Annotated in this window: 48 protein-coding genes (2 of these 48 running past the window's edge); 20 read left to right on the forward strand and 28 right to left on the reverse strand. The window is 73.4% G+C overall.

What is annotated here, in order from left to right; all coding sequences use genetic code 11:
* The 3 genes in view from EAH89_RS00940 to EAH89_RS00950 are tightly spaced (at most 23 nt apart) and all read left to right on the forward strand, a layout consistent with a single transcriptional unit that may run on beyond the window.
* Positions 1–491: the 3' end of an ethanolamine ammonia-lyase subunit EutB gene (locus tag EAH89_RS00940; RefSeq protein WP_140880886.1), read on the forward strand. Its footprint begins 907 nt before the window's first position; only the last 491 of its 1,398 coding nucleotides appear in the window; the start codon falls outside the window, past its left edge; it ends in the stop codon at positions 489–491.
* Positions 484–1,239: an ethanolamine ammonia-lyase subunit EutC gene (gene eutC / locus EAH89_RS00945; protein ID WP_140880887.1), complete on the forward strand. Its 756-nt coding sequence runs from the start codon at positions 484–486 to the stop codon at positions 1,237–1,239. Before EAH89_RS00940 ends, eutC begins: the two co-directional genes overlap by 8 nt.
* 23 nt (positions 1,240–1,262) lie before the next feature.
* Positions 1,263–2,024, forward strand: a complete 762-nt coding sequence (locus EAH89_RS00950; protein ID WP_140880888.1) for a short-chain dehydrogenase/reductase — start codon at positions 1,263–1,265, stop codon at positions 2,022–2,024.
* 9 nt (positions 2,025–2,033) lie between these two features.
* Here the strand turns inward: EAH89_RS00950 and EAH89_RS00955 are convergent, their stop codons facing one another.
* Complete coding sequence (locus EAH89_RS00955; protein WP_140880889.1) at positions 2,034–2,921, reverse strand: polysaccharide deacetylase family protein; 888 nt, start codon at positions 2,919–2,921, stop codon at positions 2,034–2,036.
* 118 nt (positions 2,922–3,039) lie between these two features.
* Between EAH89_RS00955 and EAH89_RS00960 the strand changes: the two genes are divergently transcribed.
* Complete coding sequence (locus tag EAH89_RS00960) at positions 3,040–3,969, forward strand: LysR family transcriptional regulator (RefSeq protein WP_140880890.1); 930 nt, start codon at positions 3,040–3,042, stop codon at positions 3,967–3,969.
* A gap of 10 nt (positions 3,970–3,979) precedes the next feature.
* On the opposite strand, the gene EAH89_RS31920 is transcribed toward EAH89_RS00960, so the two are convergent.
* The 5 genes from EAH89_RS31920 to EAH89_RS00985 form a co-directional block, all read right to left on the reverse strand.
* On the reverse strand, positions 3,980–4,720 hold the full coding sequence (locus EAH89_RS31920; RefSeq protein WP_140880891.1) for an ABC transporter ATP-binding protein: 741 nt from the start codon (positions 4,718–4,720) through the stop codon (positions 3,980–3,982).
* Positions 4,717–5,586: an ABC transporter permease gene (locus EAH89_RS31925; RefSeq protein WP_140880892.1), complete on the reverse strand. Its 870-nt coding sequence runs from the start codon at positions 5,584–5,586 to the stop codon at positions 4,717–4,719. The genes EAH89_RS31920 and EAH89_RS31925 overlap by 4 nt, the downstream gene beginning before the upstream one ends.
* Positions 5,576–6,580, reverse strand: a complete 1,005-nt coding sequence (locus tag EAH89_RS00975; protein WP_140880893.1) for an ABC transporter substrate-binding protein — start codon at positions 6,578–6,580, stop codon at positions 5,576–5,578. Before EAH89_RS00975 ends, EAH89_RS31925 begins: the two co-directional genes overlap by 11 nt.
* Before the next feature lie 249 nt (positions 6,581–6,829).
* Complete coding sequence (locus EAH89_RS00980) at positions 6,830–8,218, reverse strand: amidase (RefSeq protein WP_206667419.1); 1,389 nt, start codon at positions 8,216–8,218, stop codon at positions 6,830–6,832.
* Positions 8,215–8,397, reverse strand: a complete 183-nt coding sequence (locus tag EAH89_RS00985) for a hypothetical protein (RefSeq protein WP_140880894.1) — start codon at positions 8,395–8,397, stop codon at positions 8,215–8,217. Before EAH89_RS00985 ends, EAH89_RS00980 begins: the two co-directional genes overlap by 4 nt.
* A 148-nt stretch (positions 8,398–8,545) precedes the next feature.
* On the opposite strand from EAH89_RS00985, the gene EAH89_RS00990 reads away from it, so the two are divergent.
* From EAH89_RS00990 to EAH89_RS01000, 3 genes are all read left to right on the forward strand, one after another.
* Positions 8,546–9,511 carry a GAF domain-containing protein gene (locus EAH89_RS00990; protein ID WP_140880895.1) on the forward strand — a complete coding sequence of 322 codons (966 nt, stop codon included), beginning with the start codon at positions 8,546–8,548 and terminating at the stop codon, positions 9,509–9,511.
* 132 nt (positions 9,512–9,643) lie between these two features.
* Complete coding sequence (gene adh, locus EAH89_RS00995; protein WP_140880896.1) at positions 9,644–11,161, forward strand: aldehyde dehydrogenase; 1,518 nt, start codon at positions 9,644–9,646, stop codon at positions 11,159–11,161.
* A 52-nt stretch (positions 11,162–11,213) separates the two neighbouring features.
* Positions 11,214–11,573 carry a DUF779 domain-containing protein gene (locus EAH89_RS01000; protein ID WP_140880897.1) on the forward strand — a complete coding sequence of 120 codons (360 nt, stop codon included), beginning with the start codon at positions 11,214–11,216 and terminating at the stop codon, positions 11,571–11,573.
* A 12-nt stretch (positions 11,574–11,585) separates the two neighbouring features.
* Here the strand turns inward: EAH89_RS01000 and EAH89_RS01005 are convergent, their stop codons facing one another.
* Positions 11,586–11,873: a hypothetical protein gene (locus EAH89_RS01005; RefSeq protein ID WP_140880898.1), complete on the reverse strand. Its 288-nt coding sequence runs from the start codon at positions 11,871–11,873 to the stop codon at positions 11,586–11,588.
* 91 nt (positions 11,874–11,964) lie between these two features.
* Positions 11,965–14,184 carry a catalase/peroxidase HPI gene (gene katG, locus EAH89_RS01010; protein ID WP_140880899.1) on the reverse strand — a complete coding sequence of 740 codons (2,220 nt, stop codon included), beginning with the start codon at positions 14,182–14,184 and terminating at the stop codon, positions 11,965–11,967.
* 415 nt (positions 14,185–14,599) lie between these two features.
* Here katG and EAH89_RS01015 point away from each other — a divergent pair, with 415 nt between their 5' ends.
* Positions 14,600–15,523: a crotonase/enoyl-CoA hydratase family protein gene (locus tag EAH89_RS01015; RefSeq protein ID WP_140880900.1), complete on the forward strand. Its 924-nt coding sequence runs from the start codon at positions 14,600–14,602 to the stop codon at positions 15,521–15,523.
* 9 nt (positions 15,524–15,532) lie between these two features.
* On the opposite strand, the gene EAH89_RS01020 is transcribed toward EAH89_RS01015, so the two are convergent.
* Genes EAH89_RS01020 through EAH89_RS01030 form a run of 3 tightly spaced genes read right to left on the reverse strand, consistent with a single transcriptional unit; the run spans position 15,533 to position 20,374 of the window.
* Positions 15,533–17,950 (reverse strand): sensor histidine kinase, encoded by a 2,418-nt coding sequence (locus tag EAH89_RS01020; protein ID WP_140880901.1) that lies wholly within the window; start codon positions 17,948–17,950, stop codon positions 15,533–15,535.
* Positions 17,951–17,955: 5 nt separating this feature from the next.
* Positions 17,956–18,720, reverse strand: a complete 765-nt coding sequence (locus EAH89_RS01025) for a response regulator (protein WP_140880902.1) — start codon at positions 18,718–18,720, stop codon at positions 17,956–17,958.
* A 22-nt stretch (positions 18,721–18,742) separates the two neighbouring features.
* Positions 18,743–20,374, reverse strand: coding sequence for a sensor histidine kinase (locus EAH89_RS01030; protein WP_140880903.1), 1,632 nt, complete (start codon positions 20,372–20,374; stop codon positions 18,743–18,745).
* Positions 20,375–20,873: 499 nt separating this feature from the next.
* Between EAH89_RS01030 and EAH89_RS01035 the strand changes: the two genes are divergently transcribed.
* Both EAH89_RS01035 and EAH89_RS01040 read left to right on the forward strand, forming a co-directional pair.
* The gene (locus EAH89_RS01035; RefSeq protein ID WP_140880904.1) at positions 20,874–21,461 is read left to right on the forward strand and encodes a PEP-CTERM sorting domain-containing protein; all 588 of its coding nucleotides are present in this window, start codon (positions 20,874–20,876) and stop codon (positions 21,459–21,461) included.
* A gap of 122 nt (positions 21,462–21,583) precedes the next feature.
* Positions 21,584–21,937, forward strand: a complete 354-nt coding sequence (locus EAH89_RS01040) for a MarR family winged helix-turn-helix transcriptional regulator (RefSeq protein WP_140880905.1) — start codon at positions 21,584–21,586, stop codon at positions 21,935–21,937.
* Positions 21,938–21,965: 28 nt separating this feature from the next.
* Here EAH89_RS01040 and EAH89_RS01045 read toward each other — a convergent pair whose 3' ends face one another.
* Both EAH89_RS01045 and parC read right to left on the reverse strand, forming a co-directional pair.
* On the reverse strand, positions 21,966–22,772 hold the full coding sequence (locus EAH89_RS01045; RefSeq protein WP_140880906.1) for an acyltransferase: 807 nt from the start codon (positions 22,770–22,772) through the stop codon (positions 21,966–21,968).
* 7 nt (positions 22,773–22,779) lie between these two features.
* The gene (parC, locus tag EAH89_RS01050; protein WP_140880907.1) at positions 22,780–25,011 is read right to left on the reverse strand and encodes a DNA topoisomerase IV subunit A; all 2,232 of its coding nucleotides are present in this window, start codon (positions 25,009–25,011) and stop codon (positions 22,780–22,782) included.
* Positions 25,012–25,176: 165 nt separating this feature from the next.
* Between parC and EAH89_RS01055 the strand changes: the two genes are divergently transcribed.
* Complete coding sequence (locus EAH89_RS01055) at positions 25,177–26,802, forward strand: PPC domain-containing protein (protein ID WP_140880908.1); 1,626 nt, start codon at positions 25,177–25,179, stop codon at positions 26,800–26,802.
* Here the strand turns inward: EAH89_RS01055 and recO are convergent, their stop codons facing one another.
* Positions 26,803–27,561 carry a DNA repair protein RecO gene (gene recO / locus EAH89_RS01060; protein ID WP_140880909.1) on the reverse strand — a complete coding sequence of 253 codons (759 nt, stop codon included), beginning with the start codon at positions 27,559–27,561 and terminating at the stop codon, positions 26,803–26,805. It abuts the gene before it with no gap.
* Between the two features lie 130 nt (positions 27,562–27,691).
* Here recO and EAH89_RS01065 point away from each other — a divergent pair, with 130 nt between their 5' ends.
* Positions 27,692–28,090, forward strand: coding sequence for a host attachment protein (locus EAH89_RS01065; protein ID WP_161993447.1), 399 nt, complete (start codon positions 27,692–27,694; stop codon positions 28,088–28,090).
* 71 nt (positions 28,091–28,161) lie between these two features.
* Here the strand turns inward: EAH89_RS01065 and era are convergent, their stop codons facing one another.
* The 9 genes from era to EAH89_RS01110 form a co-directional block, all read right to left on the reverse strand.
* Positions 28,162–29,037: a GTPase Era gene (gene era / locus EAH89_RS01070; RefSeq protein ID WP_241666815.1), complete on the reverse strand. Its 876-nt coding sequence runs from the start codon at positions 29,035–29,037 to the stop codon at positions 28,162–28,164.
* Between the two features lie 100 nt (positions 29,038–29,137).
* A complete protein-coding gene (gene rnc, locus EAH89_RS01075; protein ID WP_241666783.1) occupies positions 29,138–29,821 on the reverse strand; it encodes a ribonuclease III in 684 nt (227 codons plus the stop codon).
* Between the two features lie 13 nt (positions 29,822–29,834).
* Positions 29,835–30,587, reverse strand: a complete 753-nt coding sequence (gene lepB / locus EAH89_RS01080; protein ID WP_241666784.1) for a signal peptidase I — start codon at positions 30,585–30,587, stop codon at positions 29,835–29,837.
* A gap of 111 nt (positions 30,588–30,698) precedes the next feature.
* Positions 30,699–31,118: a holo-ACP synthase gene (gene acpS, locus EAH89_RS01085; protein ID WP_140880913.1), complete on the reverse strand. Its 420-nt coding sequence runs from the start codon at positions 31,116–31,118 to the stop codon at positions 30,699–30,701.
* A 38-nt stretch (positions 31,119–31,156) separates the two neighbouring features.
* On the reverse strand, positions 31,157–33,460 hold the full coding sequence (locus EAH89_RS01090; protein ID WP_140880914.1) for a RelA/SpoT family protein: 2,304 nt from the start codon (positions 33,458–33,460) through the stop codon (positions 31,157–31,159).
* A gap of 22 nt (positions 33,461–33,482) precedes the next feature.
* Positions 33,483–33,881: a DNA-directed RNA polymerase subunit omega gene (rpoZ, locus tag EAH89_RS01095; RefSeq protein ID WP_140880915.1), complete on the reverse strand. Its 399-nt coding sequence runs from the start codon at positions 33,879–33,881 to the stop codon at positions 33,483–33,485.
* A gap of 96 nt (positions 33,882–33,977) precedes the next feature.
* Positions 33,978–34,490: a 2-amino-4-hydroxy-6-hydroxymethyldihydropteridine diphosphokinase gene (folK, locus tag EAH89_RS01100; protein WP_140880916.1), complete on the reverse strand. Its 513-nt coding sequence runs from the start codon at positions 34,488–34,490 to the stop codon at positions 33,978–33,980.
* Positions 34,483–35,157 (reverse strand): sulfite oxidase-like oxidoreductase, encoded by a 675-nt coding sequence (locus tag EAH89_RS01105; RefSeq protein ID WP_140880917.1) that lies wholly within the window; start codon positions 35,155–35,157, stop codon positions 34,483–34,485. Before EAH89_RS01105 ends, folK begins: the two co-directional genes overlap by 8 nt.
* A gap of 54 nt (positions 35,158–35,211) precedes the next feature.
* Entirely contained in the window at positions 35,212–36,084 is an 873-nt protein-coding gene (locus EAH89_RS01110; RefSeq protein ID WP_206667420.1) for an alpha/beta hydrolase, read from the reverse strand.
* A gap of 169 nt (positions 36,085–36,253) precedes the next feature.
* Here EAH89_RS01110 and EAH89_RS01115 point away from each other — a divergent pair, with 169 nt between their 5' ends.
* From EAH89_RS01115 to EAH89_RS01140, 6 genes are all read left to right on the forward strand, one after another.
* On the forward strand, positions 36,254–37,660 hold the full coding sequence (locus tag EAH89_RS01115; protein ID WP_140880918.1) for an efflux transporter outer membrane subunit: 1,407 nt from the start codon (positions 36,254–36,256) through the stop codon (positions 37,658–37,660).
* Entirely contained in the window at positions 37,657–38,985 is a 1,329-nt protein-coding gene (locus EAH89_RS01120) for an efflux RND transporter periplasmic adaptor subunit (RefSeq protein ID WP_140880919.1), read from the forward strand. The genes EAH89_RS01115 and EAH89_RS01120 overlap by 4 nt, the downstream gene beginning before the upstream one ends.
* The gene (locus tag EAH89_RS01125; RefSeq protein WP_140880920.1) at positions 38,982–42,080 is read left to right on the forward strand and encodes an efflux RND transporter permease subunit; all 3,099 of its coding nucleotides are present in this window, start codon (positions 38,982–38,984) and stop codon (positions 42,078–42,080) included. The genes EAH89_RS01120 and EAH89_RS01125 overlap by 4 nt, the downstream gene beginning before the upstream one ends.
* 10 nt (positions 42,081–42,090) lie before the next feature.
* Entirely contained in the window at positions 42,091–45,192 is a 3,102-nt protein-coding gene (locus tag EAH89_RS01130; protein WP_140880921.1) for an efflux RND transporter permease subunit, read from the forward strand.
* A gap of 63 nt (positions 45,193–45,255) precedes the next feature.
* On the forward strand, positions 45,256–46,029 hold the full coding sequence (locus EAH89_RS01135) for a hypothetical protein (protein WP_140880922.1): 774 nt from the start codon (positions 45,256–45,258) through the stop codon (positions 46,027–46,029).
* Positions 46,030–46,192: 163 nt separating this feature from the next.
* Entirely contained in the window at positions 46,193–48,526 is a 2,334-nt protein-coding gene (locus tag EAH89_RS01140; protein ID WP_140880923.1) for an FdhF/YdeP family oxidoreductase, read from the forward strand.
* 24 nt (positions 48,527–48,550) lie between these two features.
* On the opposite strand, the gene EAH89_RS01145 is transcribed toward EAH89_RS01140, so the two are convergent.
* The 5 genes from EAH89_RS01145 to EAH89_RS01165 are packed head-to-tail and all read right to left on the reverse strand — an operon-like array spanning position 48,551 to position 55,090.
* Positions 48,551–49,480: a BKACE family enzyme gene (locus EAH89_RS01145; protein ID WP_140880924.1), complete on the reverse strand. Its 930-nt coding sequence runs from the start codon at positions 49,478–49,480 to the stop codon at positions 48,551–48,553.
* Between the two features lie 2 nt (positions 49,481–49,482).
* Positions 49,483–50,412 carry a 3-hydroxyacyl-CoA dehydrogenase gene (locus EAH89_RS01150; RefSeq protein WP_140880925.1) on the reverse strand — a complete coding sequence of 310 codons (930 nt, stop codon included), beginning with the start codon at positions 50,410–50,412 and terminating at the stop codon, positions 49,483–49,485.
* On the reverse strand, positions 50,409–52,934 hold the full coding sequence (locus EAH89_RS01155) for a branched-chain amino acid ABC transporter ATP-binding protein/permease (RefSeq protein WP_162861301.1): 2,526 nt from the start codon (positions 52,932–52,934) through the stop codon (positions 50,409–50,411). The genes EAH89_RS01150 and EAH89_RS01155 overlap by 4 nt, the downstream gene beginning before the upstream one ends.
* 5 nt (positions 52,935–52,939) lie before the next feature.
* A complete protein-coding gene (locus tag EAH89_RS01160) occupies positions 52,940–53,815 on the reverse strand; it encodes a branched-chain amino acid ABC transporter permease (RefSeq protein WP_140880927.1) in 876 nt (291 codons plus the stop codon).
* A 39-nt stretch (positions 53,816–53,854) separates the two neighbouring features.
* Positions 53,855–55,090 (reverse strand): ABC transporter substrate-binding protein, encoded by a 1,236-nt coding sequence (locus EAH89_RS01165; protein ID WP_140880928.1) that lies wholly within the window; start codon positions 55,088–55,090, stop codon positions 53,855–53,857.
* 96 nt (positions 55,091–55,186) lie between these two features.
* Between EAH89_RS01165 and EAH89_RS01170 the strand changes: the two genes are divergently transcribed.
* Both EAH89_RS01170 and EAH89_RS01175 read left to right on the forward strand, forming a co-directional pair.
* Positions 55,187–55,891, forward strand: a complete 705-nt coding sequence (locus EAH89_RS01170) for a GntR family transcriptional regulator (RefSeq protein ID WP_140880929.1) — start codon at positions 55,187–55,189, stop codon at positions 55,889–55,891.
* Between the two features lie 15 nt (positions 55,892–55,906).
* Positions 55,907–56,281 carry the start of an SDR family oxidoreductase gene (locus tag EAH89_RS01175; protein ID WP_140880930.1) on the forward strand. It continues 393 nt past the right edge of the window, so only the first 375 of its 768 coding nucleotides appear in the window; the start codon lies at positions 55,907–55,909; its stop codon lies off the right edge, out of view.

Raw genomic sequence — 56,281 nt, forward strand, 5'->3', positions numbered from 1 at the left:
GCGTGGACCAGCAGACGCTGGAGGCCCGCGCCCAGGGCGTCTGCCGCGCCTTCCGCCCGCTGCTGGTGAACACGGTGGTCGGCTTCATCGGCCCCGAATACCTCTACGACGGCAAGCAGATCATCCGCGCGGGGCTCGAGGACCATTTCTGCGGCAAGCTCCTCGGCCTGCCGATGGGGGCGGACGTCTGCTACACGAACCACGCCGAGGCCGACGGCGACGACATGGACGGGCTGATGACGCTGCTCGGCGTCGCGGGCGTGCACTTCCTCATCTGCGTGCCGGGCGCGGACGACATCATGCTCAACTACCAGAGCCTCTCCTTCCACGACGTCCTCGCGCTGCGCGCCCTGCTCGGCCTGCGCCCCGCGCCCGAGTTCGAGGCCTGGCTCGCGCGCATGGGGATCGCGGGAGCGGACGGCGCCATCCGCCCGCCTCCCCTCGCCTCCTCCCGCCTGCTGCAGCTCGCCCAGGAGGCGGGCGGTGGCTGAGACGCCGCGCGCCGCGGCGCCCGATCCCTGGGCGCGGCTGCGCGGGGCCACGCGCGCCCGCATCGGCCTCGGCCAGGCCGGCGACGCCCTGCCGCTGCGCGAGGTGCTGGCCTTGCAGATGGCGCATGCCCTGGCGCGGGACGCGGTTCACGCGCCGCTCGACACCGCCGCGCTGGCGGAGGCGCTCCGTCCGCATCCCGTCCTCCAGGCCCGCAGCGCCGCGCCCGACCGCGGCACCTATCTCCGCCGTCCCGACCTCGGCCGGCGCCTGCACCCCGGGGCCGCGCTGCCCGCGGGCGCCTGCGACGTCGCCTTCGTGCTCGCGGACGGGCTCTCGGCCACCGCCGTGCAGCGCCACGCCCCCGCCCTGTTCCACGCCTGCCTCGCGCGGCTGCCGGGCTGGCGGATCGGCCCCGCCGTCATCGCGACGCAGGCGCGCGTGGCGCTCGGCGACGCGGTGGGGGAGCGGCTCGGGGCGCGGCTGGTGGCGGTGCTGATCGGCGAGCGGCCGGGGCTGAGCGTGCCGGACAGCCTCGGCGTCTACCTCACCTTCGAGCCCCGGCCGGGCCGGCGGGATTCGGAGCGCAACTGCCTCTCGAACATCCACGCTCAGGGCGGGTTGAGCCCCGAGCTCGCCGCGGCGAAGCTCGCCTGGCTGATGCGCGAGGCGCTGAACCGGAAGCTGACCGGCACGGGGCTGAAGGACGACGCCGATCCCGCGGGCCTCGATGGGCCGGCAGGGGGCTGAGACGACACGGGAAGGAAACGCGGATGGACCTCGAACTCTCCGGCAAGCGCGCCGCCGTCACCGGGGCCTCGAAGGGCATCGGCCGCGCCATCGCCCTCGCCCTCGCGCGGGAGGGATGCGAGCTCGTCCTCCTCGCCCGGGACGCCGCCGCCCTGGCGCGCGTGGCCGAGGAGATCGCGGGCGCCGGCGGGCGCCCGGCCCAGACCATCCCCGCCGACCTCTCCCGGCACGAGGAGCTGGAGCGGGCGGCGGGCGGGATCGGCGCGCTCGACATCCTTGTCAACAACGCCGGCGCCATCCCCGCGGGCAACCTGCTGGAGGTCGGCAACGACGCCTGGCGGGCGGCGTGGAACCTGAAGGTCTTCGGCACGATCGGCCTCAGCCGCCTGCTCTACCCCGCGCTCAAGGCGAGCGGCGGCGTCATCGTCAACATCATCGGCGCGGCGGGGGAGCGGATGAACCCCGACTACATCGCGGGCAGCACGGGCAATGCGGCGCTGATGGCCTTCACGCGCAGCCTCGGCATCGGCGCGGCGCGGGACGGCATCCGCGTCATGGGCATCAATCCCGGCCCGGTCTCGACCGAGCGGAACGAGACCTTGCTGCGCGCCCGCGCGACGAAGGAGCTCGGCGACGCCGGGCGCTGGCGCGAGTTCCAGGCGACCATGCCCTTCGGCCGGGCGGCGACGGTGGAGGAGATCGCCTCCGCCGCGGCCTTCCTCGCCTCGCCCCGCTCCGCCTACACCAGCGGCACCATCCTCACAATCAACGGCGCGCCCCCCTGAGCCGCGCGCTCAGAGCCCCGCCGACGCCGCGGGGCAGGCCGCGGCGAACCAGTCGGCGATCTCGTGCGACTGCACGAAGAGGGTGTCGTCGCGCGCCTGCAAGGTGTCGAGCATCGCCGCCAGTTCCCCGATCCGGTGCGGCACCGCGATCAGGTGCGGGTGCAGCGCGAGGGTGAGGATGCGCGGCCCCGCGGCGAACTCGCCCTCCAGGCAGGCGAGCGTGCGGGTGAAGCGGCTGTGCATCTCGCCCGTTGCCTGGCGCTCCACCGCGTAGATGACGCTGTCGTTCAGCTCGAGCGTGTAGGGCATGGCGATCATCGGGCCGCCGGTGGTGCGCATCCAGCAGGGCTGGTCGTCCAGCACCCAGTCGAAGACGTAGTCGATCCCCGCCGCGCGCAGCAGGTCCGGCGCGCGCGCGCTCTCGCGCAGGCCCGGGCTGAGCCAGCCGCGCGGGCGCCGCCCGCTGAACCGCTCGATCTTGTCGAGCGAGGCGTCGATCACCCCGCTCTCGTCGCCCTCCCCGTGGAGGGCCTTCTGGTGGAACCCGTGGCCGATGAACTCCCAGCCCGCCTCGAGCACGGCCGCGGCGCATTCGGGATAGGCGTCGATCACGCCGGCGTTGAAGGAGGCGCCGGCGGGCAGGCCGCGCTCCCCAAAGAGGCGGAACAGCCGGGGCATGCCGCAGCGCATCCCGTACTCGGCCCAGGCGAAGTTCGGCACGTCCGGCACCTGGTCGCGGCCGTGCGGGGGCGTGAGCACGGTCCGCGGCATGGGCTGGTCGAAGAGCCAGTGCTCGATGTTGACCACGAGCTGCACCAGCAGCCGCTTGCCCTGCAGCGGCGGCAGCGCGGGCGCGGCGGAGGCCATGCGGTAGGGGATGCGGGGGTTGGACTGCATGCGGGGCGCTCCCTGGCGGTCGTCCCATCCACTCTAGGGCGCGCCGGGGAAGCGGACCCATTTTTGCCGCCGCGCTAACAGCTATGCTGTCGCGGCATCGGCGCGGGGACGGGACGGCATGGAGTTGCGGCAACTGGAGTACTTCCGCGAGGTCGCGCGCATCGGCAGCTTCTCGCAGGCGGCGGCCATCCTCGCCGTGGCCCAGCCCGCCCTCAGCCGCCAGGTGCGCAAGCTGGAGCAGGAGCTCGGCGCCGACCTCCTCTACCGGCACGGTCGGGGCGTGGTGCTGACCGAGGCGGGCGGCCGCTTCCTCGCGGTGATCGAGGAGGTGCTCGACCGGCTGGAGGGCGTGCGCGCCGCCGCCGCCGCGGAGCGCGAGGTGCCGCGCGGCGTGGTGACGCTGGGCATGCCGCCCTCCCTCAGCTCCGTCGTCGGCGCGCCGCTGCTGCAACGTCTCCGGCGCCGCTGGCCGGAGCTCCACCTGCGGATCAGCGACGGCTTCTCGGGCTACGTCAACGAGTGGCTGATGTCGGGGAGGATCGACCTCGCGGTGCTGCACCGGGGGCAGCACGCGGGCAGCGTCGTGACGGACCCGCTCCTGCGGGAGGACCTCTACCTCCTCACCGCCGGCGGGCGGGGCGAGCCGGACGCGCCGCTTCCCTTCGCCGCCCTGGCCGGCCGCGGGCTGATCCTTCCGGGCCAGCACCACGGGCTGCGGCGCGAGCTCGACCGGGTCGCGCTGGAGACCGGGACGACGCTCGCGGTGCTGATGGAGGTGGACTCGCTGGCCGCCATCCGCGACCTCGTGGCGGACGGCGCGGGCGACGCGGTGCTGCCCTATGGCTGCGTGTGGAGGGACATCCGCGACGGCCGCATCGCCGCGCGCCGCCTCTGCGATCCCTTCGTGGTGAACGAGCTCGTCCTCGGCATGTCCGCGCGCCGCCCGGTGCGGCTGGCGATGCGGGAGGTGGTGAAGGCGCTGCGGGCGGAGATCGCCGCGCTGCTCGCGGCGGGGCGCCTCGCCGGGACGGAGCGGGCGGAGGGGTGACGCCGCGCCCTCAGCGCCCGGGGTGCAGCGCCTGCATGATGTCCGCCTTGTAGGCGACGAAGCCGGGCTGCGTCAGCAGGGCGAGCGAGCGCGGGCGCGGCAGGTCGATCGGGATGTCGCGCAGGATGCGCCCGGGCCGCGCGGTCATGACGCAGACCCGGTCGGCCAGCAGGATCGCCTCGTCGATGTCGTGCGTGACGAAGAGGACGGTCGTGCGGAGCGTCTGCCAGACGTCCAGCAGAAGCTGCTGCATCGCGAGCCGCGTCTGGGCGTCGAGCGCGCCGAAGGGCTCGTCCATCAGCAGGGCGCGCGGCTGCATCACCAGAGCGCGGGCGAGGCCGACGCGCTGGCGCATGCCGCCCGAGAGCTGCGAGGGCAGCGCGTCCTCGAAGCCCTGCAGCCCGACCAGGCCAAGCAGCTCCGCGGTGCGCGCGGCGTAGCCCGCGGGCGCGTCGCCGCGCATGCGGGGGCCGAAGGTGACGTTGTCCTGCACGCTGAGCCAAGGCAGCAGCGCCGCGTCCTGGAACACCACGGCGCGGTCGGGGCCGGGCCGGCCGATGGCGGCGCCGGCGAAGCCGATCCCGCCCTCGCTCGGCGCCTCGAAGCCGGCCAGCAGGTTCAGCAGCGTCGACTTGCCGCAGCCGGAGGGGCCGAGCAGGGCGACGAACTCCGCCTCCTCGATCCGCAGGTCGATCCCGTCCAGCGCCTGCACGGGGCCGTAGCGCTTGGTGACGCCGTGGAAGTCGATCAACGCCCGCCCCCGTGCGCCGCGAGGGCGCGCCAGCGGAGCAGCCGCCCGGCGAGGAGCAGGATCGCGCGATCGGTCAGCAGGCCGAGCACGCCAATGGTCGCCATGTCCGCGAGCACCACGTCCATGCGCCCCACATAGTAGGCGTCCCACAGCACGTAGCCGAGGCCGGACTTCACCGCGACCATCTCCGAGACGATCACCGCCGTCCAGCCGACGCCGAGGCCGATCCGCATGCCCGTGAAGATCGCCGGCAGCGCGGCCGGGAGGACGACATGCAGGAGGATCTTCATCCGGCCGGAGCCGAGCATGAGGGCGGCGCGGATCCAGTTGCGCTCCACCTCCCGCGCGCCCTGGGTCGCGTTCACCACCACCGGGTAGAAGACGCCGAGCGCGATGAGGAAGATCGCGCCGAAGTCGCGGATGCCGAAGATGGCGATGGAGAAGGGCAGCCAAGCCGTGATCGGGATCGGCCGCAGCATCTGGATGGTCGGGTCCACCAGGGCGGCGGCGCCGCGGCTCCAGCCGATGAGAATGCCGAGCGGCACGGCCAGCGCGACGGCGAGCAGGAAGCCCTGCGCCACGCGGCCCGCCGAGAACAGCACGGCGCCGAGCCAGGTGCCGCTGTAGGCGTTCAGCCCCATGCCCACGGGCCCGAAGGCCCAGGCCTGCCAAGCCTCCCAGACGCGGAGCGGCGTCGGCAGCGCGCCGCCGAGCAGCACGCCGCGCTCGCCCCCCGCCCATTGCCACGCAGCCAGAATCAGCAGCGGCAGGGCCAGGGCGGAGGCGCCGCGCAGCGCGGCCAGGGCCGGCTGGCGCCAGCGCGGCTCCGCGGGAACGCCCGTCAGGCGCGTGCCGTCACGCGCCATTCGCGCGCGCGACGAAGCCCGCGTCCCAGTGCTTGGGGATCTCGGCCGACACGTCGCGCGGCACCACGCCGAGCTGGTGGAAGGCGCGCGCCTGGGCCGCGATCTGCTCCGGCGTGACGACGCCGCCGAGGGTGATCGGCTTCGCCGCCTCGCGCGCGACGTTCAGCTCGAGCCCGGTGAAGCGCGCGTAGGCCTCGGCGAAGCGGGCGGGGTCGTCGGAGAGGGCGCGCTGGGCCTTCGCGTAGGCCCAGATGAAGCGGTCCACCGCGTCCTTCTTCGCGCGCGCCGCGGTCTGGGTCGCGACCAGCATGCCGAGCTCGGCGCCGACCGCGCGCGAGCGGCTGTACTCGAGGTTGCGCGCGAAGAAGCCGTAGCCCTCGATCACGGGGATGGATTCGAACGGCTCCCAGGTGACGATCGCGTCCACCTCGCCGCGCTTGAGCGCCTGGTCGAAGTTGGCGCCGCCGCCCTGGATGTTGACGGCGGTGAAGCTGTTGTAGGGGATGCCCTTCTCGGTCAGCGTCGCCGCGAACTGGAACCACACGGCCGAGCCCGGCGCGATCGCGATCTTCTTGCCGCGGAGGTCGTTCCAGCTGTCGAGCGTCACGCCGTTGCGGCCGATGACATATTTCTCGGAGCTGCCGACGCCGGTGAGGCCGACGATGTCGGTCGCGCCCTGGGCGAGCGCGATCGCGAGATCGGCCGGGCCGACCGTCGCGAGGTCGAGCGAGCCCGAGATCAGCGCCGTGCGCGCGTCGGCGTAGCGCGCGAATTCCACCATGCGAAGGTTGACGCCGAGCGGGCCGAGGTCGGCCTCGACAAGGGCGAAGGGGGCGAGGTGCCCGACCTTCTGGTAGCCGAGCGTCAGCGCCTCGGGCTTCGCCAGCGGCGCCGGCTGGGCGGCCAGGGCCGAGGCGCGCCGCGGCTTCGCGAGCGCCGCCGCCCCGAGGAGCGCCGCGATCGGCAGCGCCGTGATCGACCGTCTGGGTAGCATCGTCCCCTCCACCGCGCGCGCCGGCCAGCCCTGGACGGCGCGCTAGGCTATGGGCCGGCCGCGCGGCGAAGCCAGGACAAACAAGCACTAGCAGTTATGCCGCAACGGCATGGTACGGGAGCTCGTTTGGCGTGGCCACGGCAGCAATCCAGCACTGAGAAGGGGGAGCGGCGCCGGATCGGGGACGGGGATGGCCTCGATGAAGCCGAGCGGGCGGCCGGTCGGGGGCCACGGCGGTCCGCCCGCGCGTCAGGCCTCCTCCATCATCGGGGAGGCCGGCCAGCCCGCCGCCCGCTCGTAGACCGCGGCCAGGTGCAGCAGCCGCGCCTCCTCGAAGTAGCCCGCCACGAACTGGACGGAGAGCGGCAGGCCGCCCGTGGAGAGCCCGGCCATCATCGCCAGGGCGGGGTGCCCCGTGACGTTGAACGGGGTCCGCGCCTGGCGCGGGTAGGTGCGGGCGACGGCGGGCGCGTCGTCGATCCGGGCGGCCGGGTCCATGGAGCTCGCGGTCATCAGCACGTCGACCTCGGAGAGGGCGCAGTCCACCGCCTCGATCATCTCGCCGCGCGCCCGCTGCGCCCGCAGGAGGTCGTCGGCCGAGAGGAAGGCGCCGGTGAGGAGCGAGGCCCGGGTGAGCTGCGCGTAGTCGCCCGGTCGCTCGCGCAGCCAGGGCGCGTGGATGGCGTAGGCCTCCGCGTGCAGGATCGCGCGGTTGATGGCGGAAAAGGCGGTCAGCGAGGGCAGCGTCACGTCGCGCAGCACCGCGCCCTCCCCTTCCAGCACCGCGGCCGCGCGCTCGAGCGCCGACGCGACCTCGGGATCGGCGGGCATGTCGGTCTCGTGGAAGTGCCGGACGAAGCCGACGCGCAGGCCCGCGATGCCCCCGCCCGGCCGGCGCGGGGGCGGCGCGGGCGCGCTGCCCGGGTCCCGCGCGTCGTGCCCCGCGATGGCGTCGAGCAGCAGCGCCGCGTCCTCGGCGCTCCGCGCCATCGGCCCGACATGGTCGAGCGTGAAGGCGAGCGGGAAGACGCCGCGGCGTGAGACCAGCCCGTAGGTTGGCTTCAGACCGACGATGCCGCACTGGCTCGCGGGGTTGCGGACGGAGCCGCCGGTGTCGGTGCCGAGGGCGAGCGGGAAGAACCCGGCCGCCAGCCCCGCGCCCGAGCCGGAGGAGGAGCCGCCGGGATGGTGGTCCGTGTTCCAGGGGTTGCGCGCGGGCGGGAAGGGAAGGTCGAAGGCGGGGCCGCCAAGGGCGAACTCGTGCGTCGCCAGCTTGCCGAGGATGATCGCCCCCGCCCCCCGCAGCCGGGCGACGACGGCGGCGTCCGCGGTCGCGACGTTGTCGAGAAGGATGCGGGAATGGCAGGTGGTCGGCAGCCCCGCGACGTCGATGATGTCCTTGATGCCCACGGGAACCCCGTGCAGCGGCCCGCGGTCGCGCCCCCGGGCGAGCTCCGCCGCCGCGGCCTCGGCGGCCTCCATCGCGGCCTCCGCGTCGAGCCGGACGAAGGCGTGGACCCGGGGCTCCAGCCGCTCGATGCGGTCCAGCAGGTGCCGCAGCAGGCGCGGCGGCGTCAGCGTCCCCTCGCGGTAGGCACGCGCGATCCCGGCGGCGCCGAGCCGGTGCAGCGGCGTCACGGCCGCGGCCCCGCCCGCATCGGGGGCACGGGCTCGACGGCGGGGTCGCGGGGGTCGGGCAGCGCGGCGCGGATGAGGGCCGCGCGCTCGCCGGCGGCGAGCACGTCGTCGCGGTGCTCCGCCAGCGCCCTCTCGAGCCCGAGCGAGCGGGCCAGGGCTTCGGTGAGGGACGGGTCCATCGGGGCACCTCGCGGGAACGACGCGGCCATCGTGGCAGGGCGCGCGCCGGAGGGGTAGCGCCCGGCCGGGCGCGCGGAAGATGTTTCCCTCGCCCGGCTCCGCCTGCTATGGCCCGGGGAACAAAGAACGACGGACGGGGACGGAACGATGCCGGAAGCCGGTGTCCGGTCGCATGCCGAGCGCATCCAGGCGGCCCTGCAGGACGGCGCCGCCGTGCGATCGACCATCGCCGCCTCCTGGCGCCGGTCGGCCCTCCTCTACGGCCTCGACCCCGCGGCGCGGGCCGCCCGGCAGGCGCTGGCCGCCGCGGAGCTCGGGCGGGACCGGGAAGCGATGGGACCGCTCCTCGCCCTCGCGGGACCCGTGATGGACCGCCTGTTCCAGGCCGTCGGCGGCATCGGCTGCTGCGTCGTCCTCACGAACGAGCGCGGCGTCCTCGTGGAGCGGCGCGGCGCGGGCGGCGAGGACCGGCAGTTCCGCGACTGGGGCCTCTGGACCGGCACGGTCTGGAGCGAGGCGCGCGAGGGCACCAACGCCATCGGCACCTGCCTAGCCGAGGGACGGCCGCTGACGGTGCACCGCGACCAGCATTTCCACGCCCGCAACGCCCGGCTGAGCTGCACCACCGCGCCCGTCTACGACCACGAGGGGCGGCTGGCGGCCGCGCTCGACGTCTCCTCCTGCCGCGCCGACCTGACGGAGGGCGCCACGGCCCTCATCGCCGCCGCGGTGACGGAGGCCGCGCGCCGCATCGAGGAGCGCTGCTTCCGGGAGGCCTTCCCCCGGGCGCGGATCGTGCTGGCCGACGACCGGGCCGCCGGCGCGCTGCTGGCGATCGACGCCGACGACCTCGTGGTGGGTGCCAGCCGGGCCGCGCGCCAGGCGCTGGGCATCACCGCGGCGCGGCTGAGCCGGCCCCTGCCCGCCGCCGACGTGCTGGGCCTGCCCGGGGCCGAGGCCGGCCCGCCCGCCCTCGCCCAGGCCGAGCGCGGCGCGCTGCAGCGGGCCCTGGCGCGCGCCGGGGGCAACGTCTCTGCCGCGGCCGAGGCGCTCGGGATCAGCCGCGCGACGCTGCACCGCAAGCTCCGCCGCCTGGGGCTGCGCGGCGGCTGAACGCCTCGGCCGGGGAGTTGTCGCAGATCTGCGACACGCCCCGCCCCGGCCCCGCGAAGGGCCGTGACACCGGCGGCCCGCCCGCTCCATCCTGCCCCCGATGCGATCCACAGAGGACGCACGGAGGAAGGCATGACCAAGATCGACGCGGCCCGGCAGGGCGAATCCCCCTTCAAGCACCGCTACGGCAACCTCATCGGCGGCCAGTGGATGGAGGCGGCGAGCGGGCGCAGCTTCAGCAACACCTCCCCCATCAACGGCCGCGTGCTCTGCGACGTCGCGCGCTCGGACGCGGTGGACGTCGAGCGCGCCCTCGACGCCGCCCACGCCGCCCGCGAGGCCTGGGGCCGCACGAGCACGACCGAGCGCGCCAAGATCCTGAACGCGATCGCCCAGCGGATGGAGGACAACCTCGACCTGCTGGCGCTCGCCGAGACGCTCGACAACGGCAAGCCGATCCGCGAGACGACCGCGGCCGACCTGCCGCTGGCGATCGACCACTTCCGCTACTTCGCGGGCTGCATCCGCGCCCAGGAGGGCGCGCTCAGCGAGATCGACCACGACACGATCGCCTACCACTTCCACGAGCCGCTGGGCGTGGTCGGGCAGATCATCCCCTGGAACTTCCCGCTGCTGATGGCCTGCTGGAAGCTGGCCCCGGCGCTCGCCGCCGGGAACTGCGTGGTCCTCAAGCCCGCCGAGCAGACGCCCGCCTCCATCCTCGTCTGGGCGGAACTGATCGCGGACCTGCTGCCGCCGGGCGTGCTGAACATCGTCAACGGCTTCGGGCTGGAGGCCGGCAAGCCGCTGGCGTCGAGCCCCCGCATCGCCAAGATCGCCTTCACCGGCGAGACGACGACCGGGCGGCTGATCATGCAGTACGCGAGCCAGAACCTCATTCCCGTGACCCTCGAGCTCGGCGGCAAGTCGCCGAACATCTTCTTCGCCGACGTCGCCGCCGAGGACGACGACTTCTTCGACAAGGCGCTCGAGGGCTTCACGATGTTCGCCCTCAACCAGGGCGAGGTCTGCACCTGCCCCTCGCGCGCGCTGATCCACGAGAGCCTCTACGACCGCTTCATGGAGCGGGCGCTGAAGCGCGTGGGCGCGATCACCCAGGGCGACCCGCGCGAGCCCGGCACCATGATCGGCGCCCAGGCCTCGAGCGAGCAGCTCGAGAAGATCCTCAGCTACGTCGACATCGGCAAGCAGGAGGGCGCGGAGGTCCTCACGGGCGGCGCGCGCGCGGAGCTGCCGGGCGAGCTCGCCGGCGGCTTCTACATGCAGCCGACCGTCTTCCGCGGCGAGAACCGCATGCGCGTCTTCCAGGAGGAGATCTTCGGCCCCGTCGTCTCCGTCACGACCTTCAAGGACGACGCCGACGCGCTCGCCATCGCCAACGACACGCTCTACGGCCTCGGCGCCGGCGTCTGGACGCGCGACGTGAACCGCGCCTACCGCTTCGGCCGCGGCATCCAGGCCGGGCGCGTCTGGACGAACTGCTACCACGCCTACCCCGCGCACGCGGCCTTCGGCGGCTACAAGCAGTCGGGCATCGGGCGGGAAAACCACAAGGCGATGCTTGACCACTACCAGCAGACGAAGAACATGCTCGTCAGCTACAGCCCGAAGAAGCTCGGCTTCTTCTGATTCCCGGGCGCGGGCCCCTCGGCCCGCGCCCTCCCCCCCTGCGGAGGCCCGCATGTCCGACGCCGAGAACCGCGTGAGCGCGACGCCGGAGGCGCTGGCGCTGCTGGCCGAGATCCAGGCGGAGCACGGGCCGGTGCTGTTCCACCAGTCCGGCGGCTGCTGCGATGGGTCCTCGCCCATGTGCTACCCGCAGGGCGACTTCATCCTCGGCGACCGGGACGTGCTGCTGGGGAGGATCGGCGGCGCGCCCTTCTACATCGGCGCGGCGCAGTTCGAGGCCTGGCGGCACACCGGCCTCGTCATCGACGTGGTGCCGGGCCGCGGCGGCATGTTCTCGCTCGACAACGGGCGAGAGCGGCGCTTCCACACGCGCTCCTGCCTCCTCGCCGCCCGGCCGCCCGCCGCGTCCTGACCGCCGCCCCGCTCAGTCGAGGCCGAGCAGCCAGCGGTCCAGGGGCACGGCGCGGATGCGGGCGCCGGGCAGTGTCCTGTTGAGGTCCGCCCGGTTCTGCATGATCCAGCGCAGGCAGCTGAACTCGCTGTCGAAGGGCACGAACTCGTCCCGGCTCGGCCGGAGCGTGAGCGAGTTCACCATGTAGCGCGCCCCCCGCCGGCAGCCGGGCGCGCCCGCCCAGTTGCGCTCGGGGGAGACCACCGCCGGCACCCAGTAGGCGCGCGACGGATCCAGTCCATCGACGTCCCGGCGACGCATCGGCCGCTCCTCTCGCCTGAGGCCACCCGTTGCCGCGGCAGGGGCGCCGCGGCGGGGAGACAGCCCGCCCCGAAGGGCGGGCCACCAGCGCTCAGTGCGGTCGGAGGTCGAAGCGGTCCGCGTTCATCACCTTGGTCCAGGCGGCGATGAAGTCGTCGACGAACTTCCGGCCGGCATCGGCGGAGGCGTAGACCTCGGAGAGCGCCCGGAGCTGCGAGTTGGCGCCGAAGACGAGGTCCGTGCGGGTCGCCGTCCAGCGCGGCTGGTCGGTCTTGCGGCAGGTGCCCTGGAAGACGTCGTCCGCGTGCCCGTCCACCATCTTCCACGCCGTGCCCATGTCGAGCAGGTTGACGAAGAAGTCGTTGGTGAGCTGCCCCGGCCGGTCGGTGAGCACGCCCTCCTTCCGCCCGGCGTGGTTCGCGCCGAGGACCCGCAGGCCGCCGACGAGAACGGCCATCTCCGGCGCGCTCAGCGTGAGGAGCTGCGCGCGGTCGAGAAGCAGCTCCTCGGTCGGCACGTTGAACTCGACGCCGAGGTAGTTGCGGAAGCCGTCGGCCCGCGGCTCCAGCGGCTCGAAGCCCTCGGCGTCGGTGTGCTCGGCCGAGGCGTCGGTGCGGCCGGGGGTGAAGGGCACGGACACGTCGTGCCCGGCCTCCCGCGCCGCCTTCTCCACCGCCGCCACGCCGCCGAGCACGATGAGGTCGGCGATCGAGACCTTCTTGCCGCCGGTGGCCGCGCCGTCGAACTCGGCCTTGATGCCCTCCAGCACGCCCAGCACCTTCGCTAGGCGCTCGGGCTCGTTCACCTCCCAGTCCTTCTGGGGCGCGAGGCGGAGGCGGCCGCCGTTCGCGCCGCCGCGGTGGTCCGAGCCGCGGTAGGTCGAGGCGGAGGCCCAGGCGGTCGCGACCAGCTCCGCGGTGGTGAGGCCGGAGGCGAGGATGCGGCCCTTGAGGGCGTCCACGTCCGCCGCGTCGATCGGCGCGTGGTCGGCGGCCGGGATCGGGTCCTGCCAGAGCAGGTCCTCGGCCGGCACGTCGGGGCCGAGGTAGCGCGCCTTCGGCCCCATGTCGCGGTGGCAGAGCTTGAACCAGGCGCGGGCGAAGGCATCGGCGAACTCCTCCGGGTGGTCGCGGAAACGCTCCGAGATCTTCCGGTAGGCGGGGTCCACCTTCATCGCCATGTCGGCCGTGGTCATCATCGTCGGCAGGCGGCGGTCGGGGCTGTGCGCGCCCGGCGCCATGTCCTCGGGCCGCTGGTTCACCGGCTGCCACTGCTTCGCGCCGGCGGGGCTGAGCACGAGCTCATAGTCGTAGTCGAGCAGCATGTGGAAGTAGCTGTTGTCCCAGCTCGTCGGGGTGGGCGTCCAGGCGCCCTCCAGGCCGCTGGTGATGGTGTGGTCGCCGATGCCCGTCTCGTGCCCGCTCTGCCAGCCAAGCCCCATCTGCGCGACGTCCGCGCCCTCGGGCTCGGCGCCGACCTTCTTCGCGTCGCCCGCGCCGTGGCACTTGCCGAAGGTGTGGCCGCCCGCCGTCAGGGCGACGGTCTCCACGTCGTTCATGCCCATGCGGGCGAAGGTCTCGCGGATGTCGCGGCCGGAGCCGGCCGGGTCGGGCACGCCGCCCGGGCCCTCCGGGTTGACGTAGATGAGGCCCATCTGGATGGCGGCCAGCGGGCTCTCCAGCACCTTCTCCTTCTCGGGGTCGATGCGGGTGTCGCCGAGCCACTCCTCCTCGGTGCCCCAGTAGATGTCCTTCTCGGGCTCGAAGACGTCCTCGCGACCGCCGCCGAAGCCGAAGACGGGCCCGCCCATGGACTCGATGGCGACGTTGCCGGCGAGGATCATCAGGTCGGCCCAGGAGAGCTTGCGGCCGTACTTCTGCTTGACCGGCCAGAGCAAGCGCCGCGCCTTGTCGAGGTTGGCGTTGTCCGGCCAGGAGTTGAGCGGCGCGAAGCGCTGCGAGCCGGAGGAGGCGCCGCCGCGCCCGTCGCCGGTGCGGTAGGTGCCGGCGCTGTGCCAGGCCATGCGGATGAGGAAGGGCCCGTAATGGCCGTAGTCGGCCGGCCACCAGGGCTGGCTGTCCGTCATGAGCGCGTGCAGGTCGCGCTTCACCGCCGCGAGGTCGAGCGTGAGGAACTCCTTCGCGTAGTCGAAGTCGTCCCCCATCGGATTCCCGGTGAGGCCCTTCTGGTGGAGCATGTCCAGCGAGAGGTGGTTCGGCCACCAGTCGCGGTTCGTGCGCCCGAGCAGCGACCGCAGCGCGGCCGGCTTCTTCATCGGGCAGCCCAGCGGATCGGCGACGTTCGTGTCCATGCGGATGTCCTCCCCTACGTCTTGTTGGAGGAAGGCTAGGCTCGGGCCGCAATCGCAGGAAACGGTTTTTTTCGATCAGGAGCATCGAGGCGCTCGATCAACACGGCCCCTCTGCAAGGGGCCTAACCGCCGGCACCGGCCGGTGCGAGGGACCGGCCACCGCGCCGCCTTGTCGCCCTCCAGGGACCAACATTCGAGGGCGCCCACCGCCGAACCGGCATCCGGCACGGGCCGCCCCGGACCCGAGACGCCCCGCCGCCTTTCGCTGGACGCACCGGCTTCGAACAGATCACTTGATCACAAACAGGTGATCATATATGTGATCACTTAATAGAGATTTCGGGAATGACATGAAAACTGGGCGCTGAGGCCCGGAGCGTGCAGATCCCGTCCAGGCGAGAGGCAGAAGTCGAAGATGGCTCATATCGGACACATTGCCCCCTCCGCGGGCCGCCTCTCCTGGGAGGAGCTCGCCGGCGTGACCCGCGAGGGCACGCCCCCCACCTCGCTCACCTACGCGAACCTGCAGGGCGAGTTCGACGCCGCCTCCGGCATCTGGTGGGCCCGCATGGCCCCGCTCGGCCGGCCGAGCTTCACCAGCGGCCTGCTCCACGACATCGGCGAGATGCACCGCGAGCTCACCCGGATGATGCAGGCGGCGCCGGGCGCCGTGCGCCACGTGGTGCTCGGCTCCTCCGTTCCCGGCATTTACAACCTCGGCGGCGACCTCGCCCTCTTCGCGCGGCTCATCCGCGCCGGCGACCTCGAGGGGCTGCGCCGCTACGGGCACGTCGCGGTCGAGGCCATCCACCGCAACCACACGGCCTTCGGCCTGCCCGTCACCACCATCGCCCTCATTCAGGGCGACGCGCTTGGCGGCGGCTTCGAGTGCGCGCTGGCGCACGACGTCATCGTCGCCGAGCGCTCCGCGAAGTTCGGCCTGCCGGAGGTGCTGTTCAACCTCTTCCCGGGCATGGGCGCCTACTCCTTCCTCTCGCGCCGCATCGGGCGGCAGGCGGCGGAGCGGATGATCCTCTCCGGCAAGGTCTACGGCGCGGCCGAGCTTCACGAGATGGGCCTGGTCGACGTGCTCGCCGAGGACGGCCAGGGCGAGGACGCCGTGCGCGAGTACACCGAGCGCACCGGCCGCCGCTTCAACGCGCACCGCGCCCTCTTCGAGACCCGCCGCCGCGTCGAGCCCGTCACGCTGCACGAGCTGCGCCACGTCGTCGACGGCTGGGCCGAGGCGGCGCTGAACCTCGGCGAGGGCGACCTGCGCAAGATGCTGCGGCTCGCCGGCGCCCAGGACCGCCGCATCGCCGGCCTCGCCGCCGGCTGAGCCGCGGCGCTAGGCCCCGCGCAGCTCGCCGAGCGCCGCGCGCACCCGCTCGAACTCGGCGGCGATCGCGCCCGCGTCGTCCGGCCCCCGCGCGCGGAGCGCCGTGCCGGGCAGGCGCTGCGCGTCGGCGCAGAGCCGGTGGAGCCGCACCGCGCCGATGCTGGCGGAGATGCTGGACAGCGCATGCGCCTGCCGCCGGAAGGCCGTGGCGTCGCAGGCGGCGGCCGCGGTCGACAGCCCGCCCAGCAGCTGCGCCCCCTCCTCCAGGAAGTCGCCGGCCACCTCCGTGACGAACTGCGCGCCGCCCAGCCCGCCGAGCTGCCGCACCACCTCGAGGTCGAGCACGGGCGCAGGGTCCGGCGCCGCCTGCGGCCGGCCGGGCAGGGCGCCGGGCAACGGTGGGGGCGCTTCCGGCAGGGCCCGGCGGATCGCCGCCAGCAGCGCCTCTGGCTCCACCGGCTTGGTGATCAGCCCGTCCATGCCGGCTGCGAGGCAGCGGTCGCGCGTCTCCGGCGTGGCGTCCGCCGTGAGGCCGAGGATCACCAGCCGCCGGCCGGCGCCCACCTCGCCGAAGCGGTGCAGCTTCGTGGCCTCCACGCCGTCGAGCACGGGCATGTTCACGTCCATCAGGGCGAGATCGTAGCGCGCCCCCTCGGCGGAGAGCGCGTCGAGCGCGGCCTCGCCGTCCCTCACCAGCACGGGCTCGTGCCCGGCGCGCCGGAGGATTCGCTCCACCACGCTGCGGTTCACCTGGTTGTCGTCGGCCACGAGCAGCCGGAGGCCACCGGCCTCGGGCGCGGGCGCCGGCGCGGCGGCCGGCGCCTCCGCGGCCGACGCGGGGGCCGCCACCCGCAGCAGCCGCGCGAGGTCCGCGGGCTTGCCGTCGGGCGAGACGATGCCGAGCGCCCAGCGCGCGGCGCCCCGCGGCAGCCCCTCGCCGGGCGGCGCGCCGAGCAGCACCACGGGCCGGCCCGCCCAGGCGGGCGGCGCGAGGCCCGTCCCCGCCGGGGCCTGCGGCAGCAGCAGGCCGGCCTCGGCCAGGAGGGGGCGCGTCCCGGCCTCCGCCACCGCCGCGACTCGCCGGGCGACCAGGCCGGCGGCCGCGAGACACGGCGCGAGGCGGGCGGCGACGGACTCCGAGGCCAGCAGCGCCACCTCGGCGACGGGTGGGGCGGTCGCGGCCGGCGCGGCCAGCGGCTCGGCCAGGACCGTGAACCAGAAGGTCGCCCCCTCCCCCGGCGCGCTCTCCACCCCGATCTCCCCGCCGAGGAGGCCGGCGAGTTGCCGGCAGATCGACAGGCCCAGCCCCGTGCCGCCGAAGCGGTTGGCGATGCCGGCGTCGGCCTGGGTGAAGCTGTCGAAGATCCGCGCCTGCGCCTCCCCGGCGATGCCGATGCCGGTGTCGGAGACCTCGAAGCGGAGCCGCACGCGGCCCGGTCCCGCGGGGTCGCCCCGCACCGCGACCGAGATGCCGCCGGACTCGGTGAACTTGAGCGCGTTGCCGCAGAGGTTCAGCAGGATTTCCCGCAGGTGGCGCCGGTCCGCGCGCAGCCGCTCGGGCAGCCCCGCGGCGAGGTGCAGGCCGAAGACGAGGCCCCGCCCGCGCGCCTGGGGCTGGATGATGCTCCGGAGCTCGACCAGCAGGTCGGACAGGCTGAAGGCCTCGAGGTCGACCCGCATCCGCCCGGACTCGATGCGCGAGAGGTCGAGGAGGTCGTCCACGAGGTCGAGCTGCGCCCGCGCCGCGGCGAGGATGGTGCCCGCCATCTCCGCCTGGTCGGCGTCGAGGCGCGTGTCGCGCAGCAGCGCGCCCATGCCGACGATCGCGTTCAGCGGGGTGCGCAGCTCGTGGCTGACTGAGGCGAGGAAGAGGCTCTTGGCCTGGTTCGCCGCCTCCGCCGCGCGGCGCGCGTCCGACAGCTTGCGGATCAGCGCGCCCGCGTAGAGCGGCAGGACCACGAAGCCGACGAGCAGCCCCGCCGCGAGGTGCGGCTGCTCGCTCCAGAAGGGCGTCGTCGCGGCGACGGCGGCGAAGCCCGCGACGGTGGCGACCGTCGCCGCCCGCAGCCAGGGGAGGCCGAAGCGGAAGCCGTTGCCGAAGACGACCCAGAGGTAGATCGCGACGAAGCTCGAGTGCTCCTCGCCGCCGATGTGCAGGTACCAGGAGAGGCAGCCGACATCGAGCAGCAGCGCCGCGACCCGCCGCGGCGTGGAGGCGCTCGGGAAGGCGAGGATGTGCCCGAAGATGGCCGCGGCGGCGAGGCACCAGCCGCCGAGCGCAAGCTGGGCGCCGAGCGGGTCCGGGCCGGGGATGACCGCCTGGCAGCCCAGCAGCAGGGCCGCGAAGCCGAGCCGGTTGAGGCTCATCTCGTGCTCGGAGTCCGGCCGCCCCCGCAGGCGGGCCAAGCCCTCCCGCAGGCCGCGCACGCGCGCTAGCCCCCGCCCGCGAGGGGTCCCGGGAGGCCCGCGGCCGGGTCGAGCTCGAGCGAGGTGCTGAGCACCCCGACCACGGCCCCGTCGGCCGCGCGGAGGGGCGCCTTCGAGGTCAGCAGGAGGAGCCCCCCCTCCGCCGTCTCCCAGAAGGCGGGGATCCCCTGCCCCGTCTCGATCACCGCGCGGTCCTTCGCGCGGCCCAGCGCCGCGCGCTCCGCCCCGAGGACGCGCGCCATGTCCTGCCCGACCAGCTCCGCGGCCGGGCGGCCGAGATGCCCGGCCATGCGCGCGTTGACGAAGAGGCAGCGCCCGTCGCGGTCGGTCGCGAGGACGAGGGCGGGCAGGTCGTCCATCGCCGGGGCCACCACCGGGCGCGGCGCGGCGGCGGCCGGCGGCAGCGCCAGCAGGTTGCGCGCGCGCGCCACGAACTCGAAGTGGTCGACCGGGCTCTGCAGGAAGTCGGTCGCGCCGGCCTCCATCGCGGCCTGGCGGAAGCCGCGGTCGTCGTAGGCGGTGACCACCAGCACGGGCACCGCCGCGCCGCTACGCAGCGCCCGGAAGCGCCGCGTGAACTCCGCCCCGTCCATCTCGCGCATCGAGTAGTCGGTGATGACGAGGTCCACCTCGTTGCTCTCGAGCCATTCCAGCGCGTCGAGCGGGTTGGCGAAGCTCTCCACGATGACCTCGTCCGCGATGAGCTGCGCGAGGCGGGTGAAGATCGCGCGGTTGGTTGCGCGGTCGTCGAGGATCAGGATCAAGGGCATGCGCGAGTTCCTGTGCGCCGCCTCAGGGCTGCGCCGGGCCGGGCAGCGGGATGTCGATCTGGCATTCCAGCCCCGCCTCGGGCCAGTGCTGCGTCAGGTACCCGCCGAGCTGGTTCTGCACGGTGGTCTGCAGGACCCGCGAGCCGAAGCCGCAGCGGGACGGACGCGCCGGGAGGCTCGGCCCGCCCGACTCCCGCCAGCGCAGCGTGAGGCGGCGCGTGCTGCCCGGCGTGACCGACCAGTCGATCCGCACGAGCCCGCCGGGCACCGACAGCGCGCCGTGCTTCACCGCGTTGGTGGCGAGCTCGTGGACCGCCATCGAGAGGGGCTGGGCGATGACCGGCGGCACCATGGCCGCGGAGCCCGAGACGACCACCGTCGGCCCGAGGCCGCCGGTGGTCAGGAAGGGCGCGAGCTCGCCCTCGATGAGCGTGCGCAGGTCGGCGCCCGACCAGCCGCTCTGGGTCAGCAGGGTCTGCGCCCGGGCCAGCGCCGCGACGCGCCCCTCCACCGCCCGCACATAGGCCGCTTGGTCCGGCGCGCGGGTGAGGCGGAGGATGGCCTGCACCACCGTCAGCGCGTTCTTCGCGCGGTGGTCCACCTCGCGGATGAGGAGGGTCTGGCGCATCTCGGCGTCCTTGCGCGCCGTGGTGTCGACGTGCATGCCGACGATCGAGCCGCGGCTACCGGCGCGGCCGGGCATCCGCCGCCCGCGCCCGTAGAGCCAGCGCGTCTCCTCGCCCCCGTCGCGGGTGCGGCGGCGGATGCGGAACTCGGCCTCGTACTCGCCGGTCTCCTCCGCGTGGGCGAGGGCGGCGCGAAGTGGCGCCTGGTCCTCGGGAAGGACGAGGGCGACGAGGCGCTCGACGGTCGGGCGCGCCTCGGCGTCGAGGCTCGTCCCGAACAGGGCGTGTTGCTCGGGCGACCAGTCCTGCTCCTCCGTGCCGGGATGCCACTCGAAGGTGCCGATCTCGGCGACCTCCTGCGCGAGGCGGAGCCGCCCCTCGGAGGCGCGCAGCTCCTCCTCCGCGGCCTTGAGCCCGAGCGCCTCGGTGCTGGCCTCCACGATCAGGGACTCGGCGCCGGCGCGGCGCATCTCCCAGGCGGTGGCGACCGTCGTCTGCACGCCGTCGCGGCGCCGATGGCGAAGCTCGCCCTGCCAGTGCCCGGCCTGCATGAGCTCCGCCATGGCGGTCCGCCGCCCGCCCTCCATGAAGCGGGTGCGGAGAAGCTCGTGCGCGAGGCGCCCGACGGCCTCGCCCGCCGTGTAGCCGAAGAGGCGCTCCGCGCCGGGCGACCAGTAGCGGATGGTCCCCTCGGGGGTGCGGACGATGACGGCCGCGAGATCGAGCGCGAGGCGCTCCACCGAGCCGGGCAGCGCCTGGCCGCGGTAGCCGCGGGTTGCCGCCAGGAAGCCGGCGCCGAGCACGAAGCCGGCCACGCCCGTGAGCAGGGCCAGGGAGGCGAGCGGGGTGCCGACCGCGGTGAGCGCGAGCGCCACGCCCGCGGCCAGCGCGAAACCGGCGGCGAGCAGCGCGGGCCGCGCGCCTGGCAGGGACAGGGAAGGCGGACCATCGGCCTTATCCCCGCGCCGGAACGGGGCAGGATCGGCTCGCCGGGCCATGGACGGGGTGCCGGAGGTGAAGGGCGGCATCGTCAAGCCCCAGCGCGATCGCACGACGCCGCGGCACCAACCGATGGTTGAGCAACGCGCCTCGCCATGCCGATCGCCTCCTTGCCTGAACGCGTGGACGGCGGAGACCATCGGGCATTATCTGACGGCTCCGTGATCCTAACTTCACAAACATGTGCGGTTTCAGCAAGAAAAAGTCGAGAAAGTTACGTATATGAATCTGTATTGATTACCTAACATTCTGCGTGCCGGTTTGCATTGTGGGCGGGATACTGCGCTTCCACTGGCCGTCGCGCGTGACCCGGCGGGGCGAAGACGGCCCTGCCGGCCGCGTGCATCGCCACTAACGGCGTGGGAAGCACCACTCACCGGAAGGCAACCTGCGAGAGTGTCGGCCGATTTTACAGCACTTTCGAGGCGAGCGTCCCTGTTAACGAAGTCGCGTTGATTTAGTTGCGATTTAGCAACTGGCATACGGATCGCTATCGAAACTTCACCACCGCAAAGGGAGGGTGGAGACATGAAGTTCACGACCCACGTCATTGCCGGCCTCATCGCCCTCGCGGCGGCCGCCGCGCCCGCCAAGGCTGCCCTCATTTCTGCCGGCTACTTCGAAGGGAACGACTGCTCCGGTCGCGGCGGCTTCGCCAACTGCTACGCCACGACCACTGGCGTCACCAACATCGCCGCCTCAGGTGGCTCGCCCACCATCTATAAGTACAACTTCGGAGGCGGTCAGGACTTCGGTCGCTTCGAAACCATCTCTGGCCAGGAATTCACCGTCAGCTACGCGTCGAGCAGCAACAGCCTCTCCTTCGTCTACACCCCCGGCGCCGACGACCCCGTCATCCACTATTTCAGCATCAAGCAGGCCGACGGCTACGCGCTGTTCTACGACCTGCAGAACGCGATCACGAGCGCGACGATCAACCTCACCGAGTACTTCGGGCGGCGGAGCGGCTACTCGCACATCACCTTCTACGACACCGGCTCGACGCCGCCGCCGCCGCCGGTCGCCGTGCCCGAGCCCGCCTCCATGGCGCTGTTCGGCATGGGGCTCCTCGGCCTGGGCCTGGTCGGCCGGCGCAAGCTCCCCCCGACGGCCTGAGGCGTGGGCTACCGCCCCGCGACAAGTCCCCAACGGCCGGGCGTCCACGCGCCCGGCCCCTCCCCGGCTCCCTGCCCCCAACCCTGAGCGGGGAGCCGCCAGGCTTCACGAGAAAGACCCCCATGCCGCTGCCGGGCACGCCGGATGAACTCATGGCGCTTCTGCACGAGACCGTCGCCGCGCTGGTGCGGCGCGACGGGCCGGACCTCACCACGCGCCAGCTTGGCGTGTTCCTGCGCGTCTACGTCTACGCCGCGCCGCACACCGGGCATGACCTCGCCCTCGCGCTCAACCTGCCGGACGGCGCCGTCTCGGACGCGCTGGACCAGCTCTGCGGCGCGGTCCTCGTCCGCCGCGAGGCGAATGCCCTGGACGCTCGCTCCGTGCTCGTGCAGCGCACCGTCAAGGGCGCGGCCCTGATCCGCGAGATCCGCCAGATCATGCGCGAGGCCATCTCCCTGCCGCCCGCGGGCTGAGGCCCTCGCCGCGCCGGCTTGCCTGCCTCTAATCCTCCGTGGCGGCGAAGGCGATCGCGGCCTTCGCCTCGGCCGCGCTCGGCTGGGAGGCGCGGGTCCAGGTCACGCGCTCCTTCAGCACGCGCATGGGCACGCCGCCGACGAGGGTGCAGGGCGCCACGTCCCGGGTCACGACCGTCCGCAGCGCGACGATCGCGCCGCGCCCGACGGTGACGCCCCGCCCGATGACGACGTCCGCCCCGATCCAGGCATGCGGGCCCACCCGGATGCTCGCGGGCGGGTTCAGCGCGGAGGAGGGATCGTCGAGGGAGACGATGCCGTGGCTGTCGCTGGTGCGGATCTGCACCCCGTAGGACACCATCGCGTCGTCGCCGACGACGATGCTGCGGCGCGGCCCCTCCACGAGGAGGCTCGCGCCGTTGACGGTGAAGTCCCGCCCGAGGAAGAGCGCGCCCTCGTGCCCGCGGAAGGTGGCGTTGAGGTGCAGCGTGCCGCGGCCGTTGCAGAGGACCAGGTGGCGGTCTCCCTCGAAGCCAATCCGGCCGGCCAGCAAGCCGTCCGCGCCCAGCGCCACGACGCCGCCCGAGTGCCCGCCGAAGTGAAGGCGCAGGTTGTGCCCGGCCCGCGGCGCCGCGAGCAGGACGGCGTTGTCCCCGCCTCCCTCGACCCGGATGCCGAGCGCGGCGAGGGCCGATAGGTCCTCCGGGCCGGTGCCGTAGGTGACGGCGGAGCCCAGCTCCGGGAAGCCGTAGCCGGGCCGCGGGCGATCGAAGAAGCCGCCCCACGCCGGATGGCCGACCAGGGCCCGGACCAGCGCTTCCCGGTCCGGCGGCACCGCGCGGTCAGCCGTCGAAGCGGTTGGACTTCGGGAAGCCGTTCGGCGGCATCTTGCCCGCCCCGCCCCGGTTGCCCCGCCAGGGCGCCAGCGCGGTCTCCGTGCGCGTGCGGTCGCCGAGGCGCCAGGTGAGCCCGTCCGCCTTGGCGAAGACCTTCACGTCAGAGAGCTTGCCGTCGCGGTAGCCCTGCAGCGCGACGCCGCGCCCGCGCGTCATCTCCGGCACCTGCTCCAGCGGGAAGACGAGGAGCTTCCGGTTCTCGCCGATCACCGCGACCGTGTCGCCCTCGACGGGCGCGCAGGCGACGAGGGCGTCGGGCGCGTCCACCACCAGGATCTGCTTGCCCGTGCGCTTCTCGGACAGCAGGTCCTCGGCCTTGCAGACGAAGCCGCGGCCGGTCGCGGAGGCGAGGAGGAAGCGCTGCCCTTCTCGGAACACGAAGGCGGAGAGGATGTTGTCCTCGTTGCCGAGCTCCACCATCAGCCGCACCGGCTGCCCGTCCCCGCGGCCGCGCGGCACGGCGTCGGCCTTGATCGTGTAGGCGCGCCCATTGGAGGCGAGGAGGCCGATGCGGTCCGTCGTCTCGGCGTGGAGGTGCATGGCGAGGCCGTCGCCCTCCTTGAACTTCAGCCCGGCCGTGTCCTCGATGTGACCCTTCACCGCGCGCAGCCAGCCCTTCTCGGAGAGGATGACGGTGATCGGCTCGCGCTCGACGAACTGCGCCTCGTCGAAGGCAACGGCGACGGCCTCCGTCTGCGTCGTGCGGCGATCGCCGAGCGCGCCGCTGCCGAACTTCTGACGCGCCTCCTCGATCTCCTCGGCGATGCGGTCCCACTGCGCCTTCTCGCTGCCGAGCAGGCGCTGCAGCCCCTTGAGCTCCTTCGTGAGCTTCGTGTGCTCGCGGCGGATCTCCATCTCCTCGAGCTTGCGCAGCGCGCGCAGCCGCATGTTCAGCACGGCCTCGGCCTGCGTGTCCGTCAGCGCGAAGGTGCGGATCAGCGCCTCCTTCGGGTGGTCCTCCTCGCGAACGATGCGGATGACCTCGTCGAGGTTGAGATAGACGATGAGGTAGCCGTCGAGGATCTCCAGCCGCCGCTCGATGGCCGCCAGCCGGTGGGAGGAACGGCGCACCAGCACGACCTGCCGGTGGTCGAGCCAGGCGCGCAGCACCTCGCGCAGGCCCATGACGCGCGGCGTGCGCGAGGCGTCCAGCACGTTCATGTTCAGCGGGATGCGGGATTCGAGCGGCGTCGCGCGGAAGAGGCTCTCCATGAGCATCGCGGGCTCGATGGTGCGCGTCTTCGGCTCCAGCACCATGCGCACCTTGTCCGTGCTCTCGTCGCGCACGTCGGCCAGCAGGGGCAGCTTCTTCGCCTCGAGAAGCTCGGCGATGCCCTCGATCAGGCGGGACTTGCCGACTTGGTAGGGGATCTCGGTCACCACGACCTGCCAGGTGCCGTTCTTGAGCTTCTCCACCTCCCACCGCGCGCGCAGCCGGAAGCCGCCGCGCCCGGTCTCGTAGGACTGGAGGATGCTGTCCGCGGGCTCGACCATGATGCCGCCCGTGGGGAAGTCGGGGCCGGGCATGTGCGCCAGCAGCTCCGCCGTGGTGGCCGCGGGGTTGCGGATCAGCTCGAGGGCGGCGGCGCAGGCCTCGCCGGCGTTGTGCGGCGGGATGGAGGTCGCCATGCCGACCGCGATGCCGTTGGAGCCGTTGGCGAGAAGGTTGGGGAAGGCCGCCGGCAGCACCACCGGCTCCTGCTCCTCCCCGTCATAGGTCGGGCGGAAGTCGACGGCGTCCTCGTCGATGCCGTCCAGCAGGGCCTTGGCGACCTCGGTGAGCTTCGCCTCGGTGTAGCGCATGGCGGCGGCGTTATCGCCGTCGATGTTGCCGAAGTTCCCCTGCCCCTCCACCAGCGGGTAGCGGGCCGCGAATTCCTGGGCGAGCCGCACCAGCGCCTCGTAGACGGAGGCGTCGCCGTGCGGGTGGTACTTGCCGATGACGTCGCCCACCACGCGGGCGCACTTCTTGAACCCGCCCGCCGGGTCCAGCTTCAGCTGCTGCATGGCCCAGAGCAGCCGGCGATGGACCGGCTTCAGCCCGTCCCGCACGTCCGGGAGCGACCGGGACATGATCGTGGACATGGCGTAGGCAAGGTAGCGCTCCGATAGGGCGCCGGCGAGCGGGGTCTCGTTGATCCGGCCGCCGTCGGGGATGGACTTCACGTCGTCGGGCATGGCGGGCCCCTGTTCTCTCTTCGTTCTATGCACCTTTTCTAGCAGCCGGCGCCGCGCGGCGCCAGGGCATCCCGCGCGATCCGGCGCCTTCCGGGCACGAAGCTGTGGATTGCCGGGCCGACCGGTGCCGTCTAGCAACGGCCGGCGGGAAGAGGGGGATCGTCGATGCGGCAGCGGGATGGGGGTGTGCGGGGCGGATCGCCGCGGAGCCGGTCGGCGCGGGGCCGGGCGGGGGTCCTCGCCCTCGCCCTCGCGGCCCTCGCGCCGGCCACCGGCGCGGCCCTGGCCGGGGATCTCGCCCGCCCCGTGCAGGGCGGGGCGCTGAAGAGCCCGGCCCCGCCTTCCCCCGCCCCGCCGCCCGCGGCGCCCGCGCGGCCGCCGGCGCCGCCCCGTCCCGGTTACGCGCTGAGCGCGGCCGAGGCGGCGCGCACCCCGCCGCTCCAGCCCGACCGGCCCGTGCGCGTGAATCTCTCGCGCGGGCAGCAGGCCTTCTTCCGGGTGGCGCCCGAGGCCGGGGAGGCCTGGGCCGTGACCACCCGCGGGCTCTCGCGGAACACCGACACGATCGTCGCCGTGCTCGACGACGCCGGCGGCCTGGTGGCCGAGGACGACGACGGCGGGGAGGAGAGCCTTTCCTCCCGGCTCGAGGTGCAGCCCGGCGACGGGGCGCAGGTCGTCCGCGCCGGCACGCTGGAGAACGCCGGCGGCCGCTTCGAGGTGGTGCTCACGCGGATCGCGCCCCAGCCCTCCGCGAGCTTCGCGACGAGCCCCGCCGAGGCCGCCGCGCGGCCGCCGGCCGAGGTGGGGCAGCCCATCCGCCTCCGCCTGCGGCGGAACCAGGAGGCCTTCTTCGCCCTGCCGGCCGACCGCGCTAACCTCGTCGCCCGCACGCGCGACCTCGCGCGCGGCACGGACACGGCGCTCGCGCTGGTGGACGCGGCGGGGACCGTGATCGCCGAGGACGACGACGGCGGCGAGGGGCTGGCCTCGCTGCTGCCGCTGAACCGCGCCGCGAACGGGCCGGTGCTGCTGCGCGCCTCGCTCGTCAGCGGCACCGGCCGCTTCGAGCTCGTGCTGGAGCGCGAGGCGCCCGCGCCGGCGCCGGACTACCCCACCAGCCTGGAGGAGGCCCGCGCGCGCGGCCCGCTCAGCCCCGGGCAGGTCGTGCGGGTCGAGCTCGGGCGCGGCGGGGAGGCCTTCTTCGCCCTGCCGGAGGGGCAGCCCGTCACGGTCTCGACGCGCAACCTGGGCGGCGACGCCGACACCGTGCTCGCGCTGCTCGACGCCGAGGGGCGGGTCCTGGCGGAGGACGACGACGGGGGCGGCGGCCTCGCCTCGCGCGTGACGACCCGCGGCGCCGGCGCGGGCGCGGCCTTCGTGCGGGCGAGCCTGCTGAACAACGCGCGCGGCGGCTTCGACCTGGCCGTGCAGGCCGCGGCCGGGGGCGGCGTGGGGGCGGCCGGCGACCTGGCGGAGGCCGCGCGGCGGCCCGCCCTGGTGATCGGCGAGGCCGTGCGGGCGACGGTGGAGGCCGGCGAGGCCGCCGTCTTCGCCCTGCCCTTCGACGGGCGCCCGGCGGTGGCAATCACCTTCGGCCTCGCGGACGGGGCCGACACGGTGCTGGAGCTGCTGGACGCGGACGGGTCGGTGCTCGGCGAGAACGACGACGCGGAGGGGCTCTCCTCCCGCCTCGACATCCCCGCGGAGCCGCGCCCCGCCTTCCTCCGCCTGCGCCTGCTGGAGGACCGCCCGGGGGAGGTCAGCCTCGTGCTGGTGCGGCCGGCACCCTGATCAGGCCGGCGCCTCGCCGGCCGGAAGCGCCCCAGCCCGGACGGCGATCCGGTCCGCCAGCGCCTCGCGCGCCGCGGGGACGGGGCGGTGGCGGGTGCCGAAGGCGTCGCGGGCGAGGAAGTGGCCGGTGACGCGCAGCGCGGCCGCCCAGTCCTCCGGGCCGCTCGCGAGCGAGGCGTCGCGCAGGAACGGCGGCAGGGGAAGCATCCGGTCGGCGTAGGGCGCGGCGACGTCCGCCCGCGCCGCCCGCCCCGACTTCGGCGAGACATGGGTGAGGCCCGCGGTGTCGCCGGTGACGGCGCAACGGGCGAGGTCCAGGCCATAGCCGAGCTCCGAGAGCAGCAGCACCTCCCAGTGGAGGTAGTCGGGGATCACCTCCTCCGCCCCGCGCTGCAGGTGGGCGAGGATCGGGAGCAGGGCGCGGAAGACGGCCGGGTGTGGCTCGCGCTCCGGCAGGGCCTCGGCCGCGACCGTGCAGGCGGAGGAGAGCAGCGCGAGGGCCAGCGGGTCGTCCAGCGCCAGCGCCGCCGTGGGGTGGACCAGCTCGCCGCTGAGGGAGCCGAGCTGGTCGGCCAGGCGGGCGACCCAGTGGGCCTCGACGAGGTTGCCGGGCAGCCAGGTCGCGGCCTGGGCGCGCGACGCCCCGCCCTTGGCGAGGCCGCCGTGGCGCCCGTGCTCCTCGGTGAGGAGGGTGATCACGGCGCCACCCTCGCCGAGCGGGCGGGCCTCCAGCACGATGCCCGGGGCGGTCCATTCCATGGGGGAAAGATGGGGGCTCGACGCCGCCGGCGCCACCGGCCGGCCATCGGGGCCGCGCGGTGCCGCTGACCGGGCCCTTGGCCCGTTGTCCCTCCTCCAGGCCGGTGGCCGCAACGAAGGAACGACGGCGATGAGCAAGCAGGGCGCGACCTGGTACGTGGTGGCCGATGGCGGCAAGGCGCGGGTGCTGGTGGGCGGCGACGGCGGCCTGCGGACGCAGCACCGCTTCGACGCCTCGGGCCGGGGCAACGCGGTGGAGGACGCCGACAGCGGCGTCAGCCAGCTCAAGGCCCCCAAGGCCGACCCGAAGGACCAGGCGGAGGGCCGCTTCGGGCGCGCGGTCGCGGACTACCTGAACGAGGGCGTGCGCTCCGGCCAGACGGCCTCGCTCGTCATCGCGGCAGCCCCCGCCATCCTGCACGAGATCCGGGAGGGGCTGAACAAGCAGGCCGCGGACGCCGTCGAGAAGACGATGCCCAAAGACCTCACCAACATCGCCGACGCGGAGATGGCCTCCCACTTCGCCTGAGGACGCGGCGGCCGGCCGGCTTCGGGCGGAAGGCGTCCGGCACGGCCACCGTGCCGGCCGGGCGCGGGTCGCTAGTCCAGGTCCTCGAGGCCGAGCGCGCGGAGCCGCCCGCGCTCCTCGTCCCAGCCCGGCCGGTCCTTCACGTTGAGGAAGAGGTGCACGGGCCGCTCCAGCAGCTTCGTCAGCTCGGCCCGCGCCCGCTGGCCGATCTCGCGGATGCGGGAGCCGCGGTCGCCGATGAGGATGGCCTTCTGCGAGGCGCGGCCGACGTAGATCGTGCAGTCGATGCGGACGGAGCCGTCCTTGCGTTCCTGCCAGGACTCCGTCTCCACCGTCGCGTGGTGGGGGACCTCCTCGTGCGTCTGGCGGAGGATCTGCTCGCGCACGATCTCGGCGGCCAGCATCCGGTCGGTCACGTCCGACAGCTCGTCCTCGGGGAAGAGCCAGGGGCCGAGCGGCATGGCCTCGCAGAGGCGGGCGCGGAGGCGGTCCACGCCGTCGCCGGTCTCGGCGGAGATCATGAAGGTCTCGGCGAAGGAGAGCAGCGCGGTCAGCTCGGCGGTGAGCGGCAGCAGGCGCTTGGTGTCGAAGAGGTCCGTCTTGTTCAGCACGAGCCAGAGCGGCGGCGTGCCCTGGGCGAGCTTGCGGATGATGGCGCGGAGAGGGTCGGTCAGCCCCGCGCGGGCGTCGACCACCAGCATCGCGACGTCGGCGTCCTGCGCGCCGCCCCAGGCGGCCGCGACCATCGCGCGGTCCAGACGGCGGCGGGGGGCGAAGATACCCGGCGTGTCCGTCAGCACGACCTGCGTCGGGCCCTCGTTGAGGATGGCGCGGATGCGGAAGCGCGTCGTCTGCGGCTTGTTCGAGACGATCGAGACCTTCGCGCCCGCGAGCCGGTTCACCAGCGTCGACTTGCCGGCGTTGGGGGCGCCGAGCACGGCGGCCAGCCCCGCGCGGGTCGGCCCCGCGGGCGGGGCGGCGTTCGCGCCGGCATCCTTCGCGCTGGCATCCGTAGCGCCGGTGCCGTTCTCGTCGCCGCCGTTCTCGTCAGCCACGGGCCAGTTCCTTCAGCAGCGCCTCGGCGGCCAGTTGCTCGGCGCCGCGCTTGCTGTCGCCGGAGGCCTCGGCGCTCTTGCCGCAGGCGCGGACGCTGACGGTGAAGAGGGGCGCGTGGGACGGGCCCTCGGCGCTCACCGTGGTGTATTCGGGCAGCCCCATGCCGCGGCCGAGGGACCACTCCTGCAGGCGGCTCTTCGCGGACATCGGCGGCGTCGCGTCGGCCTCCATGAAGGCCGTCCACTCGCGGTGGATGAAGGCGCGGGCCTTGTCGAGGCCGCCGTCGAGGTAGAGGGCGCCGATCAGCGCCTCGGTCGCGTCGGCGAGGACGTTGGCGCGCTGGCGCAGCCCCGTGCGGCCCTCGGCGGGGGGGATGCGGAGCGCGGCGGAGAGGCCGATCACGTCGCCCACCTTGGCCAGCGTGTCCGCGGCGACGAGCACGGCCAGACGCTTGCCGAGCTCGCCCTCGCGCTCCTGCGGGAAGCGGTCGGACAGCCACTCGGCCATCAGCAGGGCCAGCACGCGGTCCCCCAGGAACTCCAGCCGCTCGTTCGAATCGAGCCCCTTGCGCTTGGGGTCGGCCGCGGAGCGGTGGGTGAGCGCCTGCTCGAGCAGGGCGGGGTCGTTGAAGTCGTGACCCAGCCGCAGGGACAGGGCGGCGACAGGCGCTTTCACGGCGGCGTCTTCATCAGCGGATGCCCGAGAAGAGGCGGTTCCAGCGGACGGCCATGGGCCAGGCCCAGACCTGCCACCAGTTCGCCGAGCCGTCCCAGGAGAAGAAGATGAACTCGGCGCGCCCCACCAGGTTCTCGACCGGCACGAAGCCGACATAGTTGGTCGCGCGGCTGTCGAGGGAGTTGTCGCGGTTGTCGCCCATGGCGAAGACGTGGTCCGCGGGAACGACGAATTCCTGCGTGTTGTCGTAGGGGCCGTCATCCGAGGCCTCCAGGATGTCGTGCGTGCGCGCGGGGCCGCCCGGGCTCGGCGGCAGGGTCTCGCGGAAGAGGCCGACCGTCAGGCGCGGGCCGTCGCCCTCCACCGTGTAGGGGCCGACGCGCACCCGGTTCACGGGGGTGCCGTTCACGCGGAGGATGCCGCCCCGCACCTGGATGCGGTCGCCGGGCAGGCCGACGATGCGCTTGATGTAGTCGGTCACGCCGTCGCGCGGGAGCTTGAACACGGCGACGTCGCCGCGCGCCGGCAGGCTGCCGAGGATGCGGCCGCGGAAGAGGTTCGGGCTGAAGGGCAGCGAGGCCCGGGAATAGCCGTAGGAGTACTTCGAGACGAACAGGTAGTCGCCGACCAGGAGGGTCGGGATCATGCTGCCCGAGGGGATGTTGAAGGGCTCGAAGGCGATGGTGCGGATGCCGACGGCGATGAGGCCCGCGTAGAGGATCGTCTTCAGGCTCTCCAGCCAGCCGCCGGAGGACTTGTTGCTCATGTGGTGATGCTCGCGGCCCCAACCGGCCGGCCGAACGCCCCCAAAAACCCATGAGTGGGGCTCGGGTCGGGCCGCCGCAGGGCCGTTGGGTGCGCCAGATGGGCGCGCCTGTCAAGGAAGGGGGCTGGCGAGGGGGACGGCGGAGATGATCACCACCGCCTCCGCGTAGGGGTACTCGTCGGTCATGGTGAGGGAGACCACCGCGCTGTGCCCGGCGGGCGTCAGGCGTTCCAGCCGCGCCAGCGCCCCCCCGGTCATGCGGAGCGTGGGCTGCCCCGAGGGAAGGTTCACCACCCCGAGGTCCCGCCAGAAGACCCCGGCGCGGAAGCCGGTGCCGAGCGCCTTGGAGGCGGCCTCCTTCGCGGCGAAGCGCTTGGCGTAGGTGGCGACGCGCGTCCGCTCGCCGCGCCGCTCGGCCTTGGCGCGCTCGGCCTCGGTGAAGATCCGCTCGAGGAAACGGTCGCCGTGGCGGGCGATGGTCCGCTCGATCCGGCGGATGTCCACCATGTCGTTGCCGAGGCCCAGGATCATGAAAGGGTCATCATGGGAGGCTCATCTGGCGCGGGGAATCACGACTTGGCCCGCTCCACCTGCTCGATACCAGGGAGGGAGCGGAGCGCCGCGATGACGCTCGACAGGTGGCGGAGGTCCTTCACCTCGAGGTCCACGTTCAGCTCGGCGAAGTCGGCGGCGCGGTGGAGGAAGCGCAGCGACTGGATGCGGGCGTCCTGCTTGGCGATGGCGGTGGTCATGCCCGCGATGGCCGGCCCCTCGTTGGAGGTGACGACCGAGAGGCGGGCGACGTGCTCCCCGGCCGCGCCCGGCTGGGTGTCCCAGTCGACGTCGATGAAGCGCTCGGGCGTCGCCGCGAAGGCCTCCAGCGTGTGGCATTCCTGCTTGTGGATGGTGACCCCCCGGCCGGTGGAGACGATGCCGACGATCCGGTCGCCGGGCACGGGGTGGCAGCAGCCGGCGAAGCTGACGGCCATGCCGGAGACGAGGCCGGTGATGCCGTGGGCGACCTCCCTCTCCCGCGGGCCGCGCGCGACGGTCGATCCCGGCTTGCCGCGGGCGCGGGTGAGGGCGAGCGCCTCGAGGCCGGAGACCGCCGGGCGCGGCGGGCCGCGGAGCTCGGGCACGGCGGCGTGGAGGACGTCGCGCGCCGTGATGTTGCCGTTCCCGACGGCGATGCAGAGCTCCTCGAAGCCCGGCTGCTTGAGGGCCTTCACCGCGGGCTCGGCGATGCGCTCGGAGAAGTCGAGCCCCTCCTGGCGGAAGGCGCGGGCGATGGCCTGGCGGCCGTTCTCGCGGCTCTCCTCGCGCTGGCGGGCCAGCACCGTCCGCCGGATGCGGGCGCGCGCCTTGCCGGTGACGACGAAGCGCTCCCAGGCCGGGTTGGGCGTGCCGCCGCGGGCGGTGATGATCTCGACCTGATCGCCGTTCTCGAGCTGGTGGCGCAGCGGCACGATGCGGCCGTTGATCTTCGCGCCGACGCAGCTGTCCCCGATCTGGGAATGGACGTGGTAGGCGAAGTCCACGGGCGTCGCCCCGCGGGGCATGGCGATGAGGTCGCCCTTGGGCGTGAAGCAGAACACCTGGTCCTGGTGGAGGGCCAGCTTCGTGTTCTCGAGGAAGTCCTGCGCCTCGCCGGCGTTCTCCAGGATCTCCAGCAGGTCCTTCACCCAGGGGAAGCGCTTGCGGTCCCGCGCCGCGTTCACCACGCCGTCCGGGCCCTGCTTGTAGATCCAGTGGGCGGCGACGCCGAACTCCGCGACCTCGTGCATCTCCGGCGTGCGGATCTGCACCTCGATCTTGGCGTTCCGCCGCTCGGGCACCGTCACCCCGGTGTGCAGGGACTGGTAGCCGTTGGGCTTGGGGGTGGAGATGTAGTCCTTGAAGCGGCCGGGCACGACGCGGTAGGCCGAGTGCACCGCCCCCAGCGCCGCGTAGCAGTTCGCCTTGTCGTCGGTGATGACCCGGAAGGCCATGATGTCCGAGAGCTGCTCGAACTCGACCTTCTTGGAGTGCATCTTGAGCCAGATGCCGTAGGCGGACTTCTCGCGGCCCTGGATGTCGATCACCGGCACGTCGCCGTCCCGCAGGCGCCGGCGGAGGTCCTCGGCGATCTCGGCGATGAGGTCCGCGCCCTGCCCGCGCAGGAAGGCGAGGCGGGCGGTGATGGTCTGGGAGGCGTCGGGCTGGAGCTCCCGGAAGGCGCGGTCCTCCAGCTCGTCCTTGACGGCCTGCATGCCGATGCGCTCGGCCAGCGGCGCGTAGATCTCCATCGTCTCCCGCGCCGTGCGCTCGCGCCGGTGCTGCTGAGGGACGAAGTGCAGCGTCCGCATGTTGTGCGTGCGGTCGGCGAGCTTGACCAGCAGGACCCGGATGTCCTCGCTCATGGCCAGCACCAGCTTGCGGAAGTTCTCGGCCTGCTTCGTGCGCTCGGACTGGAGCTCGAGGCGCGTCAGCTTCGTCACGCCGTCGACCAGCCGCGCCACCTCGGGCCCGAAGTCCCGGGTCAGGCTGGCGAGGGTGATGCCGGTGTCCTCCACGGTGTCGTGGAGGAGGGCGGTGACGATGCTGGCGGCGTCCAGCCGGTAGCCCGCGAGGATGTTCGCGACGGCGACGGGGTGGCCGATATAGGGGTCGCCGTTGTCGCGCTTCTGCTCGCGGTGGGCGGCCTCGGCGACGCGGTAGGCCTTCTCGATCAGCGCCCCGTCGGCCCGGGGGTCGTAGCCCGTGACGAGAGCGGCGAGGGCGCGGCCGGGGTCGGCCTCCAGCCCCTCGGGCGCGCGGCTGGCCACGCCCTCGGGCGCCCGGAGGGGGCCCGTGGCGGCACCGGGAAGGAAGGAGCTCCCGGCGCCGTCGGTCATGGGGTGCTGCGGCGGTGCGCGGTCAGCGGCGGCCGCCGAGCTCGGCCGCGATGGCGGCCTCGAGGTCGTCGCCGGACATGTCCTCGACCTGCATGCCCGCCTCGTTCGCGCTCTCCTCGGTCACGTCCATGACGCCGAAGATGTTCTCGTCGGTGGCGATGAGGTCGATCACCTCCTCCTCGACGGGCTCCGGCTCCGGGGCGCGGAGGAGCGACTTGATGATGTCCTGCTCGAGGCCGTCGAGCTCGACCGTCTGCTCGGCGATCTCGCGGAGCGCGATGACGGGGTTCTTGTCGTTGTCGCGGTCGATCGTCAGCTCGTCACCGCGCGAGATGGCGCGGGCGCGCTGGGCGGCGAGGAGGACGAGGTCGAAGCGGTTGGGAACCTGGAGGATGCAGTCCTCGACCGTGACGCGGGCCATGGCGGACTCCCTTTAGCTGTGCACGGGGCTGTGTACGGGGCGAAAGGGTGAAATAGAGACGCGGCGCACCAAAGGCAAGGCCGCGCCGGCACGAGCCTATCCCGCCGGGCGCATGGGTGCGTCCGGGAGGGCAAGGAGCATTTCGGTGACGCTACGTCCGCTCGCCGGGTCCGTCCAGCCCGGGAAGACCTCCCGCAGGGGCTCCAGCACGAAGCGGCGGAGATGGGCGCGGGGGTGGGGAAGGACGGGGTCCGGCGCCGTGCGGAGGAGGCGGCCTATGGCCACGATGTCGAGGTCGAGCGTACGGGGCGCGTTCGGGTAGGGGCGCACCCGCCCGGCGGCGGCCTCGATCGCCTGCAGGGCGGCCAGCAGCGCGGCCGGGTCCGCCTCCCCCCGCAGCCGGGCGACGCCGTTCACGTACCAGGGGCTGGCGGGATCCGGCGGCTCGGGCGCCGTTTCCCACCAGCGGGAGACGGCGACCAGCGAGAGGCCGAGGAGGCCGTCCAGCGTCCCCGCCGCCCGCCGGCAGGTGGCCAGCGGCGCCGCGCCGTCGGTCCCCGGCAGGTTGGCGCCGATGGCGACGAGGATGTCGCCCCCGCCCTCAGGAATAGCGCTCCTCCTTCCAGGGGTCGCCGCGCTCGTGGTAGCCGCGGACCTCCCAGAAGCCGGGCCGGTCCTCGGCGATGAGGGTGATCCGGCGGATCCACTTCGGGCTCTTCCAGAGGTAGAGGTGCGGCACGACCAAGCGCAGCGGGCCGCCGTGCTGGCGGGTCAGCGGCCGGCCCTCCCAGTGGGTCGCGAGGAGGTTCTCGGGCCGGGCGATGTCGTCGAGCGGCAGGTTCGTCGTGTAGCCGTCATGCGACTCCATCGTCACGAAGCGCGCCTCCGGGCGGGGCTCGGCCCGGGCGAGGAGGTCGATGACGGCGATGCCCCGCCAGTCGTTGTCGTAGCGCGACCACTGGGTGACGCAGTGGATGTCGTTGCGGCGCTCCTCCTGCGGCAGCGCCATCAGCTCCGCCCAGGAGAGGGAGAGCGGGTTCGCCACGAGGCCGTCGATGTCGAGCCGGGCGGCGGCCTCGGCGACGGCGGGCTGGATGCCGAGGTCCAGCACCGGCCAGTCCGTGACGAGGCGCTGCCCCGGCGGCAGGCGGTCCCGCTCCGGGTCGCCCGCGGTGCCCGTCAGCAGCCGCCCCTCCTCCGCCCAGCGCTGCTTGGTGCGGACGAGCTTCTCCTTGATGCCTTCCGGCGTGCCCTCAGGGCGGCTGCTCTCGGTCATGGCGGGAGAGGTGCCCTCGCCGGGCGCCGGATGCAACAGGGACGCGCGCGCCCGTCAGGGATGGGCGTCGAGCCAGGCATCGACCGGCGGCCCCCAGGAGGCCTCGCCGCCCCGCCCGTAGAAGAGGTCGTGCCCGTCCCGGCCGTAGGCCGGAAGCGCGAGGAGCGTGGCGCGGCCGCCGGCGCGGGCGTGGGCGGCGGCCATGGCGGCGACGAGTTCGGTGCCGAAGAAGCTGTCGTTCGGCGTGTGGAGCCAGAGCACCGGCAGGGCGCCGGGTCCGCCCGCCGCGGCGAGGCGCCCGGTGTCCTCGGCCAGCCGGTCCGGCCGGCAGTTATCGTTGGGGCGGTCGCCGCGCCGCCCACCGCGGCCAGGGGCGACGGCGACCACCGCCGAGACGCCGGGCGGCGGGTCGGCGGCGAGCGCCAGCGTGCCCCATCCGCCGGCGGACTGGCCGATCACGGCGATGCCCTCCGGCGCGACCTCCGGCCGGGCCCGGGCGGCCGCGACGGCGCCGCGGATGTCGCGGCCGGTCTCCCGCGCGGCGCCGGCGTAGTCGGGGCTCTCGCAGGCGCCGAAGCCCTCCATCCAGGGCCCCTCGTCCGCGCCGTAGCCGCGCCGCAGCGGCGCGAGCACCGCCTGGCCGCGCGCGAGGAAGTGCCGCGCGATCGCCGAGCCGCAAGGAAGAAGGGCGTAGCGCGCCCGCGCGGCCCGGTCCGCCCCGGGGGAGCCGTGGTTGACCACGACCAGGCGGGCGGGTCCGCCGCCCGCGCGGGGCGGGGGAAGGCAGAGGCGGGCCTGGATGGGACGGAGGGCGCCGCCCGGCTCCGCCACCGCCGCGGTGATCACCTCCCCCTCCCCGGGCGGCCCGCCCCCGCAGGCCGCGAGGAGGAGGGCCGCGCCGATGAAGAGGGCGGAACGGCCGATCATGCCCAGATAGGGAGGAGCGCGGGACGGGGCCGCCCCGTTCCGCGGCATCGGTGGCGAAGGGTAACGAGGCATGGGGTCATGGCGGGATCCGTCCTACTATAAGAGGGTGCAAGACGCGATTTCACGGACCTGCCCTCCCCGCGCCACGCGACGGGGCACCACCCGGCTCATGCTCGGGGCGGCCCTCGGCGCGCTCCCGGCGGGCTGCGCCCTCCTGCCGGACGGCATCCCCGGCCTCGCGATCGGCCCCGACCGCTTCCGCGAGGCCGGGCGCGACGCGCCCGCCGCCTGGCCCGACCCGGACTGGTGGCGCGGCTTCGGCTCGGCCGAGCTCGACCGGCTGATGGCGCGCATGGCCGCCCAGAACCTCGACCTCGCCCAGGCCCAGGCCCGGGTGCGGCAGGCGGACGCCTCGGCGCAGATCGCGGGCTCGGCCCTCCTGCCGCAGGTGACGGCCGGGGGCGACACCCAGCGCAGCCGGACGGGGCGGGGCGGCACGGCCGTGCGCCGCTACTCCGTGGACCTCGCCGCGAGCTACGAGATCGACCTCTGGGGGCGGAACCGGAACAACCTCGAGGCCGCGCGCCTCTCGGCCCAGGCGCAGCGCTTCGACCTCGGCACCACGCTCATCACGACCGAGGCCTCGGTCGCGAACACCTACTTCACGATCCTGGAGGCCCGGAACGCGCTCCGCATCCAGGAGGAGAACCTGCGGGCGGCCCGTCGGGTCCTTGCCGTGATCCGCCAGCAGGTGGCGGCCGGCACCGCGACGGGGCTCGACCTCGCGCAGCAGGAGACCGTCGTGGCCCAGCAGGAGGCGGCGGTGCCGCCGCTGCGCCAGGCGGTGGCGCAGAACGCGGCCTCGCTGGCCGTACTGATCGGGGCGGCGCCGGTGGAGCTGGACGTGATCGGCGAGGGCTTCGAGGGCCTCGACGTCCCCTCCCCTGCCCCCGGCCTGCCGACCGCCCTCCTCGCCCGGCGCCCCGACGTCCTCGCCTCCGAGGCGGCGCTCGCGGCGGCCAACGCGGATGTCGCGGTGGCGCGGGCGGCGTTGCTTCCCAATATCACCCTCTCGGCCCAGGGCGGCTTCGCCTCGGCGCTGGCCGGGACGCTGCTCCGGCCGGAGGCGCAGTTCTACAGCATCGCCGCCAGCCTCACGCAGAGCGTGTTCGACGCGGGCGCCATCCGCGGGCGGATCGCCTTCTCTCAGGCCCAGGCCGAGGAGCTCCTGGCGGCCTACCGCCAGGCGATCCTCTCGGCCCTCTCGGACGCGGAGGGGGCGCTGGCGGCGCTGCGGGAGACGACGGAGCAGGAGCGCCTCCTCGCCGAGGCGGAGCGCCGGGCGGCGCGCGCCTACTCGATCGCGGAGGAGCAGTTGCGGGGCGGGATCATCAACCTCATCACCTTGCTGAACACGCAGCTCACGCTGTTCACGGCGCGGCGGAACCTCTCCCGCGGGCGGCTGCTGCGCTTCCAGGCGGCGGTGGGGCTGTTCCGCGCCCTCGGCGGCGGCTGGGGGCCTGGGGCGGGCGGGCTGAGGGTATCGTCGGCGGGAATTTCGGGGGGCGGCCGATGAGGCGGCGATTCGGTTGGCTCCTGGCCCTGGTGGTGCTCGCGGGCGCCGGCGGGGCGGGCTGGTGGTGGTGGGAGAACCGCGACGCGCGCGACCCCTCGGCCGCCCGCGACCAGATGCAGGCGCAGGGGCCCCAGGGGCAGTCCGCCGGCCAGGGACCGGGGGCGGCGCGCCAGCGGGGAGCGGGCGGTGGTGCCGGGAGCGGGCGCGGCGGGAGGCCCGGCGGCGGCATCCCCGTGCCGGTGACGGTCGCCGAGGCCGCGCAGCGGGACGTCGCGCTGACCGTGGACGCGCTCGGCACCGTCCTGCCGCTCGAGAGCGTGGTCGTGCGCACCCAGCTCGACGGCCAGCTGATGGAGGTGAACTTCCGCGAGGGCCAGGAGGTCGCCAAGGGCGAGGTGCTGGCCCGCATCGACGACCGCGCGGCCCAGGCGGCGCTGCAGCAGGCCGAGGGCAAGCGCGCCTACGACCAGGCGCAGCTCGCCAACGCGCGGGTGGACCTGCAGCGCTACCAGGGGCTCGCCCAGGGCGCGGGCGTCACCCGCCAGCAGCTCGACACGCAGCGCGCCCAGGTGGCGATGCTCGAGGCCCAGGTGCGGCAGGACGACGCGGCGATCGACCAGGCGCGCACGCAGCTCGGCTTCGCGACCATCCGCGCGCCGCTGGCCGGGCGCGTCGGCATCCGCCAGGTGGACCCCGGCAACATCGTGCGCGGCTCCGACACGAACGGCATCGTCACGGTCACGCAGATGGCGCCGATCGGCGTCAGCTTCACCCTGCCCCAGCAGGAGCTGCCGCGGTTGCTGCGGGCGCTCGCCGCCGGCCCGGTGCCGGTGGAGACGCTGCCCGGCCCCAGCTCCTCCGCCGGCAGCGCGCCAGTCGCGCGCGGCACGGTGCTGACCGTCGACAACGCGGTGGACGCGACGACCGGCACCATCAAGGCGAAGGCGGTCTTCCCGAACGAGGAGCGCGCGCTCTGGCCCGGCGCCTTCGTGAATCTCCGCCTGCGAATCGAGGTCGTGCCGCAGGCGACGGTGGTGCCGCTCGTCTCCGTTCAGCGCGGGCCGGACGGGACCTACGCCTTCGTCGTGAAGGAGGACCGGACGGTCGAGCAGCGCCCGGTGACCATCGGGCAGATGACGCAGTCGGACGCCGTCGTGCAGTCCGGGCTGCGGCCGGGGGAGCGCGTGGTGACCTCGGGCGGGCTGCGGCTGAGCGCGGGCACGACGGTGGCGCTGGCCGATGACGCGCCGCCCGGCCGCCCCCCCGGCGGGCGGCCGCGGCGGACGGCCGACGCCCAGGCGCCGGGCTCGGGCACGCCCAATTGAACATCTCGGGCCCCTTCATCGCGCGGCCGGTGGCGACGACCCTGCTGTCGGTGGCCGTGCTGCTGCTCGGGCTCTGGGGCTACTGGCGCCTGCCGGTCTCCTCGCTGCCCGAGGTGGACTTCCCGACGATCGAGGTCTCGACCCAGCTTCCCGGCGCCTCCCCCGACACCATCGCGCTCCTCGTCACCGCGCCTCTCGAGCGGCAGCTCGGGCAGATCGCGGGGGTCGCCGTGATGACCTCCACCTCCGGCCCGGGCACGAGCCGGATCGCGCTCCAGTTCGCGCTCGACAAGGACCTCGACGAGGCCGCGCAGGACGTACAGGCCGCGCTCGACGCCGCCCGCGGGACGCTGCCGAGCACCCTTCCCTACCCGCCCCTCTACGCGAAGGTGAACCCGGCGGACCCGCCGATCATCACCCTCGCGCTCACCTCCGACACCCTGCCCATCGCGCGGCTGTCGGACACGGCGGACACGCTGCTCGCGCAGAAGCTCGCGCAGTCGGCCGGCGTCGGGCGGGTGACGGTGCAGGGGAACATGCGCCCCGCCGTGCGGCTGCGGATCGATCCCGCGCGGCTGGCGGGCTACGGCCTGTCCATGGCCGACGTGCGGAGCGCGGTGACCGGCGCCAACGCGAACACGCCCAAGGGCTCGCTCGACGGCGCGCGGCAGGCCTCGACGATCATGTCGAACGACCAGATCACCTCCCCGGCCGAATTCGCCGAGGTGATCGTGGCCTACCGCAACGAGGCGCCGATCCGCCTGCGCGACCTCGGCCAGGCGGTGGAGGGGCTGGAGAACGACCGCAACGCCGCCTGGTTCAACGGGCGCCCCGCGGTCATCCTCGACGTGCAGCGCCAGCCCGGCGCCAACATCGTCGACACCGTGAGCCGCATCCGCACCCAGCTCCCCGAGCTCGAGCGCGGGCTGCCGGCCGGGATCAGCATGTCGGTGGTCTCGGACCGGACGGAGACGATCCGCGCCTCGGTGCGCGAGGTGGAGCTGACGCTGGTGCTCTCCACCGTCCTCGTCGTCGCCGTGATCTGGCTCTTCCTGCATTCCGGGCGCGCGACGATCGTGCCGGCGGTGTCGCTGCCGCTGTCCCTGATCGGCACTTTCGCGGTCATGTCCTGGCTCGGCTTCTCGCTCGACAACCTCTCCCTCATGGCGCTGGTCATCGCCACGGGCTTCGTCGTGGACGACGCCATCGTCATGATCGAGAACATCGTCCGCCACATCGAGGAGGGCATGGCCCCCCTCCCCGCCGCCTATGCCGGCGCGAAGGGCATCGCCTTCACCATCGTCTCGCTCACCGTCTCCCTCATCGCGGTCTTCATCCCGCTGCTCTTCATGGAGGGGGTGGTCGGGCGCCTGTTCCGGGAATTCGCGGAGACGCTGACGGCGGCGGTGCTCGTCTCCATGGTCATCTCCCTCACCCTCACGCCGATGATGTGCGCGCTGCTGCTGCGGCCGGCCTCCCTCCACAAGGGGCGGATCGCGCGCGCCTCGGACCGTGTCTTCGACGGGCTGCTCGGCGCCTACCGGCGCGCGCTCCTGGTCACGCTCCGCTTCCGCCCCCTCACCCTCCTCGTCGCGCTCGGCACGCTGGCGCTGACGGGCTGGCTCTACCTCGTGATCCCCAAGGGCTTCCTGCCCGCGCAGGACACGGGGCTGATCCAGGTGGCCACCGAGGCGCCGGGGGACGTGTCCTTCGCCCGGATGGCCGAGCTCCAGCGCCAGGTCGCGGAGCTCGTCCGGGCCGACCCGGCGGTGGAGGCGGTGACCTCCGTCGTCGGCGCGGGAACGGTGAACGCGACCCTCAACGGCGGCCGCGTGACGGCGGTGCTGCGCCCGCGCGATGAGCGCGACGAGACGGCGCAGGAGATCATTGCGCGCCTGGCGCCGCGCCTCGCGGGCATCGCGGGGATCGTCAGCTATCCCTCGGCCGTGCAGGACATCCAGATCGGCGCGCGGGCCAGCACCACGCAGTACCAGTACACGATCGTCGACGCCGACGCCGCGACGCTGGCCGCCTGGTCGCCTCGCATCCTCGCCGCCCTCCGCCAGCGGCTGGAGCTGCTCGACCTCTCGAGCGACCAGCAGCAGGAGGGGCTGCGGATCACGGTGGACGTGGACCGCGCGCGCGCCGGGCGCCTCGGCGTGACGATGCAGGCGATCGACGACGCCCTCTACGACGCCTTCGGGCAGCGGCAGATCTCGACCATCTACGCGCAGAACAACCAGTACCGCGTGATCCTCGAGGCTTCCGCCGACTTCCTGGCGGACCCCACCCGGCTTGGCCTCCTGCGGGTGGCCGGCAGCACGGACGGGACCACGACCGTGGTGCCGCTCTCGGAGGTCGCGCGGCTCGGCCGGGCCGCGGGGGCGCTGCAGGTGACGCGGGAGAACCAGTTCCCCGCCGTGACCTACTCCTTCAACCTCGCCGAGGGCGTCTCGCTCGGCGGCGCGGTCTCGGCGGTGGAGGGGACCATGCGCGCGCTGGGCGTGCCGTCCACCGTGACCGGGCGGTTCGCGGGGGACGCGGCCGAGTTCAGCTCCTCCCTCCGCAGCCAGCCCTGGCTGATCCTCGCCGCGGTGGTCGTGATCTACATCACCCTCGGCGTGCTCTACGAGAGCCTCGTCCACCCCCTGACCATCCTTTCGACCCTCCCCTCCGCCGGGATCGGGGCGCTGCTGGCGCTGGAGCTCTTCGGGCTGGACCTCTCGGTCGTCGGCATCATCGGCATCCTCCTCCTCATGGGCATCGTGAAGAAGAACGCGATCATGATGATCGACTTCGCGCTCGAGGCGCAGCGCGAGCGCGGGATGGCGGCCGAGGACGCGATCGTGGAGGCGGCGGTGCTGCGCTTCCGCCCCATCACCATGACGACACTCGCCGCGCTCCTGGGCGCGCTGCCGCTGGTGCTCGGCCACGGCGCGGGGTCGGAGCTGCGGCTGCCGCTCGGCGTCTCCATCGTCGGCGGCCTGCTGCTGAGCCAGCTCGTGACGCTGTTCACCACGCCCTCGGTCTACCTCGCCCTCGAATGGGTGCGGACGCGGGGGCAGCGCCGGCCGTCGGCGGTGCCGGCGGAGTGAGGGGCGCCCGGTGAGCATCTCCGGCCCCTTCATCGCGCGCCCGATCGCGACCTCGCTGCTGGCGATCGGCATCGCGCTCGTCGGGCTCGTCGCGCTCTTCCGCCTGCCCATCGCCTCCATGCCGCGGGTGGACATCCCGACCATCGTCGTGACCGCGAGCCAGCCCGGCGCGAGCCCGGAGACGATGGCGAGCACGGTGGCGGCGCCGCTCGAGCGGCGGATCGGGACCATCCCCGGCGTCACGGAGATGACCTCCTACTCCTCCCTCGGCAGCGCGGTCGTCATCATCCAGTTCGACCTCTCCCGCACGCAGCGGAGCGCGGCGCGGGACGTGCAGGCGGCCGTGAACAGCGCGCGGCAGGACCTGCCCTCGGGGCTGCCGACGCCGCCGGGCATCCGGAAGATCAACCCCGCCGACGCGCCGGTGATGATCCTGGCCATGTCCTCCGAGACGATCACCGCCCAGGCGGTTTACGACGCCGCCGACACCCTCGTCGCCCAGCGCCTCGCGCAGGTGCCGGGGGTCGCCCAGGTCTCGGTGAACGGCGGCGACCAGCCGGCGGTGCGCGTCGCCGTGAACCCGGCCGCCGCCTCGGCCGCCGGCATCTCCCTCGACCAGGTCCGCACGGCCATCACCGGCGCCAACGTCACCCAGGCCACCGGCTTCATCGAGGGCCCCGACCAGTCCGCCGCGATCCAGACGAACGACCGCATCGCCAACGCCGAGGCCTACCGCGGCGTCGTGGTGAAGGCGCAGGGCGGCGCGATCGTGCGGCTGGGCGAGATCGCGCGGGTGGAGGACGGCGTGCGCAGCCGCCGCCAAGCCGGCTGGTTCAACGGGCGCCCGGCCATCCTGCTGGTGGTGATGAAGCAGGCCGACGCAAACGTCATCGAGGTGGTGGACGGCATCCGTGCCATGCTGCCGGAGGTGCAGTCCTGGGTCCCCGCCGGCGCGCGGATCGAGGTGGTGAGCGACCGCTCCGTCACCATCCGCGCCTCGGTCGAGGAGGTGCGGCTGACGCTCGTGCTCACCATCGGGCTGGTCGTGGGCGTCGTCGCGGTCTTCCTGCGGCGTTGGGCACCCGTCCTGGCGGCGAGCGCCGCGGTGCCGCTCTCGCTGCTCGGCACGGTCGCGGTGATGTGGTGGATCGGCTACTCGCTGAACAACCTCTCCCTCATGGCGCTCACCATCTGCGTCGGCTTCGTCGTGGACGACGCGATCGTCATGATCGAGAACATGGCGCGCCACCGCGAGCGCGGGCTCGCGCCGCTCGAGGCGGCCTTGGCCGGGGCGAAGGAGATCGGCTTCACCGTCCTCTCCATCACCGTCTCCCTCATCGCGGTCTTCATCCCGCTGCTGGCGATGGGCGGGATCATCGGCCGCATCTTCCGCGAGTTCTCCGTCACGCTCGCGGTGGCCGTCGCCATCTCGGGCGTCGTCTCCCTCACGCTGACGCCGATGATGGCCGCCTGGATGGAGCGCGGCGCGGCCGAGAAGCCGCCGGGCCGCCTGGCGCGGGCCTTCGAGGGCGCGCTCTCGGCCACGGTGAACGGCTACATACGCAGCCTGGGCTGGCTCCTCCGCTTCCGCCGCACGATGCTGCTGGCCACCTTCGCGCTGATGGGCCTCACCGTCTGGCTCTACGTCGTCGTGCCCAAGGGCTTCCTGCCGAACCAGGACACGGGGCTGATGACCGGCAGCACCCAGGCCGCGCCCGATACCTCCTTCGCCACGATGGAGGGGCTGCAGCGCCGGGTGGTGGAGATCATCGCGGCCGATCCCGCGATCGAGAGCGTGGGCGCGACGGTCGGGTCCAACTCCGGCCAGGGCGCGGCGAACCGGGGGCAGATCTACATCACGCTGAAGCCGCTGGCCGAACGCGGGGTCGGCTCGGACGCGGTGATCGCCCGGCTTCGCGCGCCCCTGGGCCGCATCCCCGGCGCCGCCGTCTTCCTGCGCGGGCAGGAGGACGTGCGGATCGGCGGGCGGCAGGACGCGGGCAGCTTCTCCTACGTGCTGCTCGGCAACGACATCGAGGAGCTGCGCGAGTGGTCGCAGACGATGGTGCAGGCGCTGCGCGGCGTACCCGGCATCAACGACGTCAGCAGCGACCAGGACCGCGCGGGGCTGGTGACCCGGGTGGAGGTCGACCGCGCCGCCGCCGCGCGCCTCGGCGTGCAGCAGACCGAGATCAACGCGACGCTGAACAACGCCTTCTCCCAGCGCCAGGTCTCGACCATCTACCGCGCGCGCAACCAGTACCGCGTGATCCTCGAGATCGACCCGGCGCTGCAGCAGGGGCCGACCGACCTCTCGCGCATCTTCCTGCCGGGGCAGGGAAGCACGCAGGTGCCGCTCTCGGCGATCGCGCGGGTGGTTCCCTCCTCGGCGCCGCTCGCGGTGACGCACCAGGGCGGCTTCCCTGCCGCCGCCATCTCCTTCAACCCCGACCCCGCGCTGAGCGTCGAGGAGGTCCGCCAGAAGATTGAGGAGGTGCAGCGCCAGGTGCGCCTGCCGAGCTCCATCCGGCCGCAGTTCGGCGGCAACGCCGCCGCGGCGCAGTCCTTCTCGCGCGACATGCCCCTGCTGATCGCGGGCGCCTTCCTCGCGATCTACGTCGTGCTCGGCATCCTCTACGAGAGCTACGTCCACCCGCTGACCATCATCTCCACCCTGCCGACGGCCGGGCTCGGCGCGTTGCTGGCCCTGCTGGTCACGGGCACGCCGATGACGGTCATCGCGCTCATCGGCGTGATCCTCCTCCTCGGCATCGTGAAGAAGAACGCGATCATGATGGTGGACTTCGCGCTCGAGCACGAGCGGCGGCACGGGGGCACCAGCGAGGAGACCATCCTCGCCGCCTGCCGGGAGCGCTTCCGGCCGATCCTGATGACGACGCTGGCCGCCCTCTTCGGCGCGGTGCCGCTCGCGCTCGGCACCGGCACGGGATCGGAGCTGCGCGCGCCGCTCGGCATCGCCATCATCGGCGGGCTGGTCGTCTCGCAGGTCCTCACGCTCTACACGACGCCGGCCGTCTACATCGCCCTTGACCGGCTGCGCCGGCGGGACCGGCCGCGCGCGGGGGCGGGCGCTGCGGTGCCGGCGGAGTAGGCGGGGCTTGCGGCGGCGCGGCAACGGGGGCCTCCTGGCCGTCCCTGTCGCGAGGAACGCCGCTTGGACCCCATCGAGGACGCCGCCCGCCAGCTCGCCGCCGCCCGGCGCGGCGCGCCCCTGCCCGGCCTCGCCGAGGCGTCGCGCCCGCGCGACCTCGCCGCGGCGGAGGCGGTGCAGCACGCGACGCTCGCCGCCCTCGGCGAAGGGATCGGCGGGTGGAAGCTCGGGCGCCACGGCGGGGCTCCGTTCAGCGCGCCCTTCCCGGCCTCGCGTGTGCTGGAGGACCGGGGCGGCCTCCGGGCGGCGCTGCCGCCCGGCAGCCTCATCGAGCTCGAGATCGCCATCCGCTTCCGCGACGCGGTGCCCGCGTCCCGCGTCGCGTCGCTCCGGCCCGAGGACCTCCCCGGGCTCGCGACCCTCGCCACCCTCTTTGAGTTCGTGCAGCCCCGCTTCACCGCCGACGCCGTGACCGGCCCGCTCGACCGCGTTGCCGACGGCCTGGCGAACAACGGCGGTGCCGTGCGGGAGAGCGAGGCGGCCTGGTCGCTCGCGCGGCTCGACGCGCCGCCCGTCACCCGGTTGTCGCAGGACGGCGCCCCCCTCGCGCGCCACGAGGGCCCCCATGTCGCGGCGCCCATCCGGCCGCTCGTGGAGGCGTGGCTCGCGCGGCTCGGGCGCGAGGGGCGGGGCATCGGCGCCGGCGAGGTGCTCACCTTCGGCAGCCTGACGGGCATGCGGCCGATCCCGGCCGGGGGCGCCGAGTACCGCGGCGAGATCGAGGGACTGCCGCCGCTCCGCTGCACCATCGAGCCCGCGGGCGTGAAGAAGAGGTAATGCGGAACGCCGCGTCGCCGCCCGCGGGCCGGCGGGCGCAACGCCCTCCCTGCCCAGGCGTTGCCGCCCTGGCCGGAGCCGATCCCGTGCGGATCGCCGGCCGGGCGCGGGCTGCCGATGGCGGCGGGCCGGGATCGCCAACAGCATCGGGTGGGGCAGCGGCATGAGCGATCGGGACGAGACGGTTCACTACGACAGCCCGGCCGGCGGCTGGGGCTCGCTCCGCGGCATCGCCCGCATCTTCGGGGACGAGTGGAACACGCCGGCCGTGATGGAGACGCTGGCGCGGCAGAACAAGCCCGGCGGCTTCATGTGCGTCTCCTGCTCCTGGGCGAAGCCGGCCGACCACAACGCCTTCGAGTTCTGCGAAAACGGCGCGAAGGCGACCCTCTGGGACCTGACGACGCGCCGCTGCACGCCCGAGTTCTTCGCCGGCCACACGGTGACGGAGCTGCGGGGGTGGTCGGACTACGAGCTGGAGCAGACTGGCCGCCTCACCCACCCGATGCGCTACGACCGCGAGACCGACCGCTACGTCCCCTGCGCCTGGGATGAGGCCTTCGCGGCCATCGGCGGCGAGCTGCGGGCGCTCGCCCCGAAATCCACGGTCTTCTACTCATCCGGCCGCGCCAGCCTCGAGACCTCCTATCTCTACGCCCTCTTCGCGCGCCTCTACGGCCACAACAACCTGCCCGACAGCTCCAACATGTGCCACGAGACGACCTCGGTGGCGCTGAAGAAGATCATCGGCGCCAGCGTCGGCACGGTGGTCTTCGACGACCTTTCGAAGTGCGACGCGATGTTCTTCTTCGGGCAGAACACCGGAACCAACAGCCCGCGCTTCCTCCACCCGCTGCAGGAGGCCGTGCGGCGCGGCGCGAAGATCATCACCTTCAACCCCGTCCGGGAGCGGGGGCTGGAATCCTTCACGAACCCGCAGAGCCCCGTGGAGATGCTGACAGGCCAGGAGACGCGGATCAGCGAGCAGTACTACCAGGTGCGCCCGGGCGGCGACATCGCGGTGCTGCTGGGAATGTGCAAGCACGTCTTCGCCGCGGACGACGAGGCCCGCAAGCGCGACCGCCGCGTCCTGGACGTCGACTTCATCGCCCAGCACACCACCGGCCTCGAGGAATTCGAGTCCAAGGTCCGCTCCACCACTTGGCAGAGCATCGAGGCGGAGTCCGGCCTCTCCCGCGCCGATATTGAGGCGGCGGCGCAGGTCTATGTCGAGGCCGAGCGCGTCATTGGCATCTACGGCATGGGGCTGACCCAGCACGTGCACGGCTTCGAGAACATCGCCATGTTCGTGAACCTGCTCCTTCTCCGCGGCAACATCGGCCGGGAGGGCGCGGGCATCTCGCCGGTGCGCGGCCACTCGAACGTGCAGGGGCAGCGGACGGTCGGCATCTCCGAGAAGCCCGAGCTCGTCCCGCTCGACCGCCTCGCGGCGCAGTTCGGCTTCGAGCCGCCGCGGGACGAGGGCCTGAACACCGTCGCGGCCTGCAAGGGCATCCTGTCGGGCGACGTGAAGGCCTTCATCGGCCTGGGCGGCAACTTCGTCCGCGCCATCCCGGAGCGCGAGCGCATGGAGGCGGCCTGGACGCGCATGCGCCTGACCGTGCAGATCGCGACGAAGCTCAACCGCAGCCACCTCGTGAACGGCGAGGTCGCCTACCTCCTGCCCTGCCTCAGCCGCACGGAGAAGGACGTGCAGGCCGGGGGCGCGCAGGTGGTCACGATGGAGGACACCTTCAGCTGCATCCACGGCTCGATCGGCCACCGCGTGCCGGCCAGCGAGCACCTGCTCTCCGAGCCCGCGATCGTGGCCGGCATCGCGAAGGCGACGCTGCCGGCAAACCCGCGCATCACCTGGGATGCCTGGGTCGCCGACTACGCCCGCATCCGCGCCGAGATCGCCGAGACCTACCACAAGGAGTTCCACGACTTCGAGGAGCGGAAGTTCACGCCGGGCGGCTTCTACCGCGGCAACTCCGCGCGCGAGCGCGTCTGGAAGACCGAGGCGGGCAAGGCGATCTTCACGGCGCCCAAGATGATGTCGGCCACCGGCTTCGACGACGCGCCGGGGCGCTACCGCCTCATCACCATGCGCAGCAACGACCAGTTCAACACGACGATCTACGGCTACAGCGACCGGCTGCGGGGCATCGAGGGCACGCGCGACGTGCTGCTGATCAACCCCGCCGAGATGCGCCGCGCGGGCCTCGAGCCGGGGCAGGTCGTCTCCCTCCTCAGCGACGCCGGGGACGGGATCGAGCGGTCGGTGCACGGCCTCGTGGTCACGCCCTTCTCGCTCCCGGACGGGTGCCTCGGCGCCTACTACCCGGAGATGAACCCGCTGATGGCCGTGACGCACCACGACGAGCACTCGAAGACGCCGGCCGCGAAGTCGGTGCCCGTGCGGATCCAGCCCACGGCCGAGTTCCGCCCGACGCCGCCGCTGGAGCCGGAGGGACAGGGCCTGCGGCCGTCCTGACGGGAACGGCCGCGCGGCCCCGCCTCAGAAGCCGACCTTGTCGGCTCCCTTGAGGGACAGGATCTCGCGCGCCTCGTCCGGCGTCGCGACGGCCAGGCCAAGGCCCTCGATGATCTGGCGGACGGCGCGCACCTGCTCGGCGTTCGTCTCCGCCAGGCGCCCCGGCCCGGCCCAGAGGCTGTCCTCCAGCCCGACGCGGACGTTGCCGCCCATCGCCGCGGCCATGGCGGCGATGTTGAGCTGGTTGCGCCCGGCGCCGAGCACCGACCAGCGGTACTGGTCACCGAAGAGGCGGTCCGCCGTCCGCTTCATGTGCAGCACGTCGTCCGGGTGGCTGCCGATGCCCCCCTGCAGCCCGAAGACCGTCTGGATGAAGAGCGGCGCCTTCACCAGCCCGCGGTCGAAGAAGTACTTCAGGTTGTAGAGGTGCGCGGTGTCGTAGCACTCGAACTCGAAGCGCGTGTCGTTGCCGGCGCAGGTCGTCAGGATGTACTCGATCTGCCCGAAGGTGTTCCGGAAGATGATGTCCTTGTTCGCGAGGTAGCTCCGCTCCCACTCGTGCTTGAGGTCCTTGAAGCGATCGAGCATCCCGAAGAGCCCGAAGTTCAATGAGCCCAGGTTGAGCGACGCGACCTCGGGCCGGAAGGTCGCGGCGGGGCGCACGCGCTCCTCGATGCTCATGGTGGGTGCGCCGCCCGTGGTGATGTTCACCACGCAGCCGGAGCGCTGCTTGATCACTGGCAGGAAGCGCGCGAAGGCCTCCGGCGTCTGGTCGGGCTCGCCGGTCTCGGGGTTCCGCGCGTGGAGGTGGACGATCGCGGCCCCGGCCTCCGCCGCGCCCACGGCGGCGTCGGCGATCTCCTCCGGCGTCACCGGAAGGTAGGGCGACATGCTGGGCGTGTGGATCGCGCCCGTCACGGCGCAGGTGATGATGACCTTGCGCGGGCTGGCCATGGCTATTCCCCTTCTTCCTGGGACATCTTGTGGGCACGGAGCGCCGCCAGCCGGCGATCCCGGCGGCGCATGCCGCTCGCGAGGTCGGAGGCCGCGGGCCATTGCGAGAGAATTTTCGCGGTCGCCTCGGGCCCGTAGACCTCCGGCGCGGGCGGCTCCGCGGCGAGGCGCTTGTAGAAGCCGGTATAGCGCGCGCAGTAGTCGGGGATGCCGCCCGGCGCGTTCAGCTCGATCGTGGCGAAGGGCCCGAGGAAGGACCAGCGCAGCCCGAGCCCGTCCGCCACCGTGCGGTCGAGGTCCTGCGGCGTGACGTAGCCCTCGGAGACGAGGCGGAAGGCCTCCGCGAGCAGCGCGCCCTGCAGCCGGTTGAGGATGAAGCCCTCGATCTCCTTCAGCACCGTGACCGGCGTCTGGCCGATCGCCGCGTAGACCTCGCGGGCGCGCTCGATCGTCGCGGGCGCGGTCCATTCGGCGCCCGACAGCTCCACCAGCGGGATGAGGTGCGGCGGGTTGACGGGATGCCCGACGAGGCAGCGCGCGCGCCCCGCCAGCCCCTCGGTGAAGAGCGAGCAGCGGATCGCCGAGGAGGAGGAAGCGAGGATCGCCGAAGGCGGCGCGGCCGCGTCCAGCTCGGCGAAGAGCGCCTGCTTGACCTCGAGCGTCTCGGGCCCGTTCTCCTGCACGAAGTCGGCCTCCCCGACGCAGGCGGCGAGCGTGTCGGCGGCGGCGATGCGGGCCGCGCTTCCCTCGGGATCCGCGCAGAGGCCGTGGGCGGCGAGGTCGCGCAGCCCCTCCGCGCAGAGGCCCACCGCGCCCGCCGCGACGCCCGCGGCCGGATCCCAGAGGCGCACGCGCCACCCCGCGCGCGCGAAGATCATCGCCCAGGCCCGGCCGATCAGGCCCGACCCCACGATCCCAACCGTTCCGCTCACAGCCAAAGCACCCTCCGCCGAAGTTCCTCGTCCTCGCGCAATAGTCGCGAGGCGCCCGTCCACTGCACCGTGCCGCGCTCGAGCGCGACCGTGCGGTCGGAGATCGACAGCGCGAGGTCTAGGTGATGGTCCACGATGATGATGGCGACCTCCCGGCGCAGCTTGTCGAAGGTCTCGAACAGCTCCTCCGTCACGGCCGGCGATAGCCCCTCGAAGGGCTCGTCCAGCAGCAGGAGGCGCGTGTCGCCGGAGAGGGCGCGCGCCACCGCGACCATCTGCTGCTCGCCGCCCGAAAGGCGGTCGGCCGCGACCGTCCAGCGCTCGCGCAGGCGCGGGAAGAATTCCAGCACGCGCTCCTCCTCCCAGTGCACGCCCGCACCGGTGCGGCGCTTGAGTCGGCCGAGGCCAAGGTTCTCCTCCACCGTCATGCCCGCGAAGAGCGCACGGCCCTGCGGCACGAAGCCGATCCCGAGCCGCGCCACCTGGTCCGGCCGCAGGCCCGCGAGCTCCGTCCCCGCGAGGGAGATGCGGCCGGAGGCGGCGCGCGCCGTCCCAATGAGCGTCTTCAGCAGCGTGGACTTGCCGGCGCCGTTGCGGCCCAGCAGGGCGACGATCTCGCCCTCGCGCACCGTCAGGCTGACGTCGTTGAGGATGTGCGACTTGCCGTAGAAGGTGTTCACCCCCTCCATGATCAGCAGGTCGCGCTCGCCGGCGGCGCTCGCCCGCGGCTTGCCCGCCAGCGCCTCGGCGCCCGAGCCGAGATAGACGGCCTGCACCCGCGCGTCGTCCCGCGCCTCGGCAACGGTGCCGTCCACCAGCACCTCGCCGTCGGCCATGACGGTCACGTGGTCGGCCATCCGGAAGACGCGATCGATGTCGTGCTCCACCAGCAGCACGGGGATGTCGGCCGAGAGGGTCTTGATGAGGTCGCCCACCCGCTCGCGCTCCGCCGCGGCCAGGCCGGCCAGCGGCTCGTCCAGCAGGAGGATGCGGGGCCGCGTGGCGAGGGCGAGGCCCATGTCCAGCAGCCGCTGCCCGCCATAGGAGAGGCTTCCCGCCTCCGCCCGCTCCGCGCCGGCCATGCCGGCCCAGCGCAGGAGCTCCGCGGTGTCGTCCCGCAGGTCGGCGATGCCGCGCGCGTCGCGCAGCACGCTGAAGGCGGCGGGGTGGCGGGCCTGCACGGCGAGGCGGATGTTCTCCTCCACCGTGAGCCCGGGAAAGAGGTTCGTGATCTGGAAGGATCGGCCGATCCCCGCGCGCGTGATGGCGTGCGGTTCCAGCCCGTCCACCCTCCTGCCGTCGAGCAGCACCTGCCCGGTGTCCGGGCGGAACATGCCGGAGAGAAGGTTGAAGGCGGTGGTCTTGCCCGCGCCGTTCGGACCAATCAACGCGTGCAGGCGCCGGTCCTCGACCGCGAGCGAGACGCCCCGCACCGCGCGCACGCTGCCGAAGGACTTGCCGATGCCGTCCGTCGACAGGACTGGGCCGCGGGACAGGCCCTCGCGGATGAAGCGGGCAGGGATGCGCCCGCTCTCGCCGGCCCGGCGCGCCGCCATGGCCGCGGCCTCGGCCGGCGCCTTCTTGCGGAGCGGCGCGAGCAGCCGCGCGCCGATGCCGACGAGCCCGTCCGGCGAGAAGACGATGAAGCCGACGAAGAGCAGGCCGAAGACCAGCAGCCAGTTCGCGGTGTAGATCGACAGGAACTCGCGGAACAGGATGTAGAACAGCGCGCCCACCGCGGGGCCGAGGAAGGAGCGCATGCCCCCGATCACGACCATGGCCAGCAGCTCGCCCGAGAAGGCGATGGAGATGGGATCCGCCGAGGCGAAGCGGTGGTTGAAGACGCTCAGCACGCCCGCGAAGCCCGTCAGCGTGGCGGAGACGGCGAAGGCGAGCAGCTTGTAGCGGTTGGTGTCGTAGCCGAGGAAGCCGGCGCGCCCCTCGTTCTCGCGGATGGCGACGAGCACGGTGCCGACCGGGGAGCGATGGAACCGCCAGAGCAGCAGGAGGAGCAGGAAGGCCAGGGCGGCGACCACCGCGTAGTAGGCGCGCGGGTCCGCCAGCGAGGCCCAGCGCTGCACGTTGCCGAGGCCGTTCTCGCCGCCCGTCAGCTCCGTCCAGCGAAAGGCGATGGAGAAGAGCATGGCGGTGAAGGCGAGGGTGAGGAGCGAGAAGTAGACGCCGCGCCGGCGGAGGATCAGCAGGCCGGCGACGAGCGAGAAGGCGCAGACGACCAGCACCGCGCCGAGCCCCGCCAGGACCATGCTTCCCGGCAGGAGCTGGCGCTGCAGGATCGCCGCGGCGTAGGCGCCGATGCCGAACCAGGCGCCGTGGCCGAAGGAGACAAGCCCGGTCCAGCCGACGAGGATGTTCAGCCCCATGACCGCCAGCGCGAAGACCACGACGTCGGAGGCCGTCGTCATCGTCAGGCCGATGAGGTCGAGGGCGAAGGGCAGCACCACGAGCGCGACGAGCGCGAGCAGGAGCGGCCGCGCATCGCGGAGGGATCCGTTGAGGGTCAAGGCGTTCACTCGAATCGCTGGATGCGCTCGCCGAAGAGGCCGCGCGGGCGGAGCAGGAGGACGAGGACCATGAGGAAGTAGACGGCCGCCTCGGTGGCCGGGGGGAAGGCGTAGGCCGCAAGGCCGCGCACGATGCCGACGATCAGCGCCGCCAGCACCACGCCCCAGAAGGAGCCGAGCCCGCCGATGACCACGACGACGAAGGCAAAAGTGAGGACCTCCGCCCCCATCGTGGGTGTCACGCCCGTGACCGGCGCCATCATCGTCCCGGCGAGCGCCGCCAGCGCGACGGCGATCATCACCACCGCTGTCATGTAGGGCTGCAGCGAGATGCCGAGCGCCGCCACCATGTCCGGGTTCTGCACGCCCGCCCGCACGACGCGCCCGAAGGAGGTCCGCGTGAGCAGAACCCAGAGCCCGGCCACGCAGGCCACGGCCACGCCGAGGATGATGAGCCGGTACTTCGAGTAGATGAACTCGCCCAGGAAGACCTGCCCGCGCAGCCAGAGCGGGATGGAGAAGGGCACCGGCGCCGCGCCGAAGATCATGCGCAGCGCCTGCTCGGCCACCATCGCCAGCCCGAAGGTGAGGAGCAGGCTGAGGATGGGGTCCGCGCGGTAGAAGCGGCGCAGCAGGAAGCGCTCGATGACGAGCCCGAGCAGCGCGACAATGGCCGGCGAGGCGACGAGCGCTCCGCCGAAGCCGATCGCCGGCGACAGCGCGACGGTGAGATAGGCGCCGATCGCGTAGAAGGCCCCGTGCGCCAGGTTCACGATCCCGCCGAGGCTGAAGATCAGGGAGAGGCCGAGCGCGATCAGCAGGTAGTTGGCCCCGATGAGCAGGCCGTTGACGACCTGCTCCAGGATGAAGACGAGTTCCAAGTGCGGCTTCCCTCAGCCCCTACCGACAGCCGGCTTCGCTCAGGCCGGGAAGGTGCAGGCGGCTTCCTCGGCCGTCGGCGCGATGACCTCCAAATCCTCCGAGGGGCCGGGGACGGGGGCGGAGGAGGAGAAGATGTCCCAGCGGTTGCGCACCTGGTCCGCGGGCAGGGCGGAGATGGCGTACATCTCCATCATGATCTGGTGGTCGCGCGCCCGGAAATAGCCCTCGCGCGTCTTCAGCACGTCGAACTTCGCGCCCTTCTCCAGGTGCTCGACCACGCGCGTCGCGTCCACCGCCTTCAGCTCGTTCATGGATTGGGCGATGATCTTCAGCGCGCAGTAGTCGCCCCAGGCCTGGTTCTCCGGCGGGCGGTTGAACTTGCGCCCGAAGGCCGCGACGAAGGCCTTGGTGGACGGCGTGTCCACGAGGTGGTGCCACACGGTCGGCCAGGTGCCGAGGAAGTTCCCCTGCCCCGCGCCCCAGGCCAGCGCCGTGTCGAAGCCGAAGCCGGCCACGGGGAAGCGCAGCCCGTACTCGCTGTACTGCTTGAGGAAGTTCGTGATCTGCGCGCCCGCCAGGTTGAGGATCACCACGTCCGGCCGCGCCTGGCGCAGCTTCAGCAGGAAGGGCGAGAAATCCGTCAGCTCCGTCGGGATCAGGTCCTCGCCCGCGGCCGTCGCCTTGTTGGCGGTCAGGAAGTTCTTCGCGACCTTCAGCAGGTCGTGCCCGAAGGCGTAGTCCGCCGTCAGGGCGTAGTACTTCTTGCCGTTGATCTTGCCCTCGGCCAGCAGCGCGCGGCCGACCGACTTCACGTACATCGAGTTCGCGCCCTCGATGTGGAACATGTAGCGGCGGCAGTCCGACCCGCGCAGCGCGTCAGAATTCGCGCCCGTGTTGATGAACAGTGCCTTCTCCCGCTGCACCACCTGCCCGATGGCGAGCGCCGAGGCCGAGTTGATCTCGCCGACGATGCAGGAGACGCGGTCGCGCTGGATGTAGCGCTCGGCCTTGGCGGAGGCCGTCTGCGGGTTGACGCTGTCCTCGAGCAGGAGCTCCACGCGGCGCCCGGCGATGCCGCCGGCCGCGTTCACCTCCTCCGCCGCGAGCTGCACGCCCTGCACGGCGTACTCGCCGAGCGGGCCGAGGAACCCCGTGCGCGGCGTGAGATGGCCGATGCGCACCACATCGGACTGCCCTTGCGAGAGCGCCGGGGTCGCGAGGAGCGCGACGCCGCCCGCGGCCAGCGCGCGGCGGGAGAGAACGGGTTGCGGCATGCGGTGCTTCCTCCGGGTTGGCCTGAGCGGCTCTTGTCGTGATCTGTGATCACAGAAGCTTGCCGAGGGCGCGGCCTTCTGTCTAGGGTTTCGTGCATGAGCGCCGCCCGTGCCCTCGCCGCCCTGCCCCCGCCTGACCGCCGCACCCTCGGCAGCACCGTCTACGGCCACCTCGCGGAGCTTCTCGTCTCGGGCCGCCTTGCCCCGGGCGAGCGCCTCTCCCTCCGCGACAGCGCGGCGGCCCTCGGCGTCTCCGTCATGCCGGTGCGGGAGGCGGTCAGCCGGCTTGTGGCCGACCGCGCGCTCGAGGTCGCGCCCAACCGCGCCGTCCGGGTCCCCCTGATGAGCGCCGCCCAGTTCCGCGCGCTGGCCGACACGCGCCAGGCGGTGGAAGGCCTCGCGGCCTCGCGCGCCGCGACCCACCGCACGGCCACCCAGCTCGCGGCGATCCGGGGGGCGGAGGCGGCCTTCCGCGCGATGGCGCTGCGGCGCCGGCCCGACAAGATCCGCGCCGTCGCCCTCAACCGTGATGTGCACTTCACCATCTACAGCGCCTGCGGCCTCGCCCCGCTCCAGGAGATCATCGCCGGGCTCTGGCTGAAGGCCGGGCCGGTCATCAACCTCGACCTTCGAGAGCACCCGGAGCGGCTTCGCACGGGAAGCGCGCTGGCCCACCACGCGGCGGCGCTGGCCGCGATCGAGGCAGGGGACGGCGCCGCGGCAGCGAGCGCCATCTCCGCCGACATCCGGGACGCCGCCGACTTCATCATCGCCCGCGGCAACCTGCCCGGCGAGGACTGACCAGGGGGAAACACCATGGATCTTGGCATCGCGGGGCTGCGCGTGCTCGTCACCGCCGGGGCGGCCGGTATCGGGCGCGAGATCGTGTCGGCCTTCGTCGAGGAAGGGGCGCGGGTCTTCACCTGCGACCTCGACGCGGAGGGGCTCTCCACCCTGCCCGACGGCGTCGGGCACCGGGTGGCCGATGTCTCCGACCGCGCGGCGGTGGCCGACCTCGTCGACGGCGCGCTGGCGGCGCTCGGCGGGCTCGACGTGCTCGTGAACAACGCGGGCATCGCGGGCCCGACCGGCGCGGTGGACGAGATCAACCCGGAGGACTGGGACCGCTGCCTGCAGGTCTGCCTCACCAGCCAGTTCAACCTCGCCCGCCTGGCCGTGCCGCATCTCCGC

Source organism: Muricoccus nepalensis (assembly GCF_006438825.1).
Classification (GTDB): domain Bacteria; phylum Pseudomonadota; class Alphaproteobacteria; order Acetobacterales; family Acetobacteraceae; genus Roseomonas; species Roseomonas nepalensis.

What these genes read in the sequence shown, in the direction of transcription:
- EAH89_RS00950 (WP_140880888.1), top strand. Translation starts at nt 1,263, where the DNA reads ATGGACCTCGAACTCTCCGGCAAGCGCGCCGCCGTCACCGGGGCCTCG.
- EAH89_RS00955 (WP_140880889.1), bottom strand. Translation starts at nt 2,921, where the DNA reads ATGCAGTCCAACCCCCGCATCCCCTACCGCATGGCCTCCGCCGCGCCC.
- EAH89_RS00960 (WP_140880890.1), top strand. Translation starts at nt 3,040, where the DNA reads ATGGAGTTGCGGCAACTGGAGTACTTCCGCGAGGTCGCGCGCATCGGC.
- EAH89_RS31925 (WP_140880892.1), bottom strand. Translation starts at nt 5,586, where the DNA reads ATGGCGCGTGACGGCACGCGCCTGACGGGCGTTCCCGCGGAGCCGCGC.
- EAH89_RS00975 (WP_140880893.1), bottom strand. Translation starts at nt 6,580, where the DNA reads ATGCTACCCAGACGGTCGATCACGGCGCTGCCGATCGCGGCGCTCCTC.
- EAH89_RS00985 (WP_140880894.1), bottom strand. Translation starts at nt 8,397, where the DNA reads ATGGACCCGTCCCTCACCGAAGCCCTGGCCCGCTCGCTCGGGCTCGAG.
- EAH89_RS00990 (WP_140880895.1), top strand. Translation starts at nt 8,546, where the DNA reads ATGCCGGAAGCCGGTGTCCGGTCGCATGCCGAGCGCATCCAGGCGGCC.
- adh (WP_140880896.1), top strand. Translation starts at nt 9,644, where the DNA reads ATGACCAAGATCGACGCGGCCCGGCAGGGCGAATCCCCCTTCAAGCAC.
- EAH89_RS01000 (WP_140880897.1), top strand. Translation starts at nt 11,214, where the DNA reads ATGTCCGACGCCGAGAACCGCGTGAGCGCGACGCCGGAGGCGCTGGCG.
- EAH89_RS01005 (WP_140880898.1), bottom strand. Translation starts at nt 11,873, where the DNA reads ATGCGTCGCCGGGACGTCGATGGACTGGATCCGTCGCGCGCCTACTGG.
- katG (WP_140880899.1), bottom strand. Translation starts at nt 14,184, where the DNA reads ATGGACACGAACGTCGCCGATCCGCTGGGCTGCCCGATGAAGAAGCCG.
- EAH89_RS01015 (WP_140880900.1), top strand. Translation starts at nt 14,600, where the DNA reads ATGGCTCATATCGGACACATTGCCCCCTCCGCGGGCCGCCTCTCCTGG.
- EAH89_RS01025 (WP_140880902.1), bottom strand. Translation starts at nt 18,720, where the DNA reads ATGCCCTTGATCCTGATCCTCGACGACCGCGCAACCAACCGCGCGATC.
- EAH89_RS01030 (WP_140880903.1), bottom strand. Translation starts at nt 20,374, where the DNA reads ATGCCGCCCTTCACCTCCGGCACCCCGTCCATGGCCCGGCGAGCCGAT.
- EAH89_RS01035 (WP_140880904.1), top strand. Translation starts at nt 20,874, where the DNA reads ATGAAGTTCACGACCCACGTCATTGCCGGCCTCATCGCCCTCGCGGCG.
- EAH89_RS01040 (WP_140880905.1), top strand. Translation starts at nt 21,584, where the DNA reads ATGCCGCTGCCGGGCACGCCGGATGAACTCATGGCGCTTCTGCACGAG.
- parC (WP_140880907.1), bottom strand. Translation starts at nt 25,011, where the DNA reads ATGCCCGACGACGTGAAGTCCATCCCCGACGGCGGCCGGATCAACGAG.
- EAH89_RS01055 (WP_140880908.1), top strand. Translation starts at nt 25,177, where the DNA reads ATGCGGCAGCGGGATGGGGGTGTGCGGGGCGGATCGCCGCGGAGCCGG.
- recO (WP_140880909.1), bottom strand. Translation starts at nt 27,561, where the DNA reads ATGGAATGGACCGCCCCGGGCATCGTGCTGGAGGCCCGCCCGCTCGGC.
- EAH89_RS01065 (WP_161993447.1), top strand. Translation starts at nt 27,692, where the DNA reads ATGAGCAAGCAGGGCGCGACCTGGTACGTGGTGGCCGATGGCGGCAAG.
- lepB (WP_241666784.1), bottom strand. Translation starts at nt 30,587, where the DNA reads ATGAGCAACAAGTCCTCCGGCGGCTGGCTGGAGAGCCTGAAGACGATC.
- acpS (WP_140880913.1), bottom strand. Translation starts at nt 31,118, where the DNA reads ATGATCCTGGGCCTCGGCAACGACATGGTGGACATCCGCCGGATCGAG.
- EAH89_RS01090 (WP_140880914.1), bottom strand. Translation starts at nt 33,460, where the DNA reads ATGACCGACGGCGCCGGGAGCTCCTTCCTTCCCGGTGCCGCCACGGGC.
- rpoZ (WP_140880915.1), bottom strand. Translation starts at nt 33,881, where the DNA reads ATGGCCCGCGTCACGGTCGAGGACTGCATCCTCCAGGTTCCCAACCGC.
- EAH89_RS01105 (WP_140880917.1), bottom strand. Translation starts at nt 35,157, where the DNA reads ATGACCGAGAGCAGCCGCCCTGAGGGCACGCCGGAAGGCATCAAGGAG.
- EAH89_RS01110 (WP_206667420.1), bottom strand. Translation starts at nt 36,084, where the DNA reads ATGATCGGCCGTTCCGCCCTCTTCATCGGCGCGGCCCTCCTCCTCGCG.
- EAH89_RS01115 (WP_140880918.1), top strand. Translation starts at nt 36,254, where the DNA reads ATGCTCGGGGCGGCCCTCGGCGCGCTCCCGGCGGGCTGCGCCCTCCTG.
- EAH89_RS01120 (WP_140880919.1), top strand. Translation starts at nt 37,657, where the DNA reads ATGAGGCGGCGATTCGGTTGGCTCCTGGCCCTGGTGGTGCTCGCGGGC.
- EAH89_RS01140 (WP_140880923.1), top strand. Translation starts at nt 46,193, where the DNA reads ATGAGCGATCGGGACGAGACGGTTCACTACGACAGCCCGGCCGGCGGC.
- EAH89_RS01145 (WP_140880924.1), bottom strand. Translation starts at nt 49,480, where the DNA reads ATGGCCAGCCCGCGCAAGGTCATCATCACCTGCGCCGTGACGGGCGCG.
- EAH89_RS01165 (WP_140880928.1), bottom strand. Translation starts at nt 55,090, where the DNA reads ATGCCGCAACCCGTTCTCTCCCGCCGCGCGCTGGCCGCGGGCGGCGTC.
- EAH89_RS01170 (WP_140880929.1), top strand. Translation starts at nt 55,187, where the DNA reads ATGAGCGCCGCCCGTGCCCTCGCCGCCCTGCCCCCGCCTGACCGCCGC.